At 73.7% G+C, this 56,975-nt stretch carries 50 protein-coding genes (2 of these 50 running past the window's edge); 21 read left to right on the top strand and 29 right to left on the bottom strand.

What is annotated here, in order from left to right; genetic code table 11:
• Together mtrB and mtrA are read right to left on the bottom strand one after the other, a co-directional pair.
• A protein-coding gene (mtrB, locus tag NL142_RS05440) for an MtrAB system histidine kinase MtrB (protein ID WP_194683017.1) crosses the window boundary here: on the bottom strand, nt 1–1,570 show its 5' portion. Its footprint begins 65 nt before the window's first position; 1,570 of the gene's 1,635 nt are visible here — the first part of the coding sequence; the start codon lies at nt 1,568–1,570; its stop codon lies beyond the left edge, outside the window.
• A 4-nt stretch (nt 1,571–1,574) separates the two neighbouring features.
• Entirely contained in the window at nt 1,575–2,255 is a 681-nt protein-coding gene (mtrA, locus tag NL142_RS05435) for an MtrAB system response regulator MtrA (RefSeq protein ID WP_012037735.1), read from the bottom strand.
• A 111-nt stretch (nt 2,256–2,366) separates the two neighbouring features.
• Here mtrA and NL142_RS05430 point away from each other — a divergent pair, with 111 nt between their 5' ends.
• From NL142_RS05430 to NL142_RS05410, 5 genes are read left to right on the top strand one after another with little or no spacing between them, the layout of a single operon-like run.
• Complete coding sequence (locus NL142_RS05430; protein WP_435081264.1) at nt 2,367–3,563, top strand: hypothetical protein; 1,197 nt, start codon at nt 2,367–2,369, stop codon at nt 3,561–3,563.
• Nucleotides 3,560–4,246 (top strand): DUF4129 domain-containing protein, encoded by a 687-nt coding sequence (locus NL142_RS05425; protein WP_435081262.1) that lies wholly within the window; start codon nt 3,560–3,562, stop codon nt 4,244–4,246. Before NL142_RS05430 ends, NL142_RS05425 begins: the two co-directional genes overlap by 4 nt.
• On the top strand, nt 4,243–5,505 hold the full coding sequence (locus NL142_RS05420; protein ID WP_435081261.1) for a DUF4350 domain-containing protein: 1,263 nt from the start codon (nt 4,243–4,245) through the stop codon (nt 5,503–5,505). Before NL142_RS05425 ends, NL142_RS05420 begins: the two co-directional genes overlap by 4 nt.
• Nucleotides 5,502–6,455 (top strand): AAA family ATPase, encoded by a 954-nt coding sequence (locus NL142_RS05415; protein ID WP_045527058.1) that lies wholly within the window; start codon nt 5,502–5,504, stop codon nt 6,453–6,455. The genes NL142_RS05420 and NL142_RS05415 overlap by 4 nt, the downstream gene beginning before the upstream one ends.
• 14 nt (nt 6,456–6,469) lie before the next feature.
• Complete coding sequence (locus NL142_RS05410) at nt 6,470–7,777, top strand: DUF58 domain-containing protein (RefSeq protein WP_435081260.1); 1,308 nt, start codon at nt 6,470–6,472, stop codon at nt 7,775–7,777.
• A 25-nt stretch (nt 7,778–7,802) separates the two neighbouring features.
• Here the strand turns inward: NL142_RS05410 and NL142_RS05405 are convergent, their stop codons facing one another.
• Nucleotides 7,803–8,444, bottom strand: coding sequence for a TetR/AcrR family transcriptional regulator (locus tag NL142_RS05405; protein WP_194683022.1), 642 nt, complete (start codon nt 8,442–8,444; stop codon nt 7,803–7,805).
• A 111-nt stretch (nt 8,445–8,555) separates the two neighbouring features.
• On the opposite strand from NL142_RS05405, the gene NL142_RS05400 reads away from it, so the two are divergent.
• Entirely contained in the window at nt 8,556–9,836 is a 1,281-nt protein-coding gene (locus NL142_RS05400; protein ID WP_435081259.1) for an MFS transporter, read from the top strand.
• 53 nt (nt 9,837–9,889) lie between these two features.
• A complete protein-coding gene (locus NL142_RS05395; protein WP_435081258.1) occupies nt 9,890–12,376 on the top strand; it encodes a beta-glucosidase H in 2,487 nt (828 codons plus the stop codon).
• Nucleotides 12,377–12,429: 53 nt separating this feature from the next.
• Here NL142_RS05395 and NL142_RS05390 read toward each other — a convergent pair whose 3' ends face one another.
• A complete protein-coding gene (locus tag NL142_RS05390; protein WP_435081257.1) occupies nt 12,430–13,425 on the bottom strand; it encodes a stage II sporulation protein M in 996 nt (331 codons plus the stop codon).
• A gap of 16 nt (nt 13,426–13,441) precedes the next feature.
• Here NL142_RS05390 and NL142_RS05385 point away from each other — a divergent pair, with 16 nt between their 5' ends.
• Nucleotides 13,442–14,311, top strand: a complete 870-nt coding sequence (locus NL142_RS05385) for an RDD family protein (protein WP_435081256.1) — start codon at nt 13,442–13,444, stop codon at nt 14,309–14,311.
• A gap of 91 nt (nt 14,312–14,402) precedes the next feature.
• Here NL142_RS05385 and ahcY read toward each other — a convergent pair whose 3' ends face one another.
• The 6 genes from ahcY to NL142_RS05355 all read right to left on the bottom strand — a co-directional run bounded on the left by ahcY (nt 14,403) and on the right by NL142_RS05355 (nt 20,760).
• Nucleotides 14,403–15,887, bottom strand: a complete 1,485-nt coding sequence (gene ahcY, locus NL142_RS05380) for an adenosylhomocysteinase (protein ID WP_435081255.1) — start codon at nt 15,885–15,887, stop codon at nt 14,403–14,405.
• A gap of 63 nt (nt 15,888–15,950) precedes the next feature.
• Nucleotides 15,951–18,431, bottom strand: coding sequence for a heavy metal translocating P-type ATPase (locus tag NL142_RS05375; protein WP_435081254.1), 2,481 nt, complete (start codon nt 18,429–18,431; stop codon nt 15,951–15,953).
• Nucleotide 18,432: 1 nt separating this feature from the next.
• On the bottom strand, nt 18,433–18,648 hold the full coding sequence (locus NL142_RS05370; protein WP_435081253.1) for a heavy-metal-associated domain-containing protein: 216 nt from the start codon (nt 18,646–18,648) through the stop codon (nt 18,433–18,435).
• A gap of 43 nt (nt 18,649–18,691) precedes the next feature.
• Nucleotides 18,692–18,973 carry a metal-sensitive transcriptional regulator gene (locus NL142_RS05365; RefSeq protein ID WP_015489737.1) on the bottom strand — a complete coding sequence of 94 codons (282 nt, stop codon included), beginning with the start codon at nt 18,971–18,973 and terminating at the stop codon, nt 18,692–18,694.
• 141 nt (nt 18,974–19,114) lie between these two features.
• Nucleotides 19,115–20,542, bottom strand: coding sequence for a phosphomannomutase/phosphoglucomutase (locus NL142_RS05360; protein WP_194683029.1), 1,428 nt, complete (start codon nt 20,540–20,542; stop codon nt 19,115–19,117).
• A gap of 2 nt (nt 20,543–20,544) precedes the next feature.
• A complete protein-coding gene (locus NL142_RS05355) occupies nt 20,545–20,760 on the bottom strand; it encodes a DUF3499 family protein (protein ID WP_012037719.1) in 216 nt (71 codons plus the stop codon).
• Between the two features lie 45 nt (nt 20,761–20,805).
• Here NL142_RS05355 and NL142_RS05350 point away from each other — a divergent pair, with 45 nt between their 5' ends.
• Nucleotides 20,806–21,249 (top strand): metallopeptidase family protein, encoded by a 444-nt coding sequence (locus tag NL142_RS05350; protein WP_104236351.1) that lies wholly within the window; start codon nt 20,806–20,808, stop codon nt 21,247–21,249.
• An 86-nt stretch (nt 21,250–21,335) separates the two neighbouring features.
• On the opposite strand, the gene NL142_RS05345 is transcribed toward NL142_RS05350, so the two are convergent.
• The 5 genes from NL142_RS05345 to manA form a co-directional block, all read right to left on the bottom strand.
• Nucleotides 21,336–22,853 (bottom strand): DUF5719 family protein, encoded by a 1,518-nt coding sequence (locus NL142_RS05345; RefSeq protein WP_435081252.1) that lies wholly within the window; start codon nt 22,851–22,853, stop codon nt 21,336–21,338.
• Entirely contained in the window at nt 22,840–25,917 is a 3,078-nt protein-coding gene (locus NL142_RS05340; protein ID WP_435081251.1) for a glycosyltransferase, read from the bottom strand. Before NL142_RS05340 ends, NL142_RS05345 begins: the two co-directional genes overlap by 14 nt.
• Nucleotides 25,918–26,010: 93 nt before the next feature.
• The gene (locus NL142_RS05335; protein ID WP_435081250.1) at nt 26,011–26,328 is read right to left on the bottom strand and encodes a WhiB family transcriptional regulator; all 318 of its coding nucleotides are present in this window, start codon (nt 26,326–26,328) and stop codon (nt 26,011–26,013) included.
• A 149-nt stretch (nt 26,329–26,477) separates the two neighbouring features.
• Nucleotides 26,478–27,446 carry a UDP-glucose 4-epimerase GalE gene (gene galE / locus NL142_RS05330; protein WP_435081249.1) on the bottom strand — a complete coding sequence of 323 codons (969 nt, stop codon included), beginning with the start codon at nt 27,444–27,446 and terminating at the stop codon, nt 26,478–26,480.
• A 34-nt stretch (nt 27,447–27,480) separates the two neighbouring features.
• On the bottom strand, nt 27,481–28,776 hold the full coding sequence (gene manA, locus NL142_RS05325; RefSeq protein ID WP_435081248.1) for a mannose-6-phosphate isomerase, class I: 1,296 nt from the start codon (nt 28,774–28,776) through the stop codon (nt 27,481–27,483).
• Between the two features lie 165 nt (nt 28,777–28,941).
• Between manA and NL142_RS05320 the strand changes: the two genes are divergently transcribed.
• The 3 genes from NL142_RS05320 (at nt 28,942) to NL142_RS05310 (ending at nt 33,005) form a co-directional block, all read left to right on the top strand.
• A complete protein-coding gene (locus NL142_RS05320) occupies nt 28,942–30,120 on the top strand; it encodes an acyl-CoA dehydrogenase family protein (protein ID WP_086507126.1) in 1,179 nt (392 codons plus the stop codon).
• 101 nt (nt 30,121–30,221) lie between these two features.
• Nucleotides 30,222–31,664: an O-antigen ligase family protein gene (locus tag NL142_RS05315; protein ID WP_435081247.1), complete on the top strand. Its 1,443-nt coding sequence runs from the start codon at nt 30,222–30,224 to the stop codon at nt 31,662–31,664.
• Nucleotides 31,665–31,712: 48 nt separating this feature from the next.
• Complete coding sequence (locus NL142_RS05310; protein ID WP_435081246.1) at nt 31,713–33,005, top strand: O-antigen ligase family protein; 1,293 nt, start codon at nt 31,713–31,715, stop codon at nt 33,003–33,005.
• Nucleotides 33,006–33,032: 27 nt separating this feature from the next.
• On the opposite strand, the gene NL142_RS05305 is transcribed toward NL142_RS05310, so the two are convergent.
• The 7 genes from NL142_RS05305 to NL142_RS05275 form a co-directional block, all read right to left on the bottom strand.
• The gene (locus tag NL142_RS05305; RefSeq protein WP_435081245.1) at nt 33,033–33,503 is read right to left on the bottom strand and encodes a GtrA family protein; all 471 of its coding nucleotides are present in this window, start codon (nt 33,501–33,503) and stop codon (nt 33,033–33,035) included.
• 148 nt (nt 33,504–33,651) lie between these two features.
• On the bottom strand, nt 33,652–35,490 hold the full coding sequence (locus NL142_RS05300) for a hypothetical protein (RefSeq protein ID WP_194683037.1): 1,839 nt from the start codon (nt 35,488–35,490) through the stop codon (nt 33,652–33,654).
• 136 nt (nt 35,491–35,626) lie between these two features.
• The gene (locus NL142_RS05295) at nt 35,627–37,645 is read right to left on the bottom strand and encodes a glycosyltransferase (protein ID WP_435081244.1); all 2,019 of its coding nucleotides are present in this window, start codon (nt 37,643–37,645) and stop codon (nt 35,627–35,629) included.
• The gene (glf, locus tag NL142_RS05290) at nt 37,645–38,808 is read right to left on the bottom strand and encodes a UDP-galactopyranose mutase (RefSeq protein WP_435081243.1); all 1,164 of its coding nucleotides are present in this window, start codon (nt 38,806–38,808) and stop codon (nt 37,645–37,647) included. Before glf ends, NL142_RS05295 begins: the two co-directional genes overlap by 1 nt.
• A gap of 68 nt (nt 38,809–38,876) precedes the next feature.
• A complete protein-coding gene (locus NL142_RS05285; protein WP_194683040.1) occupies nt 38,877–39,725 on the bottom strand; it encodes a glycosyltransferase in 849 nt (282 codons plus the stop codon).
• A 191-nt stretch (nt 39,726–39,916) separates the two neighbouring features.
• Nucleotides 39,917–40,879: a glycosyltransferase gene (locus NL142_RS05280; RefSeq protein ID WP_435081242.1), complete on the bottom strand. Its 963-nt coding sequence runs from the start codon at nt 40,877–40,879 to the stop codon at nt 39,917–39,919.
• Nucleotides 40,876–43,089: a hypothetical protein gene (locus NL142_RS05275; RefSeq protein WP_435081241.1), complete on the bottom strand. Its 2,214-nt coding sequence runs from the start codon at nt 43,087–43,089 to the stop codon at nt 40,876–40,878. Before NL142_RS05275 ends, NL142_RS05280 begins: the two co-directional genes overlap by 4 nt.
• 271 nt (nt 43,090–43,360) lie before the next feature.
• Here NL142_RS05275 and NL142_RS05270 point away from each other — a divergent pair, with 271 nt between their 5' ends.
• The 3 genes from NL142_RS05270 to NL142_RS05260 are packed head-to-tail and all read left to right on the top strand — an operon-like array spanning nt 43,361 to nt 46,217.
• Entirely contained in the window at nt 43,361–44,215 is an 855-nt protein-coding gene (locus tag NL142_RS05270) for a glycosyltransferase family 2 protein (RefSeq protein WP_194683043.1), read from the top strand.
• Nucleotides 44,212–45,243: a glycosyltransferase gene (locus NL142_RS05265; RefSeq protein ID WP_435081240.1), complete on the top strand. Its 1,032-nt coding sequence runs from the start codon at nt 44,212–44,214 to the stop codon at nt 45,241–45,243. Before NL142_RS05270 ends, NL142_RS05265 begins: the two co-directional genes overlap by 4 nt.
• On the top strand, nt 45,240–46,217 hold the full coding sequence (locus tag NL142_RS05260) for an NAD-dependent epimerase/dehydratase family protein (RefSeq protein ID WP_435081239.1): 978 nt from the start codon (nt 45,240–45,242) through the stop codon (nt 46,215–46,217). The genes NL142_RS05265 and NL142_RS05260 overlap by 4 nt, the downstream gene beginning before the upstream one ends.
• A 33-nt stretch (nt 46,218–46,250) precedes the next feature.
• Here NL142_RS05260 and rfbA read toward each other — a convergent pair whose 3' ends face one another.
• The 3 genes from rfbA to NL142_RS05245 are packed head-to-tail and all read right to left on the bottom strand — an operon-like array spanning nt 46,251 to nt 48,201.
• Nucleotides 46,251–47,114 (bottom strand): glucose-1-phosphate thymidylyltransferase RfbA, encoded by an 864-nt coding sequence (gene rfbA / locus NL142_RS05255; protein WP_086520766.1) that lies wholly within the window; start codon nt 47,112–47,114, stop codon nt 46,251–46,253.
• A 3-nt stretch (nt 47,115–47,117) separates the two neighbouring features.
• The gene (locus NL142_RS05250) at nt 47,118–47,723 is read right to left on the bottom strand and encodes a dTDP-4-dehydrorhamnose 3,5-epimerase family protein (protein ID WP_194683046.1); all 606 of its coding nucleotides are present in this window, start codon (nt 47,721–47,723) and stop codon (nt 47,118–47,120) included.
• Between the two features lie 25 nt (nt 47,724–47,748).
• Nucleotides 47,749–48,201 carry a GtrA family protein gene (locus NL142_RS05245; RefSeq protein ID WP_194683047.1) on the bottom strand — a complete coding sequence of 151 codons (453 nt, stop codon included), beginning with the start codon at nt 48,199–48,201 and terminating at the stop codon, nt 47,749–47,751.
• Nucleotides 48,202–48,381: 180 nt separating this feature from the next.
• On the opposite strand from NL142_RS05245, the gene rfbB reads away from it, so the two are divergent.
• The 5 genes from rfbB (at nt 48,382) to NL142_RS05220 (ending at nt 53,147) form a co-directional block, all read left to right on the top strand.
• The gene (rfbB, locus tag NL142_RS05240) at nt 48,382–49,371 is read left to right on the top strand and encodes a dTDP-glucose 4,6-dehydratase (protein ID WP_194683048.1); all 990 of its coding nucleotides are present in this window, start codon (nt 48,382–48,384) and stop codon (nt 49,369–49,371) included.
• On the top strand, nt 49,368–50,222 hold the full coding sequence (rfbD, locus tag NL142_RS05235; RefSeq protein ID WP_435081238.1) for a dTDP-4-dehydrorhamnose reductase: 855 nt from the start codon (nt 49,368–49,370) through the stop codon (nt 50,220–50,222). The genes rfbB and rfbD overlap by 4 nt, the downstream gene beginning before the upstream one ends.
• A 94-nt stretch (nt 50,223–50,316) precedes the next feature.
• Nucleotides 50,317–51,186, top strand: a complete 870-nt coding sequence (locus NL142_RS05230; protein ID WP_119372236.1) for an ABC transporter permease — start codon at nt 50,317–50,319, stop codon at nt 51,184–51,186.
• Complete coding sequence (locus tag NL142_RS05225; protein WP_012037693.1) at nt 51,170–51,916, top strand: ABC transporter ATP-binding protein; 747 nt, start codon at nt 51,170–51,172, stop codon at nt 51,914–51,916. Before NL142_RS05230 ends, NL142_RS05225 begins: the two co-directional genes overlap by 17 nt.
• A 91-nt stretch (nt 51,917–52,007) precedes the next feature.
• Nucleotides 52,008–53,147 (top strand): glycosyltransferase family 4 protein, encoded by a 1,140-nt coding sequence (locus tag NL142_RS05220; RefSeq protein ID WP_194683050.1) that lies wholly within the window; start codon nt 52,008–52,010, stop codon nt 53,145–53,147.
• 15 nt (nt 53,148–53,162) lie between these two features.
• On the opposite strand, the gene NL142_RS05215 is transcribed toward NL142_RS05220, so the two are convergent.
• From NL142_RS05215 to NL142_RS05205, 3 genes are read right to left on the bottom strand one after another with little or no spacing between them, the layout of a single operon-like run.
• Nucleotides 53,163–54,512 carry an LCP family protein gene (locus tag NL142_RS05215; protein ID WP_435081237.1) on the bottom strand — a complete coding sequence of 450 codons (1,350 nt, stop codon included), beginning with the start codon at nt 54,510–54,512 and terminating at the stop codon, nt 53,163–53,165.
• Nucleotides 54,509–55,033, bottom strand: a complete 525-nt coding sequence (gene purE, locus NL142_RS05210; protein ID WP_435081236.1) for a 5-(carboxyamino)imidazole ribonucleotide mutase — start codon at nt 55,031–55,033, stop codon at nt 54,509–54,511. Before purE ends, NL142_RS05215 begins: the two co-directional genes overlap by 4 nt.
• A 54-nt stretch (nt 55,034–55,087) precedes the next feature.
• Nucleotides 55,088–56,311, bottom strand: coding sequence for a 5-(carboxyamino)imidazole ribonucleotide synthase (locus tag NL142_RS05205; RefSeq protein WP_435081235.1), 1,224 nt, complete (start codon nt 56,309–56,311; stop codon nt 55,088–55,090).
• A 40-nt stretch (nt 56,312–56,351) separates the two neighbouring features.
• Here NL142_RS05205 and NL142_RS05200 point away from each other — a divergent pair, with 40 nt between their 5' ends.
• The gene (locus NL142_RS05200) at nt 56,352–56,870 is read left to right on the top strand and encodes a GtrA family protein (protein ID WP_435081234.1); all 519 of its coding nucleotides are present in this window, start codon (nt 56,352–56,354) and stop codon (nt 56,868–56,870) included.
• A 19-nt stretch (nt 56,871–56,889) separates the two neighbouring features.
• Here the strand turns inward: NL142_RS05200 and NL142_RS05195 are convergent, their stop codons facing one another.
• Nucleotides 56,890–56,975, bottom strand: the 3' portion of a protein-coding gene (locus NL142_RS05195) for a PH domain-containing protein (RefSeq protein ID WP_435081233.1). 709 nt of this gene lie beyond the right edge of the window; the window shows 86 of its 795 coding nt (coding positions 710–795); its start codon lies beyond the right edge, outside the window; the stop codon is at nt 56,890–56,892.

Genomic DNA, 56,975 nt, shown 5'->3' with positions numbered 1-56,975 from the left:
GCGCGACGGGCGAGCCGTCGAGGGGGACGTCGGGCCGGCGCGGCAGGGTCAGCCGGAAGCAGGATCCCTCGCCCGGCCGCGACCACAGCTGCAGCCAGCCGTGGTGCAGGTTCGTGTCCTCCAGCGAGATGGCGAGGCCGAGGCCGGTGCCGCCCGTGGTGCGCTGGCGCGACGGATCCGCGCGCCAGAACCGGTCGAAGACGTGGCCCATCTCCTCGTGCGTCATGCCGACGCCGTAGTCGCGGACGGCGAGCGCGACGGCGTCCCGGTCGCTGTCGACCGTGATGACGATGGGCCTGCCCTCGCCGTGGTCGACGGCGTTGCCCACGAGGTTCGTGACGATGCGGCGCACGCGACGGGCGTCCATCTCGGCGTCGAAGTAGCCGCCGGGGGCGACCAGCCGGAGCTCCGAGCCCTTCTGCGCGGCGAGCCCCTCGAACTCCTCGATGGAGTCCTCGACGAGCCGCACGAGGTTGGTCGGCTCCGTCACGAGGTCCACCGCGCCCGCGTCGAACCGGCTGATCTCCAGCAGGTCGGCGAGCAGGGTCTCGAAGCGCTCCACCTGCGTGTGCAGCAGCTCGGCGCTCCGGGCGGCCGGCGGGCTGAAGTCCTCGCGGAGGTCGTAGAGCACGCCGCCCGCGAGCCGGATCGTGGTGAGCGGCGTCCGCAGCTCGTGCGAGACGTCGGAGACGAAGCGCTGCTGCAGCTGCGAGAGGTCGGCGAGCTGCGTGATCTGCGACTGCAGAGAGTCGGCCATGCCGTTGAACGAGCGCGCGAGCGTCGCGATCACGTCCTCGCCCTTCACCGGCAGGCGCTCCTCGAGCTGCCCGGCGGCGAGCTTCTGGCTGGTGTCGGCGGCGACGCGGATGGGCGCGACGACGAGCCGCACCACGAGCCACGCGATCGCCCCGATGAGCACGATGAGGAAGAGGAACGCGAGGAGGATCGTGCCGGCCACGAAGTCGAGGGTCTGCTGGATGTCGCCGAGGTCGTAGACGAGGTACAGCTCGTAGCGGCCGGCCGACGGGATGTCGATGCTGGATCCCACGACGATGCCGGGGCTGGTGGCGCCCTGGTCCCCCACCGGGATCGCCACCGACTGCCACTGCTGCGTGCCCGTGCCCTCGCCGACCGCGCGGCGGAGGTCCGCGCTCAGGAGGCTGTCGACGTAGTCGGCTGTGGACGCGTTCTGCAGCACGTTGCGCGCCTCCGTGCCGGGCGTGCGGCGGAAGGCGAAGTCGGAGAGGTTGATGGCGCTGCCGCGGAGCTCGTCGAACACCTGGGTGCGCAGCTGCTCGAGCTCGGTCTGGTCGGACGCGTCGGAGGAGGTGAACTGCTCCTGCATCCGGCTGGTGGCGCTGTTCGACTGCTGCAGGACGGTGTCGAGCCGCTGGCGGAAGAGGTCGCTCGAGATGCTCTGCGTCATGAGCACGCCGATGAGGAGCACCGTGACGCCGGAGAGCGCGACCGTGATGAGGACGGTGCGGAACTGGAGCGACACCGACCAGATCCGGGTGAGGCGGCGCGGCCACGACCTCCAGTCGACGAGCCACACGGGCAGCGGGCGCACGGGGCTAGGCCGCTGCCCCCGCGCGGTAGCCGACGCCGCGCACGGTCATGACGATGCGCGGGTTGTCCGGATCGTCCTCGACCTTCGCGCGCAGGCGCTGCACGTGGACGTTGACGAGGCGCGTGTCGGCCTTGTACTGGTAGCCCCAGACCTGCTCGAGCAGCATCTCGCGCGTGAACACCTGCTGCGGACGGCTGGCGAGCGCGTGCAGGAGGTCGAACTCGAGGGGCGTGAGGTTGATCCGCTCCTCGCCGCGGCGCACCTCGTGGCCCTCGACGTCCACCACGAGGTCGCCCACCTGGAGGAGCCCGGGCGACGCCGCGGCCGCGGGGCGCAGGCGCGTGCGGATGCGGGCGACGAGCTCCTTGGGGTTGAAGGGCTTGACGATGTAGTCGTCGGCGCCGGACTCGAGGCCCTTGACGACGTCGGCCGTGTCGGACTTCGCCGTGAGCATGATGATGGGGACGCCGGACTCGGCGCGGATGAGGTCGCACACCTGGATGCCGTCGAGGCCGGGGAGCATGAGGTCGAGGAGCACCAGGTCGGGCTTCGCGTCGTGGAACGCGGCGAGCGCCTGGCCGCCGTCCCCGCAGAAGGAGGGCTCGAAGCCCTCGGTGCGCAGGACGATGCCGATCATCTCGGCGAGCGCGGTGTCGTCGTCGACCACCAGGATCCGTGCTGTCATCTGAAGGTGTTCCCTGCCTCGTAGGCCCCCAGGGTAGCCGGTGGATCCGCCGGATCGGCCGGGCCCGTCCGGCGCGGGACTTCGCGCGCGGCCTGTGGGAGGCTGGCGAGCGTGACCGATGACCAGAGCTGGCAGGCCCCTCAGACCCCCGGCTCACCCCCGGCGCCGCCGTCCGCACCGCCGTCCGGCGGGGGCTTCCCGCCGCCGCCCGGCTGGGGCGCCGCGCCCGGCTGGACCCCGCCGCCGAAGCCCGGCCTGCTGCCGCTGCGGCCGATGGGCCTCGGCGCGATCCTCGCGGGCTCGTTCCAGACGCTGCGCCGGAACCCCGGCGCCACGGTCGGCAGCGCCCTGCTGATCCAGGGGCTCGTCGGCGTGGTGACCCTCGTCATCGTCGGCGGCGTGACCGGGTTCGTGGTCACGCGCATCCTCTCGGCCCGCGAGGCGGATCAGGGGCCGCTCATCGCCGGGGGCGTGGCGGCCGTCGTGATCGCCGCCGTCGTCACCATCGTGCTGTCGATCGTCGCGTCGGCGTTCCTCCAGGGCGTCGTCGCGAGCGAGGTGGCGCGCGGCACGCTCGGGGAGCGGCTGCGGATGCGCGCGCTGTGGCTGCTCGCCCGCCCGCGGATCGTGCCGCTCGTGCTGTGGAGCCTCTCCCTCACGGCCGCGTGGACTCTGGTGTTCGCGGTGCTCGGCGGCATCGTCGCGCTGCTGGTGCTCGCCGGGGGCGCCGGCATCGCCGTGGGGATCCTCGTGGGCGTGCTCGGCGTGATGGGCCTCGTGGTCGTCGCGGCCTGGGTCTCCACGCGCCTCGCCCTCGTGCCGAGCGCCATCGTGATCGAGCGGCTCCGGCCGCTGGCGGCGGCCCGGCGGTCGTGGTCGCTCACGATCGGCTCGTTCTGGCGCGTGCTCGGGATCCTGCTGCTCACCTCGGTGATCGTGTCCACCGCCGCGAACGTGGTGACGGTGCCGCTGACGCTGCTGACCTCCATCCTGCAGACCGTGCTCTTCCCGAACGGGGAGCTCGACTTCCAGACGTTCGACGCGTCCGTCGTCTTCTACATCGGCGCGCAGCTGCTCTCGCTCGTGGTGAGCGTGGTCGTGGGGAGCATCGGCGCGGTCGTCACGTCGGCGAACGCGGCCATCCTCTACATCGACCTGCGCATGCGGCGCGAGGGGCTCGACCTCGAGCTCGCGCGCTTCGCCGAGGAGCGCGCGGCCGGCGCGGAGTCGGCGACCGGGGCGGGCGCGTGGGACCCGTACGCGGCACCCGCGGCCGGCGCGACCGCCGCCGGTCCGGGACGCGCGTGATCGGCTCCCCCCTCGTCACCGCGGTCGCGCGTGCGGCCGCGGTGCCCCTGGATCCCGACGCCGACGACGCGCGCCGCCTCCTCCTCGACGAGCTCGCGAAGCCGGAGTACGAGGCGGCGCGGCCCAACGCCCTCGACCTGGCGGCGCAGGCTGTCGGCGACTGGATCGCCGGGCTCCTCGGCGGGGCGGGCGGCGGCCTCGCGGACCTCGCGCCCGTGGTGATCGGGGCGCTCGTCCTCGCGGTCGTCGTGGTGGCGTTCCTCGTCTTCGGGGCGCCGCGGCGGGACCGCAGGCGGGCGACCGCGCGCGGCGACGGGCTGTTCGGATCCGACGACCGGCGCTCCGCCGAGGAGCTGCGGCGCGCGGCCGAGGCCTCGAGGCGGGCGGGCGACCTCGCCGCTGCCGCGTCCGACCTGTTCCGGGCGATCGCGCGCGAGCAGGCCGAGCGCACGATCGTGGCGGTGGATCCGGGCACCACGGCCCGCGGGTTCGCCCGCCGCGCGGGGTCCGCGCACCCGGACCACGCCGCCCGCCTCGTCGTGGCCGCCGACGACTTCGACGCCGTCCGCTACCTCGGACGGCCGGGAACCGAGGAGATGCTCGACCGGCTGTCCGCGCTCGACCGCGACCTGCGCACGGCCGTGCCCGTGCTGCACGAGCCCGTGGGCGCGGGTCCCCGATGAGCGCACCCGTGGAGGCACCCGCTCCGGTCGCCCTCGCGACGGCCGAGACCCGGACGCCGCGGCAGGCGCTCCGGCGCGCCGGGACGTGGGTCGCGCTGGCCGCCCTCGCCGTCGTCGTCGCGCTGGCCTCGCTCGCGGTCTCCGGCGCCGCACGGCAGGGCGACGCGCTCGCGCCAGACAACCCGGCGCCCGGCGGCACGCAGGCGCTCGCCCGCGTGCTCCAGGGACAGGGCGTGGAGGTCACGCTCGCCTCGACGCTCGCCGAGGCGCGGGCGGCCGTGGGGGACGGCGACGACACGACGCTCGTGCTCGGCGCGACCTCCGACCGCCTCGACGACGAGCGGCTCGCCGAGGTCGGCCGCCTCTCCACGCGCACGGTGCTGCTGGCGCCCGACTTCCGGACGCTGCAGGCGATCGCGCCCGACGTCGCGGCGGGCGGCGCGGCCGAGTCCGCCGACCGGGCGCTCGATGCCGGCTGCGCGCTGCCCGCCGCGACGGCCGCGGGATCCGTGCCCGACGACGCCCCCGTGTTCCGGTACCTCGGCGACGACGCTGCCGATGCCGTCACGTGCTTCCCCGACGACACCGGCGACGCGTTCGCGCTCCTCCAGGTGCCCGCGACGCTCGCGCCCGGCGGCACCGTGACCGTGCTCGGCGCGGATCCGATACTCACGAACGACCGCATCGCCGAGCAGGGATCCGCCGCCCTCGCGCTGGGCGTGCTCGGCGAGCGGCCTCGGCTCGTCTGGTACACGCCGTCGCCCGACGACGCCGCGACGGACGCGCCGCCCACCCTCGGCGAGCTCACGCCCGGGTGGGTGACGCCGGCGATCCTGCTGCTGGGCGCCGCCGCGATCGCCGCCGCCGTGTGGCGCGGCCGCCGCTTCGGCCCGCTCGTGGTGGAGCGGCTGCCCGTCGTGGTGCGCGCGGACGAGACCGCGGAGGGCCGCGCGCGGCTGTACCAACGGGCCGACGCTCGCGGGCACGCCCTCGACGCGCTGCGGGTCGGCACCGTCGACCGGATCGCGTCGACGCTCGCGCTCGGCCGCCTCGCGTCCGTCGACGACGTCGTGGCCGCGTCCGCCGCCGCGCTCCGCGAGGACCCCGCGGGGATCCGCGCCCTGCTCCTCGACGACGATCCCCGCACCGACCGCGCCCTCGTCGCCCTCGCGGGGCGCCTCGCCGACCTCGAGCGCCGGGTCGCCCGCGCCGCCGACCCCGCAGACCCCACCGACCCGACCAGGAGAATGGATCCATGACCGACGACCTCCGCACCAGCCTGCTCGCCGTCCGGACCGAGGTCGGGAAGGCCGTCGTCGGGCAGGACGGCGCCGTGACCGGCATGATCATCGCCCTCCTCGCCCGCGGCCACGTCCTGCTCGAGGGCGTGCCCGGCGTGGCGAAGACGCTCCTCGTCCGCGCGCTCAGCGAGGCCCTCCGCCTCGACACCGCGCGCGTGCAGTTCACGCCCGATCTCATGCCGGGCGACATCACCGGATCCCTCGTCTACGACTCCCGCGAGGGCGCGTTCTCGTTCCGCCGCGGGCCGGTGTTCACGAGCATCCTGCTGGCCGACGAGATCAACCGCACGCCGCCCAAGACGCAGTCGGCGCTGCTGGAGGCGATGGAGGAGCGGCAGGTCACGGTCGACGGCGAGAGCCACGCGCTGCCGGATCCCTTCCTCGTCGCGGCCACGCAGAACCCCGTCGAGTACGAGGGCACGTACACGCTGCCCGAGGCCCAGCTCGACCGCTTCCTGCTGAAGCTCGTGCTCGACCTGCCCGAGCGCGAGGCCGAGGTCGAGGTGCTCCGCCGGCACTCGACCGGCTTCGACCCGCGGGACCTCCACGCGGCGGGCGTCCGGCCCGTGCTCGACGCCGACGGCCTCCGTCGGGCGCAGGCGGCCGTGCGCGAGGTGCGCGTGGGCGCCGACGTGCTCGCCTACATGGTCGACCTCGCGCGCGCCACCCGCCGCTCGCCGTCGGTGCAGCTCGGGGTGTCGCCGCGCGGATCCACGAGCCTGCTCGCCGCGAGCCGCGCGTGGGCGTGGCTGAGCGGCTTCGACGCCGTGACGCCCGACCACGTGCAGGAGATGGTGCTGCCCGTGCTCCGCCACCGCATCGCGCTGCGGCCCGAGGCGGAGCTCGAGGGCGTGTCCGTCGACGCCGTGCTCCGCGGGGTCATGGCGCAGGTGCAGGTGCCGATCTAGTGGCGCGCCGCTAGATGGCCCTCACCGGCCGCACGGTCGCGCTCCTCCTCCTGGGGATCGCGCCGCTCGTCGCGCTCGGCGACGGGTCGGACGCGGCCTACGCCCTGCTCGCGGGCTGGATCCTCCTGGTCGCCGTGCTCGTCGCGCTCGACCTGGCCGTCGCCGCGAGCCCGCGGGCGATGGCGCTCGAGCGGGTGCTGCCCGCCAGGATCCGCCTCGACGAGACCGGCGAGAGCGTGCTGCTCGTGACCAACCGCGGATCCCGGACGCTGCGCGGCGTGGTGCGCGACGCCTGGCAGCCGTCGGCGGGCGCGTCCTCCACGCGCGACCGGGTGCGGATCCCCGCCGGCGAGCGCCGCGCGATCCGCCTGACGCTCACGCCGACGCGCCGCGGCGAGCGCCGCACCGAGCGCGTCACGATCCGCTCGGCCGGCCCGCTCGGCCTCGCCGCGCGCCAGGCGACGCTCCTCTCCCCCGGAGCCGTCCGCGTGCTCCCGCCGTTCCGCTCGCGCCGCCACCTGCCCTCGCGCCTCGCCCGCATGCGCGAGCTCGACGGCCGGACGGCGCTCATGGTCCGCGGGCAGGGCACCGAGTTCGACAGCCTGCGCGACTACGTCCGCGGCGACGACGTGCGCTCCATCGACTGGCGCGCGACCGCCCGCCGGCAGGACGTGGTCGTCCGCACCTGGCGGCCGGAGCGCGACCGACGCGTGGTGCTGGTGCTCGACACGGGCCGCACGGCCGCGGGCCGGATCCGCGACGAGACCCGGCTCGACACCGCGTTCGAGGCGTCGCTGCTGCTCGCCGCGCTCGCCACGCGCTCGGGCGACCGGGTGGACATGGTCGCGCACGACCGACGCGTCCGCGCGCGCGTGCGGGCCGGAGCAGGCGGCGACGTCGTCTCGCGCATGGTCGACGCGCTCGCACCCGTGGATCCCGAGCTGCTCGAGACGGACTGGACCGCCGTGCCCGCGCTCGTGCGCCGCATCGTCTCGCAGCGCTCGCTCGTGGTGCTGCTCACCGCCATCGACTCCCCCGGCAGCTCGCGGGCGCTGCTGCAGGTCCTGCCGCAGCTGACGCGGACGCATCACGTGCTGGTCGCCGCGGTCGTGGATCCCGGCCTCGCCGAGCGCGCCGCCGACCGCTCGGGCCGCGCCGCCGTCTACCGCGCGGCCGCGGCCGAGCGCGCGCTCCTCGACGTGGCGCGCGTGGAGGCCGCGGTGCGCCGGCTCGGGGCGGACGTGGTCACGGGCGCGCCCGCCGACCTGCCGCCCGCGCTGGCCGACCGCTACATCCGGCTGAAGGCGACCGGGCGGCTCTGAGGCGGGCTGCCAGTGCCGCCGCCGATCACGCGGTCGCGGTCGCCGCGGCCGGATCCGCCGACGGCAGCGGGAGCACCCCGCCGCTGAGCGCGCGGATCGCCCGCTCGAGCGCGGCCCGCATGTCGATCTCCGGCCGGTAGCTCCACTGCAGCTGGAGGCCGTCGCTCACGGCGACGGCGACGCGGGCGAACGAGTCGGGGTCGAATCCGGCGGGCAGCTCGACGTCCAGCGCGCGCACCTGGTCGGCGACGGCGCCGACGACGCGGGCGTAGCGGCCGGCGATGTACGCGTGCGCCGGGTGCTCCGCGCCCGCGGCGTCGACGACGAGGCGGGAGTAGAGCGCGACGAGGCCGGGCGTCTCGGCGTTGTGCGAGCTCGCCCGGAGGAGCATGCCGACCATGTCCGCGGGATCCCCGTCGGGCACCGCCTCGCGGTAGTCGGCCGCGGAGTGGGCGTCGCGCTCCTCGAGCACGGCGGCGATGAGCGCCTCGCGCGACTCGAAGTAGTGCAGGACGCCCGCCTTGCTGATGCCCACCGCGTCGGCGATCTCCTGCAGCGACGATGCGGAGTAGCCGCGCTCGGCGATCAAGGCCAGGGCGGCCTCGAGGATCTCGCGGCGCCGGGCCGCTCCCTTGGCGTACCGCCGCGGGCCCTCGTCGACTGCCATGGCACGACCCTAGCGATCCGCGAGGGCCCTAAATACCTACCGCAGGTCGGTTTTGCATGCTACCGTCATGCCGATCCCGCCGACGAGGGCGGGCAGGAACCTGGAGGCACCGTGGCCGACGCAGTCCGAGATCAGCACACCGAGGGCGCGTCGCGCGCCCGCAGCGGACAGCCGGACGGTGCGCGGCCACCCGGATCCCGCCGGGCCGAGATCGGCATGCCCATCGCGCTGCTCGGCCTCTTCGTGGCGCTGATGCCGCCGATCATCGTGTCGCTCGCGCTCAAGGTCGCCGAGGTCGCGCCGGACGACACCGCCGGCACGCTCAGCCTCGTGCTCGGCCTCGGCGCGCTCGTCGCCCTGGTCGTGAACCCGCTCGCCGGCCGCCTCTCCGACCGCACGCCCGGCCGCTTCGGCATGCGCCGCCCCTGGATCATCGGCGGCGTCGTCCTCGGGTACGGCGCGCTCATCCTCCTCACGCAGGCCACCACCGTGCTCGCGCTCGTGGGCGCCTGGATGCTCGTGCAGGGCTCGTTCAACGCCGCCATCGCCGCGCTCATCGCCGTCATGGCCGACTCCGCCCGCCCGCGCAACCGCGGTCGGGTCGCGGCGGCCATCGGCGTCGCCCAGAACGGCTCGCTCGTGGTCGGCACCTTCATCGTGCAGCTGTTCACGACCACGACGCAGCAGGTGCTCGTGCCCGGCGCGGTCGGCGTCGCCGTGGTCGTCGTCTTCGCGCTCGTCTTCCGCGACCGCGTGCTCACCGAGCGCCCGACCACCCGCCTCAGCGTGCGGGAGCTCCTCGGATCGTTCGTGTTCGACCCGCGCCGCAACCCCGACTTCGGCTGGGCCTGGCTCATGCGCTTCCTGCTCACGGCCGGCGCCGTGACCGCCACGAACTACCTCGCCTTCTACCTCATCGACGACCTCGGGGTCGCGCAGGCCGACGTCGCCAACGCCGTCTTCGTCGCGACGCTCTTCAACGTGATGGGCGTCGTCGCCACCACGTTCGTGGCCGGCTGGCTGAGCGACCGGCTCGGCCGGCGCAAGGTGTTCGTGGCGGCCGCGGCGCTCGTCGCGGTGATCGGCCTCGTGATCCTCGCCCTCGCGCCCAGCCTCGCCGTCGTCTACGTCGCGCAGCTCGTCATCGGCGCGGGCATCGGCTCGTTCTACGCGGTCGACCTCGCGCTCATCACCGACGTGCTGCCGAGCGACGCCGACAACGGCAAGGACCTCGGCGTCGTCAACATCGCGCAGGCGCTGCCGCAGTCGCTCGTGCCGACCGCCGCGAGCGGCGTGGTGGGGATCGCCGGCTACCCCGGCCTCTTCCTCGCGGGCGCCGCCGCCGGCCTCCTCGGCGCGGTCGCGGCGTTCCGCGTGAAGGGCGTCCGATGACCGTGCAGCACGAGCAGGATCGACCAGACGCCGATGTCACCCGAGGAGCACCCATGGACCCGCACGAGAAGACCCCGCACGACACCACCCCTCTCGACCCCGCCACCGCCCGTCTCGAGGAGCTGGCCGCGCGCCTCACCCTCGAGCAGAAGGTGCAGCTGATCACCGGCCGCGACTTCTGGACCACCTGGCCCGTGGAAGGGATCGGCCTCCGCCGCATGCTCGTCTCCGACGGCCCGAGCGGCGTGCGCGGCGAGGTCTGGGACGAGCGCTCGCCGTCGCTCAACCTGCCGTCCGCGTCCGCGCTGTCGTCCAGCTGGGACACCGGGATCGCCGCCCGCTACGGCCGCGCGTCCGCCGTCGAGGCGCGCCGCAAGGGCGTCGACGTCGTGCTCGGCCCGACCATCAACCTGCACCGCTCCCCCTACGGCGGGCGGCACTTCGAGGCCTTCAGCGAGGATCCGCTGCTCACCGCCGACCTGGCCGCCGCCTACGTGCGCGGCGTGCAGGAGAACGGCGTCGGCGCGACGCCCAAGCACTACGTCGCCAACGAGTACGAGACCGACCGCTTCACCGCCGACAGCGTGGTCTCCGAGCGGGCGCTCCGCGAGCTGTACCTCGCCGCGTTCGAGAAGGCCGTCGTCGAGTCGCGCGCCTGGCTCGTGATGAGCTCGTACAACTCCATCAACGGCACGACGTCGACCGAGAACGACCTGCTCGAGACGCCGCTCAACTCCGAGTGGGGCTTCGACGGCGTGGTCGTCAGCGACTGGACGGGCGTCCGCAGCGTGGACGCCGCGCGCGCGTCGCAGGACCTCGAGATGCCGGGCCCGGTCGGCGCGTGGGGCGACGCGCTCCTCGACGCGGTGCGCGACGGCCGCGTGCTCGAGTCCGACATCGACCGCAAGGTGGTGCGCCTGCTGCGCCTCGCCGCCCGCGTCGGCGCGCTCGAGGGCTTCGACGCCGTCGTGCCCGCGCCCGTCGAGGTCGAGGACGGCGTCGCGTTCGCGCGCACGGCCGCCGCCGCAGGCACGGTGCTCGTCCGCAACGAGGACGCCGCCCTGCCGCTCGACGCGTCCGCGCTCCGCTCCGTCGCGGTCATCGGCCACAACGCCGTCGAGGCGCGCACGCAGGGCGGCGGCAGCGCGACCGTCATCCCGGAGCACGTGGTGACGCCGCTCGACGGGATCCGCGCTGCCCTCGGCGACGGCGTCGACGTGCGGTACGCGCGCGGCGCGGTCGTGCAGAAGGGGATCCAGGAGCTGCCGCTCGCGGAGATCCGGAACCCCCGCACGGGCGAGCCCGGCGCCCTCGTGCGCTTCCTCGACGCCGACGGCGGCGAGATGTTCACGGAGGACCGCCGGGCGACGACGCTCATGTACTTCGGCGGCGACGCGCCCACGGGCACGGCGGCCGTCATCGAGATCACGACCCGCTGGACGCCGGCGGAGACGGGCGAGGTGCTGTTCGGCTTCAGCGCCACCGGCCGCGGGCGCGTGCACGCCGACGGCCGGCTCCTCCGCGAGGACGGCGCCGCGCCCGTGGGCATGGACCTCGGCGCGAGCCTCATGTCGCCGCCCTCGATCTCCGCGCCGCTCCAGGCGACCGCCGGCCAGCCGGTGGATCTGAGGGTCGAGTTCGAGCTGACCAGCGCGCCCGGCGGCCTCGCGGGCATCCTCGGGATCACGGTGGGCCTCGAGGCCGACGAGTCCGAGCCCGAGCGCCTGCTGGACGAGGCCGTCGAGGCCGCGACCGGCGCGGACGTCGCGATCGTCGTCGTCGGCACCAACGCCCAGGTCGAGTCCGAGGGCTTCGACCGCGACTCGCTCGCGCTCCCCGGCCGGCAGGACGAGCTCGTGCGCCGCGTCGCCGCCGCCAACCCGCGCACGATCGTCGTCGTCAACTCCGGATCCCCCGTGCTCCTCCCCTGGCGCGAGGACGTGCAGGCGCTGCTCCTCGCCTGGTTCGGCGGCCAGGAGTTCGGCGGCGCCCTAGCCGACGTGCTGTTCGGCGACGTCGAGCCGGGCGGCCGCCTCCCCACCACGTGGCCCGCGACCGAGGAGGACGTCCCCGTCCGCTCCGTCACGCCGGTCGACGGGAAGGTGGTCTACGACGAGGGGATCCACGTCGGCTACCGTGCCTGGCTCCGCTCGGGCGCGACCCCGGCCTACGCATTCGGGCACGGTCTCGGCTACACGACGCACGAGATCGACGACCTGCGCGTCGCCGAGGACGGCGGCGGCGGGATCACCGCGACCGTCCGCGTGACCAACACGGGCGACCGCGCCGGGAAGCAGGTCGTGCAGGCCTACCTGTCGCGAGCGGGATCCGCGGTCGACCGGCCGGTGCGCTGGCTCGCGGGCTTCGCGTCCGTGGAGCTCGCCGCGGGCGCGTCCGCCGAGGTCGACGTCGCGGTCGGCGCGCGGACCTTCGCGCACTGGGACGGCGGCTGGCAGCGCGAGCCCGGCGCGTTCCGCCTGCACGTCGGCACCTCGGTGACGGCGACGCCGCTGGAGGCCGAGGTCGACCCGGCGGCCTGACCGGCGCAACCCGCACGACCCGCGAGGCGGGCGGCCGACGGATCCGGACGGGCTCAGCCCGCGACGATCCGCCGGCCGCCCGCCTCGAACTCGTCGAGGTCGCCCGTCGCGCCCTGGCGCACCGCCCGGCCGCCGACGACCACCATGTAGAAGAGGAACGCCCCGAGCGCGGCGGCCCCGATCGCGATCTTGAGCGGCACGGGCCACTGCTGCGGCGTCACGAAGCCCTCGATGATCCCGGAGACCAGCAGCACGAGCACGAGCCCCATGGCCACCGTGATGAGCGCGCGCCCGTCCTCGGCGAGCGCCTGGCCGCGCGTGCGGGCGCCGGGCGCGATCCACGCCCACGAGATGCGGAGGCCCGCGGCGGCCGCCACGAAGATCGCCGTCAGCTCCAGCAGGCCGTGCGGGAGGATGTAGGAGAAGAACGTGCCGCCCTCGCCGTAGGAGAACATCACGGCGGTCGTCATGCCGAGGCCCTGCGCGTTCTGCAGGATCACGTACGGCACCCACAGCCCCGTGATCCCGAAGGCCACGCACTGCGCGGCGATCCACGCGTTGTTCGTCCAGACCTGGCCCGTGAACGAGGCCGCCGGGTTCTCGCTGTAGTAGTCGACGAAGTCGTCCTCGACGTACTTGCGGAGGTCGGCATCGCTGCCGAGGCTCGCGATCATCGAGGGGTCGCGGAGGATCCACGTGGCGTAGAGCGCGACGATGGCGACCGTGACGAGCGCGACGGCGAGCGTCAGCCAGCGGATCCGGTACAGGGCCGCCGGCAGGTCGACCGCGAAGAACGCGGGGATGCGCGACGCGACGTTGGTGCTCTGCCCGGTGAAGCGCATGCGGGCCCGCGAGAGCGCCACCGAGAGCCGGTCGCCCTGCGCGGTGGATCCGGCCGCCGCCTGGATCGCGGACAGCTCGGCCGCGCCCGCCTGGTACCGGTCGACGAGCTCGTCGGCGTCGGGTCCGGTGAGCCGGCGCCGGCCCGCGAGGCGGGCGAGCCGGTCCCAGTCGTCCCGGTGGGCGGCGGTGTAGGCGTCGAGGTCCATCTGCTTGACTATATGCATGGCGGCAGCCGACGCGCACGACCCGATGCTCTCGGACGGTCCCGACGCGCTCGTGGTCGGCGAGGCCGTCGCCCTCGACGTCCGTCCCGCGGGCTTCGTGCTGCGGGCCGCCGGCGCCGCCATCGACGTGATCGCGTCCCTGGTCGTGGGCCTCCTGCTCGTGCTCCTCATCGGCCGGCTCGCGGGCGCTGGCCTCCTCGACGCCGCCTCCAGCGCGGCGTGCGCCATCGCCGCCGTCGTCCTCGCGATCGTCGTCATGCCCGTCGTGGTCGAGGTCGCGTCGCGCGGCCGGTCGCTCGGGCGCTGGGCCGTCGGCGCGCGCATCGTGCGGGCGGACGGCGGCGGCATCGGCCTCCGGCACACGGTCGCCCGGGCGCTCGTCGGGATCCTCGAGATCTACCTCACGCTCGGCGGGCTCGCCGCGCTCGTGGGCCTCCTCAGCCCGCGCGCCCAGCGCCTCGGCGACCTCGTGGCCGGCACCCGCTCGCAGCACGAGCGCGTGCCCGCGTATCCCGCTCCCCTGCCGCCCGTGCCGCCGCACCTCGTCGCGTGGGCGTCCGAGGCCGACGTCGGCCGCCTCCCGGACGCGCTCGGCCGTCGCCTCGCCCGGTTCCTCACGCAGCGCGAGGCCATGACGCCGGCCTCCCGCGCGCGCCTCGCCGCGGAGCTCGCGAACGAGGCGGCGGTGCACGTGTCGCCGCTGCCGGCCGCGGATCCCGAGTCCTTCGTCACTGCCGTCGGCGCCGTCCGCCGCGAGCGCGAGCACCGCGCGCTGATGCTGGAGCGCGACCGCATGGCGTCGCTCGAGCCGATCCTCGCGGGGCTGCCGCACGGGTTCCCGGCGCGCGGCGGATCCACGGCCGACTGACTCGGCGCGCGCCACGCCGCCCGGCGCCCGCACGCGACGACGCCGCCCGCCCCTGCTGAGGGGACGGACGGCGTCGGCGTGAGCTCGCGGATCAGTACCGGTAGTGGTCCACCTTGTACGGCCCCTCGACCGGCACGCCGATGTAGGCGGCCTGCTCGGGACGGAGCTCCGTGAGCTCGACGCCGAGCGCGTCGAGGTGCAGGCGCGCCACCTTCTCGTCGAGGTGCTTCGGCAGCACGTACACGCCGATCGGGTACTGCTCGTTCCGCACCCACAGCTCGATCTGCGCGAGCACCTGGTTCGTGAACGAGTTGCTCATCACGAAGGACGGGTGGCCTGTCGCATTGCCGAGGTTCATCAGGCGGCCCTCGGAGAGCACGAGCACGCTGCGGCCCGACGGCAGGCGCCACTCGTGCACCTGCGGCTTGATCTCCACCTTCTCCACGCCCGGGAGGCGCTCGAGGCCGGCCATGTCGATCTCGTTGTCGAAGTGGCCGACGTTCGCGATGATGGCCTGGTGCTTCATGCGCTGGATGTCGTCCACGCGCACGACGTCGACGTTGCCCGTGCCGGTGACCAGGATGTCGACCGTCTCGATGACCGACGAGAGCTTCGCGACCTGGTAGCCGTCCATCGCCGCCTGGAGCGCGCAGATCGGGTCGACCTCGGAGACGATGACGCGCGCGCCCTGGCCGCGCAGCGCCTCGGCCGCGCCCTTGCCGACGTCGCCGTATCCGACGACGAAGGCGACCTTGCCGCCGATGAGCACGTCGGTGGCGCGGTTGAGGCCGTCGGGCAGGGAGTGGCGGATGCCGTACTTGTTGTCGAACTTGCTCTTGGTGACCGAGTCGTTGACGTTGATCGCCGGGAACAGCAGCTCGCCGTCGCGCGCCAGCTCGTACAGGCGGTGGACGCCCGTGGTGGTCTCCTCGGTGACGCCCTGGATGTCGGCGGCGCGGCGGGTCCAGCGGTCGGAGGACGCGGCGAGGCTGCGGCGGAGCGTGTCGAGGATCACGCGGTACTCGTGGCTGGCGTCCTCCGGCGTCTCGGGCACGACACCCGCGAGCTCGTACTCGCGGCCCTTGTGCACCAGGAGGGAGGCGTCGCCGCCGTCGTCGAGGATCATGTTCGGGCCCGTCCAGTCGGCGCCCGCGGCCTGGGCCTCGCCCGACCAGTCGAAGATCTGCTCGGTGCACCACCAGTACTCCTCGAGCGTCTCGCCCTTCCAGGCGAAGACGGGGACGCCCGCGGGCGCCTCCGGGGTTCCTGCTCCCACCGCGACGGCGGCCGCGGCCTCGTCCTGCGTGGAGAAGATGTTGCAGCTCGCCCAGCGCACCTGCGCGCCGAGGGCGGTGAGGGTCTCGATGAGCACGGCCGTCTGCACGGTCATGTGGATGGATCCGGCGACGCGCGCGCCCGCGAGCGGCTGCGCCGCGCCGAACTCCTCGCGGAGGGCCATGAGGCCCGGCATCTCGTTCTCGGCGAGGCGGATCTGGTGGCGTCCGGACTCCGCGAGGGAGAGGTCGGCGACGCGGAAGGGCAGAGCGGTGGACGTGGCTTCCGGGAGCAGGGTCATGCCTCCAGTCTCGCATCCGACGCGTGACGCCCGGCCGTGGATGACGACCAGGCGCCCGCCCTGCTACCGGAAGCGGCGCAGGCGCAGGCTGTTCGTGACGACGAACACCGACGAGAGCGCCATCGCCAGGCCCGCGACCAGCGGGTTGAGGAGGCCGAGCATCGCGACCGGGATCGCGGCGGCGTTGTAGGCGAAGGCCCAGAACAGGTTTCCGCGGATCGTGCCGAGCGTGCGCCGCGCGAGCCGCACGGCGTCGGCGACGAGCACGAGGTCGCCGCGGACGATCGTGATGTCGCCCGCCTCGATGGCCGCGTCGGTGCCCGTGCCCATCGCGATCCCGAGGTCGGCCTGCGCGAGGGCGGCGGCGTCGTTCACGCCGTCGCCGACCATCGCGACGACGCGCCCCTCGCCCTGCAGGCGGCGCACGGCGTCGAGCTTGCCCTCGGGGAGGACGCCCGCGATCACCTCGTCGATGCCGACCTCGGCGGCGACGCGGTGCGCGGCGCCCGCGGTGTCGCCGGTCAGGAGCACGGGACGCAGGCCCAGCGCGCGCATGCGGCGGACGGCCTCGGCGCTCGTGGGCTTGACGGTGTCGGCGACGGCGAGGATCCCGCGGACGGCACCGTCCCACGCGACCGCGACGACGGTGGATCCTTCCGTCTCGGCCTCGCGCAGCGCCTCGGCGAGCGACGCGTCGGGCTCGGCGGCCCACTGCTCGGCGAGCCACGCAGGCCGGCCGACCGCGACCGCGCGGCCGTCGACCACGCCGTGGACGCCGAGGCCAGCGGTGGCGGCGAAGCCCTCGACGGCGGGCAGGGATCCCGCGCCCGCCGCCTCGACGACGGCCCGCGCGACCGGGTGCTCGGACCGCGCCTCGAGGGCGGCGGCCACGCGCAGGAGCTCGTCGGCGTCGACGTCCGCCGCGGGCACGGCCCGCACGAGCGACATGACGCCCGTGGTGACGGTGCCGGTCTTGTCGAGCAGCACGGTGTCGATGCGCCGGGTCGACTCCAGGACCTCGGGGCCGGTGATGAGGATCCCGAGCTGGGCGCCGCGCCCCGTGCCCACGAGGAGCGCGGTCGGCGTCGCGAGGCCGAGGGCGCACGGGCACGCGATGATCAGCGTGGCCACCGCCGCGGTGAACGCGGCCTCGGGCGGGAAGCCGAGAAGCAGCCAGCCGACGAGCGTGCCGACGGCGAGCACGAGCACGACCGGCACGAAGACGGCGGAGACGCGGTCGGCGAGGCGCTGGATCCGGGCCTTGCCGGTCTGCGCCTCCTCCACGAGCGCGGCCATGCGGGCGAGCCGGGTCTCCTCGCCCACGCGCGTGGCGCGCACGAGCAGGCGTCCGCCGGCGTTGAGGGTCGCGCCCGTGACGTCGTCGCCGGGCCCGACCTCCACGGGCAGCGACTCGCCCGTGAGGAGCGAGCGGTCGACCGCGCTGGATCCGTCGGCGACCACGCCGTCGGTCGCGATGCGCTCGCCCGGCCGCACGACGAACTCCTCGCCGACCCTTAGGTCGCGGATGGGGATCCGCCGCTCGACGCCGTCGCGCACGACGGCGACGTCCTTGGCGGCGAGGTCGAGGAGGGCGGCGAGGGCGGCGCCGGACGCCCGGGCGGCCCGCGCCTCCAGGTAGCGGCCGCCGAGGAGGAAGACGGTGACGGCCGCGGCGACCTCGAGGTAGACGTCGCCGGATCCGCCGCCGGGTTCCTGGACGAGGCTCATGGTCATGCGCATGCCGGGCTCGCCCGCGTCGCCGAGGAAGAGCGCGTAGAGCGACCAGAGGAACGCGGCGGCGACGCCGATGCTCACGAGCGTGTCCATGCCGACGCCGCCGTGGCGCGCGCTGACGGCGGCCGACCGGTGGAACGGCCACGCGCCCCACACCGCGACCGGCGCGGCGAGCGCGAGCGACAGCCACTGCCAGTCCCGGAACTGCAGCGCGGGGATCATCGCCATGAGGAACACGGGGACGGTGAGCGCCGCGGAGACCACGAGCCGCTGCCGGAGCGCGAGCTCGTCGGCGTCGGGGCGGCGGGCGGCGACGGCGTCGCGGGCGGGCGGGTCCGTCGGGGCGGGCGCGGGCGCGGGATCCGAGGCGGCGACGGGCGCGTCCGGCCGGACGCGGGGAGCCGCGACCGGGACGGGCGCGCGCTCCGCGGATGCGGATGGGACGGGAGCGGATGCGGATGGGACGGGAGCGGATGCGGATGGGACGGGAGCGGATCCGGACACCCCGTCCGCCGGCGCGCTCCCCCATCCCGCCCGCTCGGACGCCCGGTACCCCGTCCGCTCGATGGTGCGGATGGCATCCTCGACGCTCGTGCCCGCGGGCAGCTGCACGCGCGCGCGGTGCGTGGCGTAGTTGACGGCGGCCTCGACCCCGGGCATCCGGCCGAGCTTGCGCTCGATGCGCATCGCGCACGACGCGCACGTCATGCCCTGCACGTCGAGGTCGACGCGCGTCAGCACGACGCCGTCCTCGGCCGGGGCGGCGGCGGGATCCACGGCGGGCGCGGATCCGGATGCGGGGTAGGTCACGTCAGAGCCCCGCGACGTACCCGGCCTCGTCGACCGCGGCGCGCACGGCCTCGGGGTCGAGCGGCGCATCGCTCTCCACGGTGACGGTGGATTCCCCGCCCACGACCAGCTCGACGGCCACGGACGCGACGCCCGGCAGCTCGCCGACCTCCTCGGTGACGCTCGCGACGCAGTGCGCGCAGGTCATGCCGGTGACGGGGAAGGTCGTGGTGGTCATGGTGCCTCCTTCGTGTCGTGCGATGTCGATGGGCGTCGGCGGATCAGGACCGGACGAGCCGCGCGATGGCCGCGGAGGCCTCGCGCACCTTGTCGTCCGCGACCTGGCCGCCCTCGCGCGCCGCCTCCGCGAGGCAGTGGGCGAGGTGGTCGTCGAGCAGCTTCAGCGCCACGGTCTCCATGGCGCGAGTGACGGCGGAGACCTGCGTGAGCACGTCGATGCAGTACGTGTCGGACTCGACCATGCGCTCGATGCCGCGCACCTGGCCCTCCGCGCGCCGCAGCCGCTTGAGGATGTCGTCCTTGCCCTCGCTGTACCCGACCATGGCGGCCACCTCCCGTTCCGTCCATGGTACCCCCTAGGGGTATCAATGGATACCCCCTGGGGGTGTGGATCGCGCGGGGCGGACACGACGACGCCGCGCCCCTCGGGAGGGACGCGGCGTCGTGTGGTGCGGGTGGCGGGATCAGGCCCCGCGGATCAGCCCCAGGAGCTCGTCGCGGAGGGCGGCCATCTTCGCCTCGGTCGACGCCTCGACGTTCAGGCGCAGGAGCGGCTCGGTGTTCGAGGGGCGGACGCTGAACCACCAGAAGGATCCGTCGTCGCCGACCGGGCCGTCGACCGTGAGGCCGTCGAGCTCGTCGAACTCGCCGCGGCCGCGGAAGGCCTCGACGATGCGCTCGTAGGCGGCGGGCACGTCGTCGACCGTGCTGTTGATCTCGCCCGACAGCGCGTACGGCGTGTAGCGCGCGGAGAGGTCGGACATGAGGCCGTCGGTCTGGCCGAACTCCGCGAGCAGGTGCATCGCGGCGAGCATGCCGTTGTCGGCGCCCCAGAAGTCGCGGAAGTAGTAGTGCGCGGAGTGCTCGCCGCCGAAGACGGCGCCGGTGGCGGCCATCTGGTCCTTGATGAGCGAGTGGCCGACCCGCGTGCGGACGGCCGTGGCGCCCGCCGCCTCGATGGTCTCGGGCACGATGCGCGAGGTGATGAGGTTGTGCAGCACCGTGACGTCCTCATCCGGCGACTGCGCCTTCACGCGCGAGATCTCGCGGAGCGCGACGATGGCGGCGACGGCGCTGGGCGTGACCGCCTGGCCCTTCTCGTCCACGACGAAGCAGCGGTCCGCGTCGCCGTCGAAGGCGAGGCCGAGGTCGGCGCCGTGCTCGACGACCGCCTTCTGCAGGTCGACGAGGTTCGCCGGCTCGAGCGGGTTCGCCTCGTGGTTCGGGAAGGTGCCGTCGAGCTCGAAGTACAGCGGGATGATCTCGATGGGCAGCTCGGGCAGGCCGGCCGCGGTGCCGAGCACGGCCGGGACGGTCATGCCGCCCATGCCGTTGCCCGCGTCGACCACGACGCGCAGGGGGCGGATGGCGGAGAGGTCGACCAGCTGGCGCAGGTAGCCCGCGTAGTCGGCGAGCACGTCGCGCTCGCGCACCACGCCCGCGGGCTCCACCGCGGCGATGCCGTCGGCCAGGAAGCCGATGGCGCGGTCGCGGATGGCGCCGAGGCCCGTGTCGAGGCTGATGCCCTGGGCGCCCGCGCGGGAGAACTTGAGGCCGTTGTAGGTGGCGGGGTTGTGGCTCGCGGTGAACATGACCGCGGGGGCGTCGAGGGATCCCGACGCGAAGTAGGTCTCATCCGTGGAGCAGAGCCCGATGAGGAGGACGTTCCCGCCGCGGGCCGTCGCGCCCCGGGCGAACGCCTGCGCGAAGGACGGCGAGGAGTCGCGCATGTCGTGGCCGACGACGATCTCGCCACCGGCCGCGCCGAGCTCGTCGACGAAGCCCGCGCCGAGAGCCGTGACCAGCTCCTCGGTGAGCTGGCTCCCGACGAGACCTCGCACGTCGTAGGTCTTCACGATGGCGGTCAGCGTCTCGGCGGGAGTCGTCGTCATGCTCAGGAACCTACCTCACCGAGCACCCCGTGCCGGACGATCTGCCAGCCCTGCGGGGCCGAGAGACGGGCGGCGTGGCGGTCGCAGAGGTCGTAGCTGTGCGGCTCGGAGTCGTGGCTGAGGGGACCGAGGACGGCCATGGAGTCCGCGTAGACGTAGGTGAGGGTGGTCGTGGCGCCGCCGGTGCAGCCGACGCGGGAGCAGGGCCTGTTCGTCATGTCGGGCCCACACTACCGCCGACCCCGGGGCCGTACGATGGGGCCATGCCACGATCGCGCCGCCGGGGAGGCCACGTCTCCATCCGGGGCTCCTGGCGGGATCGGCACGGCCGCGGCCTCCGCTCCCCCGTCACCGGCCCGGAGCTGCCGGTGCTCCGCACGCGCGCCGACGTCTTCGACCAGACCATCGCGTCCGCCGCCGAGTACCTCCGCGGCCTCTGGCCCGACGAGCTCGACCGCGTCTCGTTCGAGGTCGCCGCGCTGCCCGCCCGCAACAGCGAGCGGGACGGCATCGACCGCTGGAGCGTGCTCGCCGACGAGCGCCGCGTCATCTTCTACCGGCTCCCCATCGAGCGCCTCGCGCACCTGCACGAGGAGGACGAGTACCACCAGCGGGCGCTCGTCGAGGGCTGCGTGTACCGCGCGGTGGCCGAGCTGCTCGGCAAGGACCCGTGGGACCTCGCCCCCGACAGGTACGACCCGCACTGACCGCGGATCCCGAACGTGCGTGAGGCGTCCGCCCGGCGTCAGTATCTCCCGGCGTCAGCGCCTCCCGGCGTCAGCGCCTCCCGGCGTCAGGGGTGGACGCGCAGCGGATCCGCGGCCGGGAGCACCGGCACGACGGGCAGCGCCGCGGATCGCCCGGGCTCTGCGAGGGTCACCGTCGCGGTGAGGCCGGCGGTGCCCTCGAGCAGGTAGGTGCGCCCTGCTTCGACGGCGGCCGAGACCTCGGATCCGGCGGGGACGTCGAGCGAGACGGCCGCCGAGCCGTCGGTCGGGCGTGCCGTGACGGACGCCGCCTGGTCGCCGGCGTTCCGCAGGTGCAGGAGCGGCGCCGGCCCCGCGGGCACCGACACGAGCGCGTCGCGCGAGAGCGCCCCCGCGGACGGGAGCCAGGCGAAGTCGGTCGCGCCGCTCTCCGCCGCGCCGGACACGCTGCGCACGGCCGCCGTGACCGGCGCCGAGCTCTGGACGGTGACCGAGTAGCGGCCGTCGGGGAGGGCGGAGACGGGCACTTCGATCGTGCGGCCCGCGTCGGCCTGCAGGGTGAACGTGGTCCCCGTGCCGTCCGTGCCCTCCTCGGGGGCGACGCTGACGCTGACGTCGGCGTCCTCGGATCCGGGGACCACGATGCGCACGGCCGTCACGAGGTCGGGGTCGGCGCCGCCGTCCGAGCCGGCTCCGGGGGCGGCCCCGCCCTCGTCGGCGGCGGGCGCGTCCCCGCCCTCGACGGGCGCGACGGGCGCCGCCTGCGAGTCGATGCGGAGGCCGGTCATGGTGAGCGCGGTGGACGGGGCGGCGGCCGGGCCGATCCAGTCGACGCCGCCCGCGAGGAGCCCGCGGACCGTGCTCTGCTCGAGCCGGGCGACGACCTGGCCGCCGCGGCTCTGGACGTGCACGGCCGGGGAGGTGAGGTCGGGGGCGAGGCCGGCGAGGCTGAGCACGCGGCGGCCTCCGGCCGGCACGGAGATGCCGCTGGCGCCGGGGGCGCTGACGGCCCCCTCCTCGCCCGTGATGGCGAGGTCGACGGTGGAGGAGACGCCGGACGGGTTGTCGAGCACGACGAATGTGGTGCGGCCGGTGGTCGTCGCGCCGCCCACGAGCCACGCGTCTGCGGTGGCCTCGGAGCACGACGTGGCGGCGAGCCCCGCGAGGTCGGACTCCGTCGCGATCTCGGACGCCGCGCCCGCGAGGTCGGTCGGGGCGTCGTCGACGGCGCCCGCCACGGCGAGGACGGAGGGCGCGCTCGACGCCCCGCCCTGCACCTCGGGAGCCTGGATCCGCGACGTGCGGACGGCCGGCGCGGCGCCCGTCGCCCCGGTCGTGGCGGATCCGCTCGTCACGGCGGCGCTCCCCACGGCGACCGCGGTGGTCGATGACGTCGCGTCCGCCGCGGGCGGACGGAGGAGCGAGCCGGGGCAGACGCGCTGCTGGTCGGTCACGACGGGGGTCACGAGCACCGAGGGGGCGCTCGCGTCACCCGCGGCGGGCGGGAGCAGCAGCGCGCCGGTCACCACGACCCCGAGCACGGCGACGCCGACGATCCCGGTGGTCACGCGCGTCGCGATGCGCACGGCGTCACGCCTGGCCATCTGTCCTCCTGCGGTCGTCGTCGGTGCCGCGGGGGCGGTCGTCGTCCCGGTGGGCGGCCGGCGCGGGCACGACGTCGTCGCCCTCCCCGTCGTCGCCGGCGCGGCGCTCCCCCGCCTGGCGGATGTCGCCGAAGGACGCGGCCTCCACGGCCTCGCCGGTCGGCTCGTCGATGTACGCGGGGGTGCCGCGGTCGTCGTGCGCGGGCCGCGGCTCCTCGGCGTCGGCCGGACGCGAGTCGGGGGCGGCGACGGGCTCGCGGTAGGCCGGCAGCGGACGGCTGCGCGCCGCGAGGCCGCCGGTGGGGATCGCCAGGAGCAGGGTGAGCGCGAACACGAGCGCCTGCGCCGCGAGCACGCTCGCGCGCCCCGGGTCGTCGAGGTTGCCGGGCGCCGCGACCTGGGCGACGAGGTCGTCGCTGCCCACGAAGCGCCAGAGGAGACCGGCCTCGGTCTGCCCCACGGCCGTGAAGACCGGGTCGTCGTCGAGGGCGGAGCGCGCGCGGTCGTGCACGGCGGCCTCCGCGTCGCCCGCTGGCGCCTCGAGGAGCACGTAGCTGACGCCGAGCGCGCGGAGCTCGTCGGTGGCGTCGAGGCCGGAGCGGGAGGAGACGTTGCCCGCCAGCTCGGCGACGCGCGTCTGCGTGTCGGACAGCGGGCCGATGGTCGAGTCGACCGTGGAGACCTGGTCGAGAGTGCGGCCGGCGCCGCGCTCGACGTCGGCGGAGAGCGAGCCGTCGTCCGCGGCGCGGAGCACGAGCGTGCCGACGGCGGGATCCGTCGCGGCCTCCGCGACCACGAGGCCGGGGAGCGAGGTGTCGGTGGTGGCGCGCACGGCGGTGGATCCGGCGACCGCGGCCGAGACGAGCGGCAGCGCGAGCACGACCAGGGTCACGGCGGCCACGAGCCCCGGCACGAGCGAGCGGCGGCCGAGCGTCGCGAAGCCGAGCACGAGGGCGCCGGCGAGGCCGAGCCAGAGCAGGCTGAGGCCGGATCCGGGCCAGACCGCGACGACGTCGGATCCGGTCGACTGCACCACGGTCCGCGCGGCGAGCACCGCGGTCGCGAACCCGAGCACCGTCACGCCGAGCGCGAGGGCGGCGCGGTGCGATCCGCGGAGGAAGAGCGCCGCGATCGCGCCCAGCACGAGCGGCGCGACCAGCACCGCGACCACGAGGAGCGGGACGGAGGCGGGGAGGCCGGCGCCCATGCCGTCGACGAACGCGGTCCAGCCGCCGAGGCCCGCGGTCGGGAAGCCCAGCGCGATTCCGGGCACGTCGGCGGGCGTGAAGCCCGCGGGGACGGCCGGGTCGGCGGCGAGGGCGAGCGGCTGCCCCTGCATCACGCGGTGGACGACGAGGGGGGCGACGAGGGCGAGCAGCGGCACCGGGATCGTGACGAGCCGCCCGGCGCGGCGTCCGGCCCGCACCGTGGCGACGAGCCAGAGCACGAGCACGGCGGGCACGAGCGACGGGGCGGATGCGCCGACGGCTGCCATCAGGATCCCCGCCACGGCGGAGGCGGACCACGAGCGCGGCGCCCGCAGCACCGCGAGCGCGAGCCACGGGAGGAGCAGGTGCGCGAGCACGGCCGGCAGGCGGCCGTCGCCGATCGCGACGAGCAGGGTGGGCGCGAGGGTCCAGACGAGGGCGGCGAGCGCGCGCAGCCAGGCGTTCCGCGTGAGCTGCGCGGCGCAGAGCCACGCGGCGAGGGCGGCGAGCGGCAGGGCGGCCACGAAGAGGCCGAGGACCGCGAGCGACGGCTCCCACGCGGTGATGCTGCCGAGCACGGCGAGCACGTACGCGAACGGGTCGGAGGGGGCGACGGGTCCGGCGCCGGATCCGCGGACGCCGATGCCGACCTGCGCCCACAGCGCGCCGGCGCTCGGGCCGAGCGGCAGGAGCTGGCCGCCGACGAGGGCCGTGCCGGTGAGCCGCGGCAGCCACATGACGGCGGAGAGGAGGAGCGCGGCGAGCACGGTCCAGCCGCCGCCGGTGGCGAGGAACTCGACGCCGTCGGAGACGCCCATGTGCTCGACGCGGTACTGCTCCCGGGCCAGCGACCGGCGGCGACGGCCGACCGCGAGCGGCTGGCGGAGCGACGCGATGCTCGACCACGGCGCCGTCCGGCTGGCGGCGAGCCGGCGGCGGCTGGCGCGGATCCGCCCGGGCGCGACGGCGACCCGCACGGCCGCGCCGATCTCGCCCGGTGCGGCGGTGGGCCGCTTGCGGAGCATCTGCAGCAGGGCGCGCAGGATGGCGAGCGGCACCAGCGAGAGCCAGTGGAACGGGACGGCGGCCGGCGGCGCGTAGGAGAGGCGGCGGTGCAGCTGCGCCTGCCTGCGCAGGCGACGGCGCCGACGACGCGGGGTGCGCTTGCCGAGGAAGGCGGTGCCGGGGGCGGCGTCGCCCGCGGAGGCGACGCGCGCGGCCGGGACGACCACGACGCGGTTGCCGGCGAGTCGCGCGCGGACGCAGAGGTCGAGCGCGTCGTCCATGACGGGCAGCGCGTCGTCGAACCCGCCGAGCTCGTCCCAGAGGCGGTGCCGCACGAGCATGCCGCCCGCGGCGACGCCGAGGACGTCGCTCATGTCGTCGTACTGCGCCTGGTCGAGCTCGACGTCGACGACCGGCACGGCCGCGCCGAGGGTCGTGAGCGTCGTCCCGAGCTCGTGGATGTAGCCCGGGTGGTCCCACTCCATGGTCTTCGGGCCGGCGACCGCGACGCTCGGCGACGCCTCGATCGCGGCGAGCAGGCGCTCGAGCGCGTCGGGCGCCGGCGCGTTGTCGGCCGACAGCAGCCAGAGCAGCTCGTGGTCGCCCTCGGGCGCGGGGATCACCCGGACGGCCTGGTCCACGGCCTGCCCGAAGGTCATCCGCGCCGGGGCCTGCACCATGCGGGTGGGGTCGGACGCCGCGAGCAGGGCGGCGGATCCGTCGCGGGAGCCGAGGTCGACCGCGACCACCTGGTCGGGGCGACGCGTCTGCGCGGCGAGGGCCTGGAGGGTCCGGTCGAGGAACTGCGCGCCCTCGTGGGCGACGAGGATCGCGGTTACTCGTGGCTGCATGACAGGGGAGACCCTACGTGGTGCGTGGTGGGGATCCGCCGCAGCGGGACGGCGCGCCGGAAGGCGGGCGCCGCGATGGCGGGGACGGCCGGGTCAGACCGCGCGCTTGCGGAGCTTGCGGCGCTCGCGCTCGGAGAGGCCGCCCCAGATGCCGAAGCGCTCGTCGTTCTCGAGCGCGTACTCGAGGCACTCGCTGCGCACCTCGCACGAGCCGCAGATCTTCTTGGCGTCGCGGGTGGATCCGCCCTTCTCGGGGAAGAACGCCTCGGGGTCGGTCTGAGCGCAGAGCGAGTCGGCCTGCCACGCGAGCGGGTTGCCGTCGTCGACGCTGCGGACGCCGGGGACCCCGAGTCGGACGGGATCGACGAACCAGTCGTCGGGGACTCCGGCGTGGTGCTCAGGTAGTGCCATGTCACGATCTCCCCACGCGGGCGGGGCGCCCGGCCGGCCCCAGCTCATCGTCATAATTACACCGGTGTAACTCGCTCGCGTCAAGCCGCGGAGCGTAAACCCTCAGCCGCTGCTCGAGGGTTGCGACGCGCCGCGACTCGCTGCCGGCGCTACGCCGTGGCGCCGGCCTGGCGGGCGTCCCAGGCGCTCGTGACCATGTCGTCCAGGGAGTGGCGCATGGCCCAGTCGATGTCGCGCGCGGCGAGCTCCCCCGAGGCCACGATGCGCGCCGGGTCGCCGGGGCGGCGGTCGCGCACGTCCGGCTCGAAGTCGATGCCCGTGGCCTGCGCGATGGCCGTCATGATCTCGCGGACGCTCACGCCCGCGCCGCTGCCGAGGCAGTACACGGGCTCGACCGGCTCGCCGGCCTCGAGCCGACGCGCGGCTGCGACGTGCGATGCCGCGAGGTCGACGACGTGGATGTAGTCGCGCACGCACGTGCCGTCCGGCGTCGGGTAGTCCCCGCCGTTGATCCGCGGCGTGCGGCCGTCGAGCAGCGCGTCGAAGACGAGCGGGAAGAGGTTGTGCGGGCTGGTGTCGAAGTAGCCCTCGTTGCCGGATCCCACGACGTTGAAGTAGCGGAGCGACGCGTGGCGGAGGCCCTTCGCGATCCCCTGGTCCCGGAGCAGCCACTCGCCGATGAGCTTCGACTCGCCGTACGGGGACTCGGGGGCCTTGGGCGTGCTCTCGTCGACCAGGTCGACGTCGGGCGTCCCGTACACGGCGGCGGACGACGAGAAGACGATGCTGTCGACGCCCGCGCGCTCCATCTCCTCGAGCAGCACGGCCGTCGCGGTCACGTTCTGCTCGTAGGTGTGCAGCGGGCGCTGGACGGAGACGCCCGCGTACTTGTAGCCGGCCACGTGCACGACGCCGCGGATGTCACCCGATCCGAGGACGCGCGCGAGCAGCTCGCGGTCGAGCACGGATCCCCGGTGGAAGGGGACGCCCTCGGGCACGAACGACGCGTGCCCGCTCGAGAGGTCGTCCAGGACGACCGTGTCGATGCCCGCCCGCGCGAACGCGGAGACGATGTGCGAACCGATGTAGCCGGCGCCGCCGGTGACCAACCATGTCATGCGGCAACCCTATCGACGGCGCTCCCGGCCTCGATCACGCGCCGTCGTCGACGGCGGCCGCGGGCGCCGGGGTGGTCGCGAGGAACGCCTCGCCCTCCCCCGTGACGACGAGCCGGCCCTCGTCGGGCGTGACGAAGACGGCGTCGCCGCGGCGGACCACGACGGACGAGACCTCGCCGCGGATGGTCACCTCGCCGGAGGTGCACAGCACGATGGCCGGCCCGTCGACCTCGACGACGCTCGCGCCGTCGTCCCCTCCTGCCGCGTCGCGCGTGGCCGGGGAGACGTGCGCCAGCAGGAAGTCGGGCACGTCGGGGCGGTACAGCTCGACGCCGGGCGCCGCGTGCTCGGGCTCGAGGTACGGGACGGGGAGCGCCTGGAACTCGAGCACGTCGAGGAGCTCGGGCACGTCCACGTGCTTCGGCGTGAGGCCGCCGCGCAGCACGTTGTCGGACGCCGCCATGAGCTCGATCCCGAGCCCGTGCAGGTAGGCGTGGATGTTGCCCGCCGGCAGGTAGAGGGCCTCGCCGCGGCGGAGCGTCACGCGGTTGAGGAGGAGCGAGGTGACGATGCCGGGGTCGCCCGGGTACGCCTCCGCCAGCTCCCGCACGGTGCGCATCTCGGTCGAGAACTCGCGGCACTGCCGGTCGGAGGCGAGGCTGGCGAGCAGGGTGACGCGGTCGACGAGGCGGCGCACCTCGGATCCGCCGCCCATCAGGAAGGCGAACACATCGCGCAGCACGTCCGCCTCGGAGCCGGTCAGGCGCGACAGCACGGTGCGGATCACGGCCGGGTCCGAGTCGGGCCCCGACGCGTCGAGCGTGAGCAGCAGCGTGAAGACGTCGCGCACCTCCGCGAGCGGCCGGAAGCCGCAGAGCGCGTGGAACTCGTCGCTGAGGGCGAAGATCAGCTCGGGCTTGTGCAGCGGGTCCTTGTAGTTGCGCTGCGGCGCGTCGATCGGGATGCCGCGGTCCTCCTCGTCGCGGAAGCCGAGGCGCGCCCGATGCAGGTCCGGGTGGGCCTGCAGCGAGAGCGGGCCGTCGGCGGCGAGCACCTTGAGGAGGAACGGGAGGCCGGGGCCGTCGCCCGGGCGGAGGCCCCGGGCGAGCGGGCCGAGCGTGGTGGCGGGGTCGCTGCGGATCCACCCGGCCAGCGTCGTCGCGCCGCCCGTCGCAGCCGGGTCGACCACGCGCGTGGGCGAGCCGTCGTGCGCCCCGAGCCAGAGCTCCGCCTCCGGGCCGCCGGACGCCTCGCGGCCGAGCAGCTCGGCGATGGCGGTGCGGGAGCCCCAGGCGTAGTCGCGTGGGGTGTTGGCGAGGGCAGTGAACACGTCGGGATCCTGTCGGGCTTGGCGGCTACCTACAACGCCCGAGGGCGCGCGTCCTGTCCGGACGCGACCAAAGTACCAACCGATGGGGACGCCGCCCGGACGCCGACCTAGGCTCGGCCGCAGGCGCCCGTCCCCGAGGGCGCCGACGAACCGCAACGGAGCATCGTGTCCCTCACCCCCCTCATCGGCGACTTCTACGGCTACGAGACCCGGCTCGGCGACCGGGAGAAGGAGTCCCTCGCCGACCTGCGCGCCTACCTCGAGGCCGAGGTCAAGCCGCACGTCAACGGGCTCTGGGCCCGCGCCGAGTTCCCCCGCCACGTCGTCGCCGGCCTCGCCGAGCGCGGCCTCTTCGGCATGCCGTTCCCCGAGACGCGCCCGTTCGAGAACTCGGCCGTCTACCGCGGCTGGGCCGCGCTGGAGCTCGGCCGCGTCGACGCGAGCATCGCGACCCTGGTCGGCATGCAGAGCGGGCTCGTGATGGGCAGCGTCGCCGTCGCCGGATCCCCCGAGCAGCGCGCCGAGTGGCTGCCCCGCTTCGCGTCCGGGGAGATCCTCGGCTCCTTCGGCCTCACCGAGCCGCTGTCCGGATCCGACTCCGCCCGCGGCCTCCGCACGGTCGCCACGCGCCGCGGCGACGAGTGGAGCATCACGGGATCCAAGCGCTGGATCGGCAACGGCACCATCAGCGACGTCACCGTCATCTGGGCCAAGGACGCCGACGACGGCCAGGTCAAGGGCTTCCTCGTCCCGAACGACTCCCCCGGCTTCCGCGCCACGCGGATCGAGGACAAGCAGGCGCTGCGCATCGTGCAGAACGCGGACATCGAGCTCGACGGCGTCATCGTGCCCGAGCGGAACCGCCTCCAGAACGGCACGTCGTTCGCGGACACGGCCGCGGTGCTGCGCCTCACGCGCGCCGAGGTGGCGTGGGCCGCCATCGGGATCTCCATCGGCGCGTACGAGGCGGCGGTCGCCTACACGGGCGAGCGGGAGCAGTTCGGCAAGCCGCTCGGCGCGCACCAGCTCATCCAGGACCTCCTCGTCCGCAGCCTCGGCAACATCACGGCGTCGATCGGGCTGGTGACGCGCGCGTCCGAGATGGTCGACGAGGGCACGCAGTCCGACGAGCACTCCGCCCTCGCCAAGGCGTACGCCACCAGCCGGATGCGCGAGACCGTCGCCTGGTGCCGCGAGGCGTTCGGCGGCAACGGCATCGTGCTCGACTACGACGTGGCCCGCTTCTTCGCCGACGCCGAGGCGATCTACTCCTACGAGGGCACCCGCGAGATGAACACGCTCATCGTCGGCCGCGCGATCACGGGGCACGCGGCCTTCGTCTGATGGACAGCGGGGGCGCGTGGAGCGCCGGCGCACGGGGCCCCGGCGCCGCCGCTCCCCTCAGGCGGCGGGACCCGGGCCTCGGGCCGGATACCCTGATGGGCATGCCCACCGCCAGCCGCCGAGCCCTCCGGAGCTTCGCGACCTTCGTCCTCGTCACCACGTTCGCCGGTGACATGTGGCGCGACAGCCTCAGCTGGTGGGGCTTCGGGGCGATCGCGCTCGCCGTGCTGGTCACGTCCATCACGCTGCTCGCGCGCTCGCGCCCCCTCCCGCGCGTGCGCGTGCTGCCGATCCCGCTGCTCGCGTTCACGGGCATCGCGGTGCTCTCCATCGCGTGGTCGCAGTACCGGCCGGAATCGGCCCTCGGCGTGCTCATCCAGCTGTCGACGTCCATCGCGGCGCTGACGCTCGTGGTCCTGCTGTCGTGGTCCGAGATCGTGCAGTGCCTCGGACGCGCGTTCCGCATCATCCTCGGGCTGTCGCTCGCCTTCGAGCTGTTCGTCGCCGTCGTGGTGCGCGGGCCGGTCATGCCGTTCTTCACCGACTACGGGCCCCGCGCACCCGCCGCGTTCGCGTGGACCCGCGGGGAGCTCCTCAGCGGCGGCCGCATCCAGGGCGTCGTCGGCAACGCGAACCTGCTCGCCATGGTCGCGCTGCTCGGCCTCATCGTCTTCTCGCTGCAGTACGCGGCGCGCACGGTCCGCCGCCGCGACGCCGGGATCTGGATCCTCGTCGCCCTCCTCACCCTGACCCTCACCGGCAGCTCCACGGTCCTGGTCGCGCTCATCATGACCGGCATCGTCGCCGCCCTCGCGCTCGTCGCCCGACGCGTCGGCATCCGCGGCCGCCTCGTGCTGGCGGGCGGCGTCGCCGTGGCCGCCGTGGTCGGCGCGGGCATCGTCGCCACGCGCACGGCCGAGGTGTTCGAGCTCCTCGGCCGCTCCCCCGACCTCACCGGCCGGTTCCAGATCTGGGAGTCGGTGCTGGGCCTCGCGCAGCAGCATCCCGTCGTCGGCTGGGGCTGGATCGGCTACTGGGCGCCCTGGGTGCACCCCTTCCAGGGCCTCGCCGTCCGCAGCGGCGTCACCTACCTGCAGGCGCACGACGCGTACCTCGACGTCCTGCTGCAGGTGGGGGCGATCGGCCTCCTGGCCTTCGCCGCCTTCGTCGTCACCACCTACGTGCGCTCCTGGTGGGCCGCCATCGACCGCCCGCAGCACCGCCGCGACCGCGTCGAGCCGTACTCCACCCTCGCGCTCGCGCCGCTCCTGCTCATGACCGCGCTGGTCGTGCAGAGCCTCGCGGAGAGCCGGCTGCTGTACGAGGGCAACTGGCTGCTGCTCGTCGTCATCGCGATCGCCACGAAGTCCGGCATGGTCGCGCGCGAGGACGTCCCGGGTCCCGACGATGCGCGTCGCCGTGCCGGCCGGCCCGAGACCGCGCCGGTCCCCGCGGTCGCACCGTCTCACCACACGGACCCCTCGATCCCCGCGGCCGTCCCCTCCGCCTCCGCGCCCGCCGCCGCCGACCCCCGCGTCGCCTGATCCGCGCGGCCGCCCGGTGCCCCGCCGACCGCCCGTGATGGCCGACGCATGACCCGTCCCGCCCGACTGCCGCTCCCCGAGCGCCTGCCCGACCTGCTCGGGTCGGCGCGCTTCTCGGCCGCGCTCACCCACTGCATCCTCGGCACGGCGATCCTGTCGCACGCGCTCAGGTCCACCGTGGGCTGGGCCGGGCTCATCGCGATCGTCACCGCGCTCGTGGCCATGGCCGCGGGATCCCTCGCGGCGAAGCGCGGCGACTGGGAGTGGCGGGGCCTCCTGCCCATCTCGCTGCTCGTCCTGGTGGGCTGGTGCGCGGCGACGCTCCTCTGGACGGCGTACCAGCCGGACGCGGTCGGCGGCGTGCTCTACCTCGCCGCGTCCGCGTTCCTCGCGGTGTACGTCGGCGTCGTCCGCGACCTGATCCAGATCGTGCGCGCGGCCGGGGACGTGCTGCGGCTGGTGCTGGTGTCGTCCCTCGCCCTCGAGGTGCTCGCCGGGCTGCTCATCGACGGCCCCATCCCGTTCCTCGGCATCCGCGGCGCCCTCGAGCGCCTCGGCCCCATCCAGGGGCTGCTCGGCGAGCGCAACGCCCTCGGGATCGTGGCCCTGGTCGCCGCCGTGACCTTCGCGGTGGAGCTCATGACCCGGTCCGTCTCGCGCGGCCGCGGCGTCTTCTCGCTGGTCGTCGCGCTCCTCGTCGCGTCGCTCACGCGGTCGTCGGTGATCCTCGGCACGTTCCTCGTGCTCGCCGTCGCCGCCCTCGCGATCCTCGGCCTCCGCCACCTCGCGCGGCAGGCTCGGCCCCTGGCCAACAGCGCGGTCCTCGTGCTCGCCGCAGGTGTCGCGGTGCTGGTCGTGGCCTTCCGCTCCCCCGTGCTGCAGGTGCTGCAGGCGCGGCCCGACTACCTCCAGCGCGTCGCGCTCTGGCGGGAGATGCTGCGCCTCATCGACCTCAACACCATCGAGGGCTGGGGCTTCGTCGGCTTCTGGCGCCGGGACGCGTACCCGTACGCGGCCCTCGACCTCGTCAGCCGAGGCGCGCAGGAGACCGGGCGGAACGCCTACCTCGACCTCTACCTGCAGGCCGGGCTCGTCGGGCTCGCGCTGTTCGCGGCGTTCTGCGCCCTCGCGCTCGGCCGGTCCTGGGTGCTGGCGACCACCAAGCGCGGCATCGGGTACGTCTGGACGGCCCTGGTGCTCGTCGTCCTCGTGGTCGCGTCGCTCGCCGAGAGCGTCACGATCGTGGAGTGGGGCTGGCTCCTGCTCGTGATCTGCGCCGTCAAGGCCGCGCAGGGCCGCAGCTGGCGGCACGGGCTCCCGGAGCAGCACCGACCCGGGTGATGCCTGGGCCGCGGCCGGGCGTCGGGATCAGCGCACCGCCTCGTCGCGCGGCCTGCGGAACGAGAAGAACTTGTGGCCGGTGTAGCTCGCCACGGTGATGACGATGGTCACGAGCACCTGCGCGACGATCGGCTGGAGCGGCGTCGTCTCCACGACCAGCGGCAGCAGGAGCATGTTCGCGAACAGGGGCATGAGGTTCACCAGCGTGTAGCGGGAGAAGTCCGGGAGCAGGTTGCCGCTCACCCGGAAGACGAGCTTGCGGTGCAGGGTGAACGCGATGGGGAGCTGCACCCCCCACGCGATGACGAGCACGAGCGTGTAGGGGATCGAGTGGCCCCACAGCAGGTAGAAGAGCGCGAACCACGCCGTGCCGAGCACGGTGTTGAAGCCGCCGACCAGCAGGAACGCGACGCGCTCGTCCTTGATCAGCCGGAGCAGGATCCCCGGGGGCGGGGTCTCCTCGCGGGGGCCGTCGACGTCGTGCGCGTGCTGTTCCATGGGCTCTCCTCGCCGCGCCGGGCGCTCGAGCGGGCAGCCGGCGGGCCGCGCCGTGTTCGTCCGGTGCGGCCCCACTGTATCCGGTGGGCCCTCCGTGCCCGCCGCTCCACCGGCTGGCGCGCGGGCGGCGGGCTCGGCGGGACGCGGGTCAGTACGCGGCGCCCACCGGGATGCGGGCCAGCGCCGCGGCGCCCATCGTGGTGATGGTGGGCGACGACGTGCCCGCGAGGGCGACGAGCTTCGCCCAGCTCGAGACCGGCCGGGCCTGTCCGCCCTGCAGGACGTACACGCTGGCGTCGGCCGCGCTCTTCACGAGCACCGACCCGTTCACGGTGCCCCCCGTCGCGTCGAGGTTGCGGCAGGTGGTGGGCACGAGGTCCGTCACGGGGAGGCCCGTCGACCCGGGGTTCGCCAGGGCGACGATGCCGCCCTGGGTGGCGAGGTACGACGTGCCACCGCAGCGCACCAGCAGCGACAGGTTCGCCGCGGATCGGGCGTAGCCGTCGAGGGTGCCCTGGGTCACGGTGCCGTAGGCCTGGCCGAGGCCGAGCTCGCGCGTGACGGCGAAGTCCGGCACGCCCACCTTGCGGTTCAGGCCGTCGACGACGTAGACGTCCGCGCTGTTCGCCGACTTCACGAGCGTGCCGGGCTCCAGCGCCACGTGGCCCGTGGAGTACCGAGCACCGATCTGGGAGCGCATCTGCGCGACGAAGGCGGACGCGCCGCCGTTGAGCGCCACGAGCGCCGACCAGCTGGACACCGGGTACTTGACGCCGCTGTCGAGGAGGTACGCAGTTCCGTCGCCCGGCAGCGTGAAGAACGCGCTCATCGCGCCGGCCTGCGGGACCGCACGGAGCTGGCCCGGGTCGAGCGGCACGGCGGCCGAGCAGCTGTAGCCGTACGACGCGACCAGGTCGCAGGAGGAGAACGCGTGCTGCCTGTCGCCCTGCACCAGGCTGATCGTGCCGTCGGAGGGGTCGCGCACGAGCTCGGATGCGGGGACTCCCGTGGCGAGCGCGTCGAGGTACGAGCGGCCGACCGTGCTGATCCCGCCGAGCGCCGAGAGGGTCTGGTAGACGGCGAAGTCGGTGACCGGATGCTTCTGGCCGCCGCTGACGAGGTAGACGCTGTCGTCGGTCGCCACCTTGACGAACGAGGACACGGGTCCGTCGCTCGTGCTGCCGAACCAGTCGGTGTAGAGGCGCCAGAAGTTGCGGTTGCCGTACGAGGAGCACGAGTCGCCGCTGCCGTAGAGGTTGTTCAGCGCGGCGGCGTTGGGCTGGTACGGCGTGTAGATGTAGAGGCCCGCCGTGGCCTGGTTGCGGATGGTGACCTGCGAGGATCCGCAGTCCGCGTTCGGGTGCCACAGGATGCGGTTGCTGCGCCCGGCCTGGTAGTTCCAGCGCGTCGGCGTGGACTGGTACACCTTGAACTGGTGCGCCGCGTTGTAGACCTGGTTGAAGAAGCCGTAGTAGAGGGAGTCGCACGCGGCCGTGTCCGGGCAGCCGTAGCCCGTGGCGCTGCGGAACTGGCGGTCGGTCGGCGTGCTGTCGGTGACGAGGCCCTGCTCCTTCTCCAGGAGCACGAGGAGCGCGGCCTGGCTGACCCCGCACGCGCGGCCGACCCAGTAGACGATGTCGGCACCGCTGAGGCGCGACGCCTGGAGGCTCGAGCAGCGGCTGTCCGCCGCGCGCGCGGGCGTGCTCTCCACGTAGCTCTTGAGGCACACGTAGCCCGAGGCGCAGCTCGGGACGCGCGCCTGCAGGAACGACTGGATGTCACCCTGCGACATCGCGTCGCCGTCGTAGAACTTGGCGTCGCTGATGATCATGCCGGGGTCGAAGTCCGCGCCGGACGCCGCCTGCGCGGGATCGGCGGATCCGCCTATGGTGCCCGTGCCGACGAGCCCGACGCCGAGGGCGACGGCCCAGACGGCGAGGCAGGCGATCAGCCGCGAGCGTCGGCGTGCGCGCCGGACGTGGTCCACCCCTTTGTCGAACAAATGCGTCCCCCTGCGTCCCCGTGCCGTGAGATGCGATTCTCACACACGAAGGGGCGTCCGCCGCACCGTGGTGCGGATCGGACGCCCCTCGGCGCTCAGCGGATGGCGGATCCGCGGTCGGCTACTTCTTCCGGCGGCCGGCAGGCGACTGGTCGACGCCGAACGTGCGGGCCCAGGTCTCCGGGCTCGTGACCGTGGGCAGGGCCGCGCGGTACGCGGCCTTGAGCTGCGGCCAGCGGGCGAGGATGCGCCAGCGGAGCACGATGCTCGTCCACAGCATGCGGCGGAAGAGCACGGGATCCCGGCGGTGCAGGAGCGCCGCCGACCCCTCCGCGTTGGAGACGAGCACGCTGTCGAAGGAGGGGACGACCCACCAGCGGGCGTCCTCGAACGCCAGGTGCGCCTCCGGGCCGCGGGTCGCGGCCTGGCTGAGCGGGGAGAACGCGTGGCGGACCACGGTGCGGGCCAGCCACACCATGCGGGCGATGCCCGCGGGTGCTCCTCCCCCGCGTCGACGCTGCGGCTTGTCCGGCGCGACGATGTCGGGCAGGGCGGCGCGGTCCTTGATCGGGACGCCGTCCGTGAACCCCTGCGCCAGCTCGCGGGTGCGGGCCAGGCGCGTCACCATGTCCTCGTGCAGGCCGCGCGGCCCGCGGAGGATGTTCCGGTACGCCTCATGGCGGGCGGCGAGCGCGAAGTACTGCATCGACACCAGGTGCCGGACGTCCGTGGCGAGGTTGGCCGTGAGGAACCGGCCCCCGCGCTCGTACGGCGAGTGCAGCAGCGCCGCGATGAGGCGGTTGCGCGCGTGGAAGAAGGCCTGCCAGTCCTGCGAGTCGTCCTTGTCGACCCACGAGACGTGCCAGACGGCGGCTCCCGGGAGCGTGACGGTCGGCACGCCGACCTCCTTGGCGCGCAGCGCGTACTCGGCGTCGTCCCACTTGATGAAGACGGGCAGCGACAGGCCGACCTGCTTGATCGTGGAGACGGGGATGAGGCACATCCACCAGCCGTTGTACTCGGCGTCGACGCGGCGGTGCATCCACCTGGTCTGGCGGAGGTTCGACGCGCTGAAGTCGTGGCGCGTGGGCGTGACGGGACCCCACATGAAGTTCCACATGTCGAAGCCCTCGGCGTACGCGTGGAGCTTGCTCTTGTCGTACATGTCGAACATGTGGCCGCCGACGATCGTGGGCGTCCTGGCGTAGTCCGCGAACTTCACGGCACGGCGGATGCTCTCCGGCTCGAGCGTGATGTCGTCGTCCATGACGAGGACGTAGTCGCTCGCGCCCTCCTTCAGCGTCTCGTACATGCCGCGGGAGAAGCCGCCGGATCCGCCGAGGTTGGCCTGGTCGATGACGCGGAGCTTCTCGCCGAGCAGCTCCTGCGCCCGCGGGAACGCCGGCTGGTCCGCCACCTTCTGGGTGCCCTGGTCGGTGACGTACACGTGGTCGAGGAGCGCCGCCACGTCCGGCTTCTCGCCGATGTCGGTGAGGAGCTTGACGCAGTACTCGGCGCGGTTGAGCGTGGTGATGGCGATGCTCACCGATCCGGCGGCGCCCGCGGTGGGGGCGGATCCGGCCGGGGCGTACCAGCCCGCCTCGACGAGCGCGAAGTCGGCCTCCTCGCCCATCAGGTCGAACCAGTACCAGCCGCCGTCCGCGAAGTACGTGAACGGGAGCTCGAAGCGGGAGGTGGTGGATCCGGTGACGGCCGCGCCGTCGACCTTCTGGATCACGCCGCGCGCGTTCGAGCGGTAGACGATGACCTGGCCCTCGCCGCTCGTCTCGACCTCGAGCACGACGCCGTCGAGCGTGGTGCTCGCGCGCCAGTACGAGGCGGGGAACGCGTTGAAGTAGGTGCCGAACGACACCTTCCTGCGGTGGGGCACCTGGAAGCCGCGGTCGCCGCGGATGGCGCTGATGATGCCCATGTCGCTGAGGCGGACGACGGCGTTGTGCGTGTCCGAGTCGACCACGCGCAGCGGCGAGCGCCGGCGCTTCTCGGGCGCGACCGGGATGCTCGTCCAGTAGTCCGCGTCCACGTACAGCGGGACGATGTCCGGGTCGTGCTCGGACGGCAGGATGACGCGCTGGATGAGGTCGAGACCGGCGGGTGCGCCCGCGAGGTCGGCGGCCATCAGGAGGCGTCCTTCGCGAGGACGGGCTTGAGCTTGTTCTCGTACATCGAGAGCGCCGCGCCGATCGCCATGTGCATGTCGAGGTACTGGTAGGTGCCGAGGCGGCCGCCGAAGAAGACGCCCTCCTCCTGCTTGGCGAGCTCGCGGTACTTCAGCAGGCCCTCGCGGTCGGCCGCGGTGTTCACCGGGTAGTACGGCTCGTCCTCGCCCTCGGCGAAGCGCGAGTACTCGCGCATGATGACCGTCTTGTCCGCCGGGGCGTCGCGCTCCGGGTGGAAGTGGCGGAACTCGTGGATGCGCGTGAACGGCACGTCGGAGTCTGCGTAGTTCATGACGGGGGTGCCCTGGAAGTCGCCGACCGGGAGCACCTCGCGCTCGAAGTCGAGCGTGCGCCACGACAGCGCGCCCTCCGAGTAGTCGAAGTAGCGGTCGATGGCGCCCGTGTAGACGACGGGGACCTTCCCGACGACCGATGCCCGGTTGACCTCCTGGGTCTCGTCGAAGAAGTCGGTCTCGAGGCGGACCTCGATGTTCGGGTGGTCGGCCATGCGCTCGAGCCACGCGGTGTAGCCCTCGACGGGCAGGCCCTCGTGCGTGTCGTTGAAGTAGCGGTTGTCGTACGTGTAGCGCACCGGCAGGCGGCTGATGACCTCGGCCGGCAGGTCCGTGGGATCCGTCTGCCACTGCTTCGCCGTGTAGTCGCGGATGAACGCCTCGTAGAGGGGGCGCCCGATGAGGGAGATGCCCTTCTCCTCGAGGTTCTTCGCCTCGCCGGCGTCGAGCTCGGACGCCTGCTCGGCGATGAGGTCGCGGGCGGCCTGCGGCCCGTGCGCGGAGCGGAAGAACTGGTTGATGGTGCCGAGGTTGATCGGCAGCGGGAACACCTCTCCCTCGTGCTCCGTGTAGACGCGGTGCACGTAGGGCGTGAAGTCCGTGAAGCGGTTGACGTACTGCCACACGGTCTCGTTCGACGTGTGGAACAGGTGCGCTCCGTAGCGGTGCACCTCGATGCCGGTCTCCGGGTCCTTCTCGCTGTACGCGTTGCCGCCGATGTGGTCGCGGCGGTCGATGACGAGGACCTTGAGGCCCAGCTCCTCGGCGACGCGCTCCGCGATCGTGAGTCCGAAGAAACCGGACCCGACCACTACGAGATCAGGGCTCATGGCACATTCCTTTGCTGGGGTGGCGCCCGACGGGCGCTCGACGGGACTGGTCAAGGGTAACGGGGGGATCAGGCGCGGGCCTGCGGGACCGTCCGGTCGCGCGTGATCAGGCGACGGTACAGCCCGCGGCGCACGGCCTCGGGGATGAGGCGGTAGCTGCCGCGCACGAGCACGTTGCGCAGGGCCTGCGAGAGGGAGGTGAAGCGGCGGCGGCGGAACTCGCGCTGCAGGCGGAGCTCGGCACGCAGCTGAGCGACGCCGCCGCGACGGGCGTACGCGCCCGCGCTCACGCGGTACATGACGAGCGGATCCGGGAGGTTCTCCACGCGCGCGCCCGACTGGATCATGCGCGCGAAGAGGTAGTAGTCCTCCATCAGCCCGAGCGGCAGGTAGCCGCCCGCCCGCTTCACCGCCTGGCGCCGGTACACGACGGTGGGGTGGTTGAACGGGTCGTGGAAGCGCGCGTAGCGGGAGATGGCGTCGGCGCCGACCGGCGGGGTGCGGCGACCGGCGATGGTGCCGACCTCGTCCGCGAACTCGTACATGCCGGTGCCCACCAGGTCGAGGCCGTCGGAGATGAGGGCGAGCTGGCGGGCGAAGCGCTCGGGGAGGCTGATGTCGTCGGCGTCCATCCGGGCCACGACGTCGTGCGCGCAGGCCTCGAGCCCGCGCTCGAGCGCGTAGGCGAGACCCATGTTGCGCGCGAGCTCGACCGTGACGACGGGGACGGGCGACGCCTCCGCGAGCTCCGCCATGGTGCGCGCGAGCTCCGCGGACACCGGTCCGTCGCGGACGACGACCACCTCGTCCGGCCGGAGCGTCTGGTCGTCGACGCTGCTGCGGAACGCCCGACGGAGGAAGTCGGGACGGTCGCCGCGGTACACGGGGAGGAGGAGCGAGAAGGCCTCGGTGGGCACGGGTCCTCCATCATGTTCCGTGCTGCGTGCGCAGCGGGGCCGTCGGTGCCTGACGGGCGGCCGGGCGGGCCGCGGCGCGTCGAGCACCAGAGTCTACCGGGAGCCCGGCGGGGATCCCGGCGGCTGTGCGGCCCGGCGGACGGGCGCCGGACGGCGGGCCGCCGATGCCGGACGATGCGGTGCGGGAGCGCTCAGGAGCGACCGGCACCCGCCTCGATGCGGCGCACGCCCTCGGTGATGCCGCCGAGGCCGGCGAGGACCTCCGCGGCCGGGCGGGGACGGCGTCCCAGGCCCTGGCGGATCCCGTCGACCAGGCCGCGGATCAGCAGCGGCCGATCCGCGGAGCGCGCGATCGTCCGCGCCCAGCCGACGAGCGCCGCGCCCGCGTACAGCACGCGCTCCGCGGGCGCGAGCGCGCGGGAGAGCCGCAGCATCCAGATCTTGTTGCGCACCTCGAAGACGAAGCGCGCGCCGGGATCCACGTCGGTCGACCCGAACGTGCGGGTGCGGTGCTCGACCGTGCTGCCGTGCACGAGGTACCCGCGTCCCCGGCGCAGCAGGCGCGCCGAGTACTCGAAGTCGTCGTTCCAGAGGAAGTAGTCGGCCATCGGCAGCCCGTGGGCGCGGATGGCGTCGACCTCGATCATCATCGACACGAAGGACGCCGTGCGGACGGGCGTGCAGCCGTGCCGTGCGGCGCGCGCGACGCTGCCGCGGCTCGCCGACGGCCTGGTCCGCGGGGTGTTCATGGGGTGCGGGCGGCCGTCCGTCCAGCGCACGGCGGACGCGAGGACGACCGTGCCGCGCGGGGCGGCGGCGCGCGCCCGCAGCAGCTCCTCGAGCGCGGGGGGATCCGGGACGGTGTCGTCGTCCATCAGCCACACCAGCTCCGCGTCGTGGGCCGAGAGAGCGCGCTCGATGCCCGCGGTGAACCCGCCGGCGCCACCGGTGTTCGTCGGCAGCGTCGTGAGCGCGACCTCCGGGAACCGCTCGCGGATGACGTCCGCCGATCCGTCCGTCGACGCGTTGTCGATGACGACCACGTCGTGCAGCGGCACCGTCTGCGCGGACAGCGCAGCCAGCGTCTCGACGACGAGCTCCCGCCGGTTCCAGGCGACGACGACCGCGACGACGCGCGGCGGCAGCCCGGTCATCGTGCGGTCACCCGGCGGCGGCGCACGACGAGGCGGCCGATCGCCCACGCCGCGGTGAGGAGGATCACGAGGGCGGCGGACACGACCTGCACCTGCCAGCCCGGGCTCCAGAACGACACCGTGACGGTCTTGCCGACGTCCGCCGCGGAGACGTCCACGCCGAGCAGGAAGCCGTCGACGGGCTTCGCGCGCAGCTCGGCGCCAGACACCTGGTAGCCCGGCCACGGGATGAGCGCGAGGGCGACCGTGCCGCCGTCCGCCGGGGCGGCGTCGACGCGGAAGGTGGATCCCATCGGGTCGTCGTGCAGCAGCGTCACCCGCGTGCCGTCCGACGACCACGCGACGCCGCCCGCGCCCTTCAGCGGGGTGTCGCGGACTATCGTGCGCGTGGTGGGCGTGTCCTCGACGACGCTCCAACCGGACGGGACGTCCTCCCAGTCGCTGCGCGCGACGGTCTTCGCCGGGTCGCTCCCCCGCTGGGCCTTGATCACCTGGACGGTGCTCGCGCCGATGAGGTCGACCAGGTCGACGCCGGTGTCGGATCCCTTCACCGGCTGGAACAGGCGCTCGTACAGGGCGCCGCAGGTGAGCCCGTTGAACTGCATGCAGACCTTGTTGCCGTAGCCCGGGTAGTAGACGGAGGAGTACGCGTTCTGGACCGGCTTGCCCGTGACGTACCAGGAGTTGCCGAGGAGGGTCTCCGCGTAGTCGGTGGTCTGCGGGAACCCGACCACGAGGATGTCGCCCTCCGCGCGCGGGAGCTGCGTGCTGTAGGCGCTGACGTCCGCGGGGAGGTCGTACGTCTCGAGAGGCGACTTGGGCGAGCGGTAGTGCTGCGGCACGAGGAGCGCGACTGTGCCCACGATCGCGACGACGGCCATGGCGGCGGACCGGGACCTGCCCGTGGCGCGGGCGCGGTCGGCGACGCGGCCGAGCACGGCGGGCCCTCGACGCGGTCGCCAGCCGACGGCCAGCCCGTAGACGAGGAGGACGAGCGCGCCGACGAGCACCACGGCCACGATCGCGGGCTTGAGCGCGCGCGGATCCTGCGTCAGGAGCAGGGCGCCGTTGACGGCGACGATGGCCCACGCGGCGTAGAGGTGCCGACGCGTGAGCACGCGGCGCATGCTGCGCGAGAAGCCGAGCGCCAGGACGACGAGGATGACGGTCGTGAGGTACGGGACGATGCGCACGGGATAGCGGAGCGGCCCGATCTCCGACGGGGCGAGCACGCCCGCGATCGCCGCGACGCCGATGATGAGCATCGACGGACGCCGGACGAGGAGCGCCCAGAGCCGGCGCCAGTCGATGAGCACGAGCAGCGGGACGAGCCAGGAGATGTAGGTGATGGGGGCGCCCGGGATGGTGCCGTTGTAGTAGTCCATGAACGGGCTGCCCATGGGCATCCCCGAGATGGCCAGGTCGCTGAGGTCGACCGTGAGGAAGCCGTCGTTGCCGATCGAGTTGGAGCGCCCGGACACGGAGGAGGTGAGCACCCCGGGCAGGTGCACCAGGATCGCGAAGAGCCCGGCGATCACCGAGAGCCCGAGGGCCCGCAGCACCTCAGGACGACGGCGGCGGATGAGCGCCTCGACGAGCAGCGCGCCGAGCGCCGCCGCCAGCATGAGCGTGGCGGCCGCGTAGCCGATGCCCACCACGGTGACGGCCGCGAGGACGGCCCCCACGGGGTTGGCGCGGGCCCGCACGACGCGTCGCGACAGCCCGACGGCGAGCGGCCAGAACGCCCAGGCCATGAGGCCGTTGACCCAGGAGGCGGCGTCGAAGTAGAGGGTGAAGCCGGCCAGCGGGACGGCCGTGGCCACGACCGCGGCCCAGGGGCGGGTCACGCCGTACGCGCGCGCCAGCACGTAGAGGCCCGCGGACGCGATGGCGAGGCACACGAGCTTGACGGTGGTCGAGTACAGGGCCGCGTTCGACATGAGCTGCGAGCCGAGGCCGACGGCCCAGAGGAACGGGCTGTAGATGCCCCACGCGCCCTCGGCCTGGTAGTTGCCGGACTGCCACACGGTCGGGTTCAGCAGGGACCAGTTGCCGTCGAGGATCCGCCGGCCGATCTCGAACCACTGGCCGTAGGCGCCTGCCTCGGTGTCGTTCACGAAGTAGTAGCCCGTGAAGAAGAGGATCGGGATGATCGCGCCGACCACCGTGGCGGCGACGGCGGCGGTCGGCCACAGGAGCTTGCTGCGCATGGGGAGAGGAATCCGTTCGTCGTGTGCCGCCCGGGCCGGCTGGGTCGGCGCGGGCGGGACTCACCCTAACGCCTGGCTCCTCCCGGCCCCGTGAGCACACCCGGTGCGCACCGCGGCCTCCCGGGTCGCGGGCGGGCGCCGTGAGAGGATGGCCCCCGTCCGCACGCGCACCGCGGTCGCCCACGGTCTCCGTCGCACGTCGCACGATGACGTGCACCGGGTGGGCCTCGACCCGGGCGCGCCCCCTCCTGCCTCGCCGAAGGAGAGCCACGTGCCCCCACGCGTCTCGATCGTCATCCCCGCATACAACAACGCCGACTACCTCGCCGAGACGGTCGACTCCGTGCTGGCGCAGACGTTCACCGACTTCGAGGTCGTGATCGCGGACCACTCCTCCACCGACGGGACGTGGGACGTCATGCAGCGCTACGCCGACGAGCCGCGCGTCCGCCTGCTCCGCACCGAGGCGGGCGGCGGGGCCCTCCGCAACTGGAACCGCGTGAGCCAGGAGGCAAGCGGCGAGCTCATCAAGCTGGTCTGCGGCGACGACCTCCTCTACCCCACCATCCTCGAACGCCAGGTGGCCGAGCTCGACGCCTCGCCGTCCGTCGTCCTCGTCGCCTCCCCGCGGGACATCGTCGACGCGGACAGCCGTCCGATCGTGCGCGACCACGGCGTCTCCGGATCCCGCATCGCCATCTCGGGCGCCGCTGCCGTCCGCCGCACCATCCGCTCGGGCACCAACGTCTTCGGCGAGCCGGGTTGCGTGCTCATGCGCCGGGCCGACCTCGAGGCCGTGGGCTGGTGGGACTCGCGCTGGCCGTACCTGATCGACGAGACCACGTACGCGAAGGTGCTGCTCCGCGGCGACTTCGCGTCCGTCGGCCCGAAGGCCCTCGCGGGGTTCCGCATCTCCGACTCGCAGTGGAGCGTGCGCCTCGCGGGCGAGCAGGCCAGCGCCGCGGCGGGCTTCCACCGCTGGGTGCTCGAGGCGCACCCCGGCGTCGTCAGCAGGGCCGACGTCCGGCTCGGCGACATGATGGCCCGGGCCAAGGCGCTCTCCCGCCGACTCGTGTACCTCTACCTCGGACGGCGCATGTCGCGCTCGGCCGGGAGCGCCGCGTGACCGCCGTCGGACCGCGCGACGCGGTCGAGGACGTGCTGCCCCCCGACCACTCCGTCTCCGTCGTCATCCCCGTGTACCAGGGGGAGCTGACGCTCGAGGCGCTGATCGCGGAGATCCAGCCCTTCACGGTCCCGCAGATCACCCGCGACGGCCACAGCTACGCCGTCACCGAGGTGCTCCTCGTCTTCGACAACGGGCGCGACGGATCCCCCCGCGTCCTCCGCGAGCTCAAGCGCCTGCATCCCTTCGTCCGACCCATCTGGCTGAGCCGCAACTTCGGGCAGCACGCCGCCACGCTCGCGGGCATGGCCTCGTCGGGCGGGGACTGGATCGTCACGCTGGACGAGGACGGCCAGCACGACCCGGGATTCATCCCGGACATGCTCGACGTCGCCATGCGCGACCTCGCGTCGGTCGTGTACGCGAAGCCCACGAACACGCCGTCGCACGGCCTCCTGCGCAACGTCGCCTCGCGCGGCGCCAAGGTCGTCCTCAACGCCATGTCCTCCGACCAGGACGCCGAGCAGTTCCAGAGCTACCGGCTCGTGCTCGGCTCCGTCGGCCGCAGCGTCGCCGCCTACGCGGGGTCCGGCGTGTACCTCGACATCGCGCTCGGCTGGGTCGCCAACCGCATCTCGACGTGCGACATCACCCTCCGCGACGAGGGCGAGCGGCAGTCCGGCTACTCGCCGCGCCGCCTCTTCTCGCACTTCTGGCGGATGGTGCTCTCCAGCGGCACCCGGGGCCTGCGCGCCGTGAGCGTCCTCGGGGCGCTCTTCCTCGTGGTCGCGCTGATCTTCGTGATCGTCATCGTCGTCAGCCGCCTCACCGACAACTCGGTGCCGGCGGGCTGGGCGTCGACCATCGTCACGATCCTCGCGTCGAGCGGCATCATCCTGTTCTCCCTCGGGATCATCGCGGAGTACGTCGGCGTCTCGGTCGGCATGGCGCAGGGCCGGCCCGCGTACCTGATCGTGCGCGACCCCCTGGACGGCCCGCACGGCCGTCCGCCGCGCGGGCACGTATGACGGCCGCCGTCCCGGTCTGGGTCATCGGCGCGCGCGGCCTCCTCGGCGCGTCCCTGCTCGACGCCCTGACGGCGGATCCCCGCTGGGCGCCCGTCGACGCCGAGTCCCTGCCCTGGTCGACCGCGGACGAGGGCGTCATCCGGCAGGCCGCGCGCACCGAGGCGGAGCGGCTCCTCGCGGCGGGCCGCGGGGCCGGTCGCTGGGCCGTCATGTGGTGCGCGGGCGCCGCGGTCACCGGCAGCACGCGCGCGCAGCTGGATCACGAGCTCGGGCAGCTCGAGGCCGTGCTGGACGAGATCGCCCTGGCCGCCTCGGCCGACCCGGCACCCGGCGGCGCCCTCTTCTACTCGTCGTCCGCGGGCGGCGTGTACGCGGGCGCGGCGAGCCCGCCGTTCACGGAGGCGACGGAGCCCCGGCCGCTCGCGCCCTACGGGGAGGCGAAGCTCCGCGCGGAGGGCCTCGTGCGCGCGTTCGGCGAGCGCGCCGGCGTGCGGACGCTGATCGGGCGCATCGCGAACCTGTACGGGCCGCGCCAGGCCGTCGGCAAGCCGCAGGGCCTCATCACGCAGCTGGCCCGGGCGAACCTCTCCCCCACCCCGGCCTCGATCTACGTGCCGCTCGAGACGGTGCGCGACTACCTCTACGCCGACGACTGCGCCGGCCTCGTGCGCGACGCGACCGCGCGCCTGCTCGGCCTGCCTGCGGACACCCACGTGGTGAAGATCCTGGCGTCCGGGCAGCCGGTCACCATCAGCGCGCTCCTCGGGCACTTCACGGCGCTCGGCAAGTCGCGGCCGCACGTGATGCTCGGCCTGTCGCCCCTCGCCGGCTACCAGGCGGTGGACCTCCGCCTCGAGAGCGTCGTGTGGCCGGACCTCGACGAGCGCGACACGATGCCGCTGCCCGCCGGGATCCACATCACGGCGCAGGCCCTCATCTCGGGGCTGCAGTCCGGCGAGCTCACCGCCCGCTGACGCGAGACGCGCTGACGCGAGAGGACCCGGCCGCTACGCGTCGAGCAGCGTGACGAGGTAGCGCCCGTACCCGCTCTTGATGAGCGGACGCGCGAGCTCCTCGAGGGCGTCGCGGTCGATCCAGCCGGCGCGGTACGCGATCTCCTCGATGCAGCCGATCTTGAAGCCCTGGCGGTCCTCGATGACCTTCACGTACTCGGAGGCCTGCATCATGCTCTCGAACGTGCCGGTGTCGAGCCACGCGGTGCCGCGGTCGAGCACCTGCACGTGGAGGCGGCCGGCCTGGAGGTAGTGGTCGTTGACGGCGGTGATCTCGAGCTCGCCGCGCTCGCTGGGCTGGATGCCCTTGGCGATCTCGACCACGTCGTTGTCGAAGAAGTAGAGGCCGGGCACCGCGTAGGCGCTCTTCGGCTGCGCGGGCTTCTCCTCGATGGAGACGGCCGTGAAGTCCTCGTCGAACTCGACGACGCCGTAGGCCGTCGGATCCGCCACGTGGTACGCGAAGATCAGCGCGCCGTCGATCTCGGTGTTCTTCCGCAGGCTCGTGCCGAGGCCGGCGCCGTGGAAGATGTTGTCGCCGAGGACGAGCGCGACCGAGTCGTCGCCGATGAACTCCTCGCCGATGACGAAGGCCTGCGCGAGGCCGTCGGGCGAGGGCTGCACGGCGTACTCGATGCGCATGCCGAGGTGCGAGCCGTCGCCGAGCAGGGCCCGGAACTGGTCGTTGTACTCGGGCGTCGTGATGATGAGCACCTCGCGGATGTCCGCCATCATCAGGGTCGACAGGGGGTAGTAGATCATCGGCTTGTCGTAGATCGGCATCAGCTGCTTGCTGATGCCCTTCGTGATCGGCCAGAGCCGGGTGCCGGATCCACCGGCCAGGATGATGCCCTTCATGGGTCAGCTCACCTTCTGCGAGTCGTGGAAGGCGCGCATGTCCGACCAGGTGGGGAGGAGTCCGGCGGCCGCCGCCTCGGCGAGCGTCGGGGCCTCGAGGTCCTTCGGGGAGAGGAGCGCCTCGCCGGCCTCCTCGGGGAACACGAGGCCGAGCTCGGGGTCGAGCGGCGTGATCCCGTGCTCGGCGCCCGGGTTGTAGACGTCGCTCACGAGGTACGTGACGGCCGCGTCGTCGGTGAGCGCGACGAAGCAGTGGCCGAGGCCCTCGGAGATGTAGACGGCCTTGTGCGTCTCGGTGTCGAGCCGCACGCTGTCCCACCTCCCGAAGGTCGGGGATCCGACGCGGATGTCGATGACGAAGTCGAGCACGGCGCCGGAGACGGCCTTCACGTACTTGGCCTGGCCGCGCGGCACGTCGGCGAAGTGCACGCCGCGGACGACGCCGCGCTTCGAGACGCTCATGTTGGCCTGGCGCAGGTCCAGCCGGTGGCCGACGACCCGCTCGAGCTCGTCGAACCGGTACCACTCGAGGAACACGCCCCGGTCGTCGGTGCGCTGGACGGGGGTGATCTCGTAGCCGTCGGGCACGGCGAGCTCTCGGATCTGCACGGGTCGGAGTCTAGCAACGGGCCGTTCAGCGGCCGGAGCCGCCCTCGCCGGGCGGCCGGCGGAAGGAGAACCAGCGGTGCCCCACGTAGCTGATGACGGTGATCACGACCACGATGAGCCCCTGCGCGACCAGACGCGGGACGCCGAGCGCGACGAGCAGCGGCAGGGAGACGGCGTTGAGCGTGATGGACACGGCGTACACCGACACGAAGCGCGCGAGGTCGCGCAGCACGTGGCCGCGGACGCGGAACACGAGCCGCCGGTAGAGGAGGAACGCCACGAGGATCGCGACCGCGTAGCTGCCGGCGAGGGGCACGAGCGATCCGAGCACCGGGAGCCCCGCCGCATCGAGCGACCGGCCGGCGGTGGCGGCGAGCCCCGCGAAGAGGAGGAACGCGAAGACGGTGTTGAAGCCGCCGACGAGGAGGAACGCCACGCGCTCGTCGCGGAGGAGCGCGCGGATGCGGGAGGCGGCCATCCCCGCATACTGCCCGCTCGCCCCCGGGATCCGCCGTGCGGCCCGCGCCTCCCCCGCACGGGGACGTGGCCGCGGGGGCCGTCGCCGGTACACTCGCATGCGGTCCGCCCCCGAACAGCAGCGGACTCTCCCCCGACGTCGGCCCACCCGCCCGGCGTCTCGACGACAGGACACATCCCCATGAGGATCCTCGTGACCGGCGGCGCCGGCTTCATCGGCTCCAACTTCGTGCGCCACGCGCTCCAGGACCACTACGCCGGGCTCGAGGGCGCCGACGTCGTCGTGCTCGACGCGCTCACCTACTCGGGCAACCTCGAGAACCTCGCGCCGGTCAGCGACTCGCCCCGGTACACCTTCGTCCACGGCGACATCCGCGACGACGCCGTGCTCGACGAGTGGATCCCGCAGGTCGACGCGGTCGTGCACTTCGCCGCTGAGAGCCACGTCGACCGCTCCGTCCGCGACGCGAGCATCTTCGTGGAGACCAACGTGCTCGGCACGCAGAAGCTCCTCGACGCCGCCCTCCGCCACGACCTGAAGCGCTTCGTGCACGTCTCCACCGACGAGGTGTACGGATCCATCGCCGAGGGCTCGTGGGACGAGGAGCGGCCGCTCGAGCCCAACTCCCCCTACTCCGCGTCGAAGGCCGGCAGCGACCTGCTCGCCCGCTCGTACCACCGCACGCACGGGCTGAACGTGTCCATCACGCGCTGCTCGAACAACTACGGGCCGTACCACTTCCCGGAGAAGGTCATCCCGCTGTTCGTCACGAACCTCATCGACGACCGGCACGTGCCGCTCTACGGCGAGGGCCTCAACATCCGCGACTGGCTGCACGTCGACGACCACTGCCGCGGCATCGCGCTCGTGCTGGTGCAGGGCGCGCCCGGCGAGATCTACAACATCGGCGGCGGCACCGAGCTCACCAACCGCGAGCTCACGCAGCTGCTGCTCGACGCCACCGGACGCGACTGGTCGTACGTCGACCGCGTCGAGGACCGCAAGGGCCACGACCTCCGCTACTCCGTCGACATCTCCAAGATCCAGCGCGAGCTCGGCTACGCACCCCAGGTGCCGTTCGCCGAGGGCCTCGCCGACGTCGTGCAGTGGTACCGCGACAACCGCGCGTGGTGGGAGCCGCTGAAGGCGCGCGCCGAGCTGCCCGCGTGAGCCGGATCCTCGTCACCGGCGGCCGCGGCATGCTCGGGCAGGACCTCCTGCCGGCCCTCGCTGCCCACGACGTGACGGCGCCCGCGCGCGCCGAGCTGGACATCACCGACGAGGCCGCCGTCCGCGCGGCCGTCGCCGGGCACGACGTGGTGGTCAACCTCGCCGCGTACACCGCGGTCGACGCGGCCGAGGAGCACGAGGACGAGGCGCGCGCGATCAACGCGACGGGAGCCGGCGTGCTCGCGCGCGCGGCCGCCGACGCGGGCGCCCGCATCGTGCACGTCTCCACCGACTACGTCTTCGACGGATCCGCGACCTCGCCCTACCCGGAGGACGCGCCCCACGCGCCCGTCTCCGCATACGGCCGCACCAAGGCCGAGGGCGAGCGGCTCGTGCTCGACGGCCACCCGGACGGCGCGAGCGTCGTGCGCACCGCATGGCTGTACGGCGCGGGCGGACCGTCCTTCCCGTCGACCATGCTGCGGCTCGCCGCGTCGCACGACACCGTCTCCGTGGTCGACGACCAGCGCGGCCAGCCGACCTGGACGGTCGACCTCGCGGCCCGCATCGTCGAGCTCGTCGACGCCGGCGCGCCCACGGGCGTCTTCCACGGCACGGCCACCGGCGAGACGACCTGGTTCGGTCTCGCGCGGGCCGTCTTCGCGGCGGCGGGGCTGGATCCCGAGCGCGTGCGGCCCACCGACAGCGCCTCCTTCGTGCGGCCCGCGCCCCGACCCGCGTACTCCGTGCTCGGGCACGACGCCTGGTCCCGCGTCGACCTCGCGCCGCTCCGCGACTGGCGCGAGGCCCTGTCCGACGCCGCCGCCCACGGCGTCCTCCGGGCACGCTGACGGTTACACTCGTGTCCGGTCCGATCCCGGACGCCTGATCCCCTCCGCTCCGCGCCACGCGCGAGCCCCACGCAGTCCGAAGGGCACCACCGACGTGTCGAGCATGACGAGCACCCAGTCGCGGGAGTTCTCGAGGCCCGGCACGGGCGCGGGGCTCCTCGACGTGTACCGCCGCCGCTACCTCCTCTCCCTCCTCGTGAAGAAGGAGGTGCAGGTCAGGTACCGCGGGTCCGTGCTCGGCTGGCTCTGGTCGTACGTGAAGCCGGCCGCCCAGTTCGCGGTCTTCTTCGTGGCGATGGGCGTCTTCCTGCAGCTGAACCGCAACCAGGTGAACTACCCCGTCTACCTGTTCTCGGGCATCATCCTCATCAACTTCTACACGGAGGCGTTCTCCAACTCCACGAAGTCGCTCGTGGACAACGGGGCGCTGATCAAGAAGATCTACCTCCCGCGGGAGCTGTTCCCGGTGTCGAGCACGTTCGTGGCGCTGGTCAACTTCCTGCCGCAGCTCGTCATCCTGCTCATCGTCTGCCTCCTCGTCGGCTGGGCGCCCACGCCCGTGCAGGTGCTGGGGATCTTCCTGGCCGTCGCCATCATCGGCACGCTGGCCATCGGCCTCGGCATGCTGTTCGGCGCCGCCAACGTGTCCTTCCGCGACTCGCAGAACTTCGTCGAGCTCATCGTGATGGTCGTCGTGTGGGCCTCGCCCGTGCTCTACCCCTACGCGCAGGTCGCGAAGGTGCTGCCGGACTGGCTGCTCGTGATCTACCAGCTCAACCCCGTGACCGCGGCGGTCGAGCTCTTCCACGCCGCGTTCTGGTACCCCACCACGGGCGGCACCGGCGAGCTGCCGCCGAACCTCTGGATGTACGGGTTCATCGCCCTCGGCGTCTCGCTCCTGAGCCTCCTGCTCGGGCAGCTCGTCTTCAAGAAGCTGGAGGGGCGCTTTGCCCAGGACCTCTGAGTCGGACGCGCTCCCGCGCATCATCGTCGAGAACGTGAGGAAGTCCTTCCTCCTCCGCCACACGCACTCCATCAAGGAGACGGTCATCGCGGCCGTGCGCCGGAAGCCGCTCGCCTCGACCTTCGACGCGCTCGAGGACGTGAGCTTCGAGGTGCGCCCCGGCGAGTCGGTCGCGCTCATGGGGTTCAACGGATCCGGCAAGTCGACGCTCCTCAAGCTCATCTCCGGCGTGTACCAGCCCGACAGCGGCGAGGTCCTCGCGCGCGGGCGCATCGCCGGCCTCATCGAGGTGGGCGCCGGATTCCACCCCGACCTCTCCGGTCGCGAGAACATCTACCTCAACGCCGCGATCCTCGGCATGGAGCAGCACGAGATCGACGCGCGCTTCGACCAGATCGTCGAGTTCAGCGAGATCGAGAAGTTCATCGACACCGAGGTCAAGCACTACTCCTCGGGCATGTTCCTGCGCCTGGCGTTCTCGGTCGCGATCCACACCGAGGTCGACATCCTCCTGGTGGACGAGATCCTCTCGGTGGGCGACGAGCCGTTCCAGCGCAAGTGCCTCGCGAAGATCCGCGAGCTGCACGATCAGGGCAAGACGCTCGTGGTCGTGAGCCACGACCTCGACATGGTGTCGGACCTGTGCGAGCGCGGGATCCTCATCCAGTCGGGCAAGGTCGCCTTCGACGGCCCGTCCAAGGACGCCGTCGAGCGGATGCGCCGGAGCTGACCCCGCCGGGCGCTCCTCCCGGATCCCCGAGGCGCCCGCCGGTACGATGGTCCTCCCGCGGGCCGACCCGACACCCGCGCGATGGAGGACCGTGACCACCACGCTGCGCGTGATCATCGACCAGCTGACCGGCCCCACGCCCGGCGGCATCGGCCGCTACGCCGAGGACCTGACGAGGGCCATCGTCGCGTCGACGCCGAGCGGATGCGAGGTCGAGGGCGTCGTCTCCGCGGTCACGCCCGAGCAGACGGCCGACCTCGAGCGGCGCCTGCCCGGCCTCGCCCGCATCACGCGCGTCCCGCTCCCGCGCCGCGAGCTGTCCCGCGCCTGGCAGCTGGGCCTCCCGACGCCCGGCACGACCGGCATGGTCCACGCGCCCGGCCTCCTCGCGCCGCTGCGCCGCCACGACCGCGTCAACACGAACGACCAGATCGTCGCCACCATCCACGACGTCAACGCGTGGACGCACCCGGAGAGCATGACGAGCGCCTCCGTCGCCTGGACGAAGGCCATGGCCAAGCGCGCGCGGAAGCACGCCGACGCCGTCGTGGTCCCGTCGCACGCGCTGGCCGAGGAGCTCGCGCGCTACGTCGACCTGGGCGACCGGGTGCGGGTGATCGGCGGGGCCGTGAGCCCGCGCATCGCCCTGCCGGAGGATCCCGACGCCCGCGCCGCCGAGCTCGACCTGCCCGCCGAGTACCTGCTCACCGTCGGCAGCCTCGAGCCGCGCAAGGGCGTCCAGGCGCTCGTGCAGGCGCTCGTGCGCCCGGAGACCGGCGACCTGCCGCTCCTCATCGTCGGCCCCGCGACGTGGGGCGACGTCGAGCTCGCGCAGGTGGCGGACGAGGCGGGCGTCGACCCGTCGCGCGTGCGCAGCCTCGGATCCCTCACGGACGCCGACCTGGCCGTCGCGCTCGACCGCGCCACGGTCTTCGTGCACCCCAGCCTGTCGGAGGGCTTCGGCCTGCCGGTCGTGGAGGCGCTGTCCTTCGGCACGCCCGTCGTGCACTCGGACGCGCCCGCGCTCCTCGAGGTCGCGGCCGACGCGGGCGTCGTGGTGCCGCGAGAGGATCCCGACGGCTACCCCCTGCGCCTCGCCGAGGCCATCGGCGGCCTGCTGTCCGACACTGCGGCGCGCGAGCGCCTGGCCGTCGTCGGACAGGACCGCGCCCGCGCGTTCAGCTGGCGCGACTCCGCCGAGAAGGTCTGGCAGCTGCACGCCGACCTGTAGGCGCGCGTCCCGGGATCAGCCCGCGGAGCCGTTCGCGAACTGCTGCTGGATCGCCTGGCGGATGGCCGGGAAGTCGGGCTTCTGCGAGTCGAACCTCGGCGGCACGATCTCCAGGTCGTCGATGGGCTGGTCCTTCGTCTTCAGCGCGAGCTGCGTGAAGTAGCCGAGCATGCCGCGCGGGATGTCGGTCTTGACCACCTGCTGGCCGGCCTGGGCGATCGCGTCGAACTTGGTGAGCACGTTGGCCGGATCGAACTGCTTGAGCACCGCCTGCTGCACCTCGCGCTGGCGCGACATGCGGTCGTAGTCCGTCGTCTGGTAGCGGGATCGCGCGTACCAGAGCGCGTGGTAGCCGTCGAGCTTCTGCTCGCCGGGCTCGATCCACTCGGGGATGGGCACCGGCCGGAACTTGTCGTCGTGCCCTGAGCCCATGCCGATGCGGCGCTTCACGTCGATGTCGATGCCGCCGAGCGCGTCGACCATCTCGGAGAAGCCCTGCATGTCGATGAGCGCGTAGTACTGGATCGTGAGCCCCGTGACGCCCTGCACGGCCTCGCGCATCGCCTCGATGCCGGGGAGGCTGCCCTTCTCCTTCGCGTCGGGGTAGAGGTCCTGCTTGTAGACCTCGACCTCGGTGTAGATGGAGTTGAGCATGCATGCGTCCACGTCGCAGCGCTGGTAGCCGTTCGGGTAGCGCTTCTGGAGGGGCGAGCCGTCGGAGAAGGGCACCTTCTCCATGTCGCGCGGCAGGCCGACCATGGTGGCGCGCCCGGTGTCGGCGTCGATGCTGACCACGGTGATGCTGTCGGGGCGCAGGCCCGCGCGGTCGCTGCCCGCGTCGCCGCCGAGCAGCATGATGTTGTACCGGCCGTCGACGGGGGCCTCGGTGGCGTAGTCGCCGAAGATCCCGCCCAGGGCGCCGCGGCCGACGCCGACGATGTAGGCGGCGTAGCCCGCGGATCCGGCCGTGCCGACCAGGAGCAGCACCGACAGCGCCGCGATGACTGGGCGGGCCCGGGGCGCGACGCGGACGATGCGCGCGAGCCGCAGGGTGTCGAGCGAGAGCACGACCCACAGCACGGCGTACGCCGCCAGCAGCGCCTGCAGCACCACGAGCAGCCACTCCTGGGACACGACCTGGATGAGCGCACCGCGCGCGAACAGCGCGAGGCCGCCGACCACGACGGCGAGCGCCCACACGGCGAGCGAGGAGGCGAGGCCGACGCGGCCGAGGCGGCGGTTCCCCGCGAGGATCTGGGCGGATCCGGGGATGAGGACGTTCAGCACCACGAGCCACCAGGCCCGGGTGGTCATGATGCGCGGCGACCGGCTGTCCGGGTGCCGGATGGGCTGCGTCAGGCTCACGTGCGCGACGACACCTTCTGCTGCAGGGCGGCGTTCTTCCGCTCCACGAGCTCGGCGAGCTCGGCGCGGTGGCGCGCGAGGGCGTCCGCGATGCGGTCGTCGGAGGTGGAGAGGATGCGCGCGGCGAGGAGCCCCGCGTTCTCCGCTCCGCCGATGGACACGGTGGCCACGGGCACGCCCGCGGGCATCTGCACGATCGACAGCAGGGAGTCCATGCCGTCGAGGGTCGACAGGGGCACGGGCACGCCGATGACCGGCAGTGTGGTGACGGAGGCGATCATGCCGGGGAGGTGGGCGGCACCGCCCGCGCCGGCGACGATCACGCGGATCCCCCGCTCGCGCGCGGTCTGCCCGTACGCGATCATGCGCTCGGGCGTGCGATGCGCGGAGAGCACCTCGACCTCGTGGGCGATGCCCAGGGCGTCGAGCGCGAGGGACGCCTTCTCCATCACGTTCCAGTCGGAGTCGGAGCCCATGACGAGGCCGACGAGTGCAGGGGTGTCGGGATTCACGGGCTCCATGCTAGGTGCCCGGTCCTGCGCGCCCGCCGCGCCACGCAGCCCGCCCGCGCGCGGTCAGCCCCGGAAGAACGCCGCGGCCGCGCGCGCCCGGTACGCGGTCTCGTCGAGGTCGTCGCCGACCACCGTCACGTGCCCGACCTTGCGGCCGGGGCGCGGGTCCTTGCCGTAGAAGTGGAAGCGCGCCTCGGGCTGGTCGGCGAGCGCCCGCGGGTATCGGTCGGCGACGGTGCCGGTCTCCGGCCCGCCCAGCACGTTGATCATGACCGACCACGGCGCGAGCGGCCGGGTGGATCCGAGCGGGAGGTCGAGCACCGCCCGCAGGTGCTGCTCGAACTGGCCGGTGACCGCGCCGTCCATCGACCAGTGCCCGGTGTTGTGCGGGCGCATGGCCAGCTCGTTGACGAGCAGGCGCCCGTCGACGGTCTCGAACAGCTCGACCGCGAGGACCCCCGTGACGCCGAGCCCCTCCGCGATCCCGCGTGCCATCGCCTCCGCCGCCTCGCGGAGCCGGGGGCTCGCGCCGTGCGCGGGCGCGATGACCTCGGCGCACACGCCGTCGCGCTGGATCGACTCGACGACGGGCCACGCAGCGATGTCGCCCGACGGCCGGCGGGCGACGGACTGCGCGAGCTCGCGCGCGTAGTCGACGAGCTCCTCCGCGAGCAGCGCGTCGCCCGCGCCGAGCGCGTCGAACCAGTCGCCCGCCTCGTCGGCTGCGCGCACCACCCGCACGCCCTTGCCGTCGTATCCGCCGCGCGGCGTCTTCACGACCGCGACCCCGCCGTTGTCGGCGAGGAAGGCGGCGAGCGCCTCCCGGTCGGCGACGCGCGCCCAGATCGGCACCGGGACGCCCAGCTGCTCGAGCCGCTCGCGCATGAGCAGCTTGTCCTGCGCGACGAGCAGGGCGTCCGGCCCCGGGTGCACCGCGACGCCCTCGGCGACGAGCGCGCGGAGGACGTGCTGCGGCACGTGCTCGTGGTCGAACGTGATCACGTCGACGTCCCGGGCGAAGGCGCGGACGACGTCGAGATCGCGGTAGTCGCCGATCGCCGTGGCGGCGAGCCCGGCGGACATGCCGTCGGCCTCGGCGAGCACGCGGATCCCGATGCCGAGCTCGACGGCGGGGGCGATCATCATCCGGGCGAGCTGGCCGCCTCCGACGACTCCGACGGTGGGCGTCATGGTGTCCTCCTGGTGCAGGTGCGTGGGCCCGCGGGCGCCTGCGGGCGGCCTCGGGACGGTCGGTGGGCGGGACCAGCCGGTAACATCGTCCGTCACGCCACCCGACATCCTCCCCCATCCAGGACGGACCCCGCCCATGTCCCCCCGTCGCTCCCTCGCCTCGCTCGGCGTGCAGATCGCGCAGTTCGGGCTCGTCGGCGGCGCGGGCTTCCTCGTCGACCTCGCGGTCTTCAACCTGCTGCGCGCCACCGTCTTCCACCCCGACGCCGTCGAGGCCGGGCCGCTGCTCGCCAAGGTCGCCTCCACCGTCGTCGCCATCGGCGTCAACTGGGTGGGCAACCGCTACTGGACCTTCGGCAAGCAGCGCACCACGCGCCGCGGCCGGGAGGCGCTCGAGTTCCTGGCGGTGAGCCTGCTCGGCATGGTCATCGGGCTCGCGTGCCTGTACGTCTCGCACTACGTGCTGGGGCTCACGTCGCCGCTCGCGGACAACGTCTCCGCCAACGTCATCGGCCTGGGGCTCGGATCCGCGGTGCGCTTCGTGCTCTACCGCCAGTGGGTCTACTCCCCGGCCCGGCGCCATGCGGCACCGCAGGTCCCCGCCGCGTCCGGGGCCGCGCGCACGGACGACGCGGACCGGGTCGCGGTCTCCTAGGCGCCCGACCTGCGACCGGTCAGCCGCGCTGCCAGGGCTGCGTGTCGTCCGGCCACACCGAGCGGGGCTCGTCCTGCTGCCGCCAGGCCGGGTCGCCGGGCCGCC

Origin of the sequence: Clavibacter quasicaliforniensis (genome assembly GCF_051201715.1) — a bacterium.
In the GTDB taxonomy this organism is placed as follows: domain Bacteria; phylum Actinomycetota; class Actinomycetes; order Actinomycetales; family Microbacteriaceae; genus Clavibacter; species Clavibacter seminis.
The sequence above is the reverse complement of the archived record's forward strand: the minus strand, read 5'-3'. Positions and strand labels throughout refer to the sequence as shown.

Coding starts and splice junctions, on each gene's coding strand:
- mtrA (WP_012037735.1), bottom strand. CDS start 2,255: ATGACAGCACGGATCCTGGTGGTCGACGACGACACCGCGCTCGCCGAG.
- NL142_RS05260 (WP_435081239.1), top strand. CDS start 45,240: ATGACGGCCGCCGTCCCGGTCTGGGTCATCGGCGCGCGCGGCCTCCTC.
- NL142_RS05335 (WP_435081250.1), bottom strand. CDS start 26,328: ATGGCACTACCTGAGCACCACGCCGGAGTCCCCGACGACTGGTTCGTC.
- NL142_RS05405 (WP_194683022.1), bottom strand. CDS start 8,444: ATGGCAGTCGACGAGGGCCCGCGGCGGTACGCCAAGGGAGCGGCCCGG.
- galE (WP_435081249.1), bottom strand. CDS start 27,446: ATGACATGGTTGGTCACCGGCGGCGCCGGCTACATCGGTTCGCACATC.
- rfbB (WP_194683048.1), top strand. CDS start 48,382: ATGAGGATCCTCGTGACCGGCGGCGCCGGCTTCATCGGCTCCAACTTC.
- NL142_RS05390 (WP_435081257.1), bottom strand. CDS start 13,425: ATGGACCTCGACGCCTACACCGCCGCCCACCGGGACGACTGGGACCGG.
- NL142_RS05340 (WP_435081251.1), bottom strand. CDS start 25,917: ATGCAGCCACGAGTAACCGCGATCCTCGTCGCCCACGAGGGCGCGCAG.
- NL142_RS05345 (WP_435081252.1), bottom strand. CDS start 22,853: ATGGCCAGGCGTGACGCCGTGCGCATCGCGACGCGCGTGACCACCGGG.
- NL142_RS05410 (WP_435081260.1), top strand. CDS start 6,470: ATGGCCCTCACCGGCCGCACGGTCGCGCTCCTCCTCCTGGGGATCGCG.
- NL142_RS05275 (WP_435081241.1), bottom strand. CDS start 43,089: ATGCGCAGCAAGCTCCTGTGGCCGACCGCCGCCGTCGCCGCCACGGTG.
- glf (WP_435081243.1), bottom strand. CDS start 38,808: ATGAGCCCTGATCTCGTAGTGGTCGGGTCCGGTTTCTTCGGACTCACG.
- NL142_RS05200 (WP_435081234.1), top strand. CDS start 56,352: ATGTCCCCCCGTCGCTCCCTCGCCTCGCTCGGCGTGCAGATCGCGCAG.
- NL142_RS05315 (WP_435081247.1), top strand. CDS start 30,222: ATGCCCACCGCCAGCCGCCGAGCCCTCCGGAGCTTCGCGACCTTCGTC.
- purE (WP_435081236.1), bottom strand. CDS start 55,033: ATGGAGCCCGTGAATCCCGACACCCCTGCACTCGTCGGCCTCGTCATG.
- NL142_RS05415 (WP_045527058.1), top strand. CDS start 5,502: ATGACCGACGACCTCCGCACCAGCCTGCTCGCCGTCCGGACCGAGGTC.
- NL142_RS05245 (WP_194683047.1), bottom strand. CDS start 48,201: ATGGCCGCCTCCCGCATCCGCGCGCTCCTCCGCGACGAGCGCGTGGCG.
- NL142_RS05350 (WP_104236351.1), top strand. CDS start 20,806: ATGCCACGATCGCGCCGCCGGGGAGGCCACGTCTCCATCCGGGGCTCC.
- NL142_RS05360 (WP_194683029.1), bottom strand. CDS start 20,542: ATGACGACGACTCCCGCCGAGACGCTGACCGCCATCGTGAAGACCTAC.
- NL142_RS05355 (WP_012037719.1), bottom strand. CDS start 20,760: ATGACGAACAGGCCCTGCTCCCGCGTCGGCTGCACCGGCGGCGCCACG.
- NL142_RS05280 (WP_435081242.1), bottom strand. CDS start 40,879: ATGACCGGGCTGCCGCCGCGCGTCGTCGCGGTCGTCGTCGCCTGGAAC.
- NL142_RS05395 (WP_435081258.1), top strand. CDS start 9,890: ATGGACCCGCACGAGAAGACCCCGCACGACACCACCCCTCTCGACCCC.
- NL142_RS05310 (WP_435081246.1), top strand. CDS start 31,713: ATGACCCGTCCCGCCCGACTGCCGCTCCCCGAGCGCCTGCCCGACCTG.
- NL142_RS05295 (WP_435081244.1), bottom strand. CDS start 37,645: ATGGCCGCCGACCTCGCGGGCGCACCCGCCGGTCTCGACCTCATCCAG.
- NL142_RS05305 (WP_435081245.1), bottom strand. CDS start 33,503: ATGGAACAGCACGCGCACGACGTCGACGGCCCCCGCGAGGAGACCCCG.
- ahcY (WP_435081255.1), bottom strand. CDS start 15,887: ATGACCCTGCTCCCGGAAGCCACGTCCACCGCTCTGCCCTTCCGCGTC.
- rfbA (WP_086520766.1), bottom strand. CDS start 47,114: ATGAAGGGCATCATCCTGGCCGGTGGATCCGGCACCCGGCTCTGGCCG.
- NL142_RS05365 (WP_015489737.1), bottom strand. CDS start 18,973: ATGGTCGGGTACAGCGAGGGCAAGGACGACATCCTCAAGCGGCTGCGG.
- NL142_RS05420 (WP_435081261.1), top strand. CDS start 4,243: ATGAGCGCACCCGTGGAGGCACCCGCTCCGGTCGCCCTCGCGACGGCC.
- NL142_RS05385 (WP_435081256.1), top strand. CDS start 13,442: ATGGCGGCAGCCGACGCGCACGACCCGATGCTCTCGGACGGTCCCGAC.
- NL142_RS05370 (WP_435081253.1), bottom strand. CDS start 18,648: ATGACCACCACGACCTTCCCCGTCACCGGCATGACCTGCGCGCACTGC.